The sequence below is a fragment of the Riemerella columbina DSM 16469 genome, from assembly GCF_000374405.1.
Lineage (GTDB): Bacteria > Bacteroidota > Bacteroidia > Flavobacteriales > Weeksellaceae > Riemerella > Riemerella columbina.
The window spans coordinates 1-50,921 of sequence record NZ_KB894223.1; the positions used below are offsets into that span (position 1 = coordinate 1).

Here is a 50,921-nt window from a genome sequence, read left to right on the forward strand (position 1 = left end):
TGTTAAGTATTATGTGTTTTTTAATATAAAAAGTATAATATTCATTTTTTTATCTAATTTCTTATTGTAAACTCCAATATTTTTTTATTAAATAAAAATTTGTATTTGTTAATAAAATTTAACATCTTTGCATGGTATAATATTAAATTTTGTTAATATGAATGTTAAATTACAAGTGCTAACTGCTGGAGCGGTTTTCTTTATGGGAGCTCAAGGCGTTATGGCACAAAAAACTAAAAATGACACTGTCAAAACCAGAGAAATTGAAGAGGTGGTGATGGTGGGATTTGGACAGAAGAAAGCAGTTAAAGAATTAACCGGTTCTGTGGGGAAAATTGGCAAAGACATTGCCGATTCCAATTCTGGATCTATTGATAAAGCAATGGCTGGTAAGGTAGCTGGTGTTCAGATGGGTATGTCAACAGGACAGCCTGGTGGAGCTGCTAATATTAGAATTAGGGGTATGGCTTCGATTAATGGTCGTAATAATCCAATTATAATTATTGATGGTGTTAGAGTGGCTCAAGGAGATCTTACGATAAATTCAACAACAAGTAATATTTTAGCTAATCTTAATGATGCTGATATTGAAAGTGTAACTGTACTTAAAGATGCGGTGTCTACAGCTGTATATGGTGCCGATGCTGGTGCGGGTGTAGTAATAATCACAACAAAATCCGGTAAAAGAGGAGCGGCTAGATTTAATTTAACTTCTGAAACTGGTGTAGCTTATAGAGCTATAAATGGTCATGAAGGGCTTTCTACCTCAGAGATGCAAACTCTTTTATCTCATGGTATAGCTAATCGTTATAGAATGTCTGTTGAAGAAGCTAGAAAAGCGGCTGAAAATGGTAAATTAGGGGGTAGTTTAAAAAATATTTTTAACTCTACTGTTAGTACTAATTGGAGAAATGAAACTGAAAGAACAGGGGGAGCTTTGCTTCAGAAAAATAACCTGTCTGTTTCTGGAGGTAATGATAGACTAACTTATTATACATCCTTAGGATATTTTAATCAAGATGGTGTTACTAAGGGATCATCATTTCAAAGAATTTCAGGTACTACTAGAGTAAATTTTAAAGCGACTGATAAATTAACATTATCGACTGACATTCAAACTTCATATGGTAAAACTAAAACTCTAAGCCAAGGTGGTACATTTGCCAATCCTATTTTAGGACAATATTTCTTAAGACCAACAGATCCTGTTAGAAATGCCGATGGATCGTATTATCTTGGTGGTGCAAACGGAAAAATGTCTAATAATTTATTTAATGTTGCTGCACTTCAAGATTTAAATTATAAAAATGCAGGTACTGCAAGAGTTTTTGCTAATTTACAAGCTGAATATAAAATTGCTAAAAATCTAACATATAGATTTGTTTTTGCTCCAGAGTTAATTAATATTGAAGAAGATTCATATGCATCACCATTACATGGAGACGGTTACAATTTAGGAGGAGCAATGTATAGTTATGCAACAAGATACTTTAATTTTAATGTCCAAAATATTTTGTCTTATGATTTAAAATTTGGAGATAGAAATAATTTCTCTGCAAGTTTAATACAAGAAGCTTATAGAGAGGATCGAAGACTAGTTGGAGGTGAAGCTAACGTGGTGGGGTCACCAAATTTACAAACATTAGATAATTTCATTATTCCTAGAGCTGCTGTAGGTAGTAAAAGAATTATTTCAAGAGGTGGTTATGCTGCAACAGTTCATTATGATTATGATAAATTATTTTTGTTAGATTTATCAGGTAGACAAGATAGAGTTTCGAACTTCTGGGATGATAACAAATCTGGATACTTCTGGTCTGCGGGTGTGGGTGTTGACTTAGCTAGGCTAGAGTCTATTAAAAATGTAGAATCAATATCTCAATTGAAATTCTCAGCGTCTTATGGTACGGTAGGTAATTTACCATCTGTTGATGTGTCACCTTTCTATACCTATTTTTATGGTGCAAATTATGGAGACAAAGCCGGTGCATATCCAATAGGTGTAGACAATAGAGATTTAAAATGGGAAACATTAAAGCCATTGAATATTGGGTTTGATTTGGGCTTATTTAGAAATAGGTTAACTTTAGGTTTTGCTTATTATAATAAGGTTACTTCCGATATGATATTTGACATACCTTTATCTATGTCTCAAGGAGGATACAACGTTATATCTGGAAATGCATATGCTAGCAAGTATGTAAATGTTGGTTCAATGAGAAATTCTGGTTTAGAATTTACATTGGGTGCACAAATTATTAAGAGCAAAGATTTAAAATGGTCACTTAATGCGAACTTCAGTACCTTAGATAATAAAGTTTTAACTTTAGCTGAAGGTAAGGATGTTATTTCGGGATCAAGAATCTTAAGAGAAGGTGAAACGGCTAATGCATTTTATTTAAGAAAATGGGCAGGAGTTGACAGTTCAAATGGTAAACCTCTATGGTATAAGAATGGTATAGACGGAGAGACTACCTCAAACTATAACGAAGCTAAACAAGAGGTACAAGGATCACCATATGCTAAAATATTTGGGGGAGTTGATACACAATTTTCATATAAGAATTTTGATATTGAGGCACAATTTAGTTATGGTTTCGGTAATAAAATATATGATTCTTGGGCTATATACTTATTTAGTGATGGACAATATACTGCAACCTATCCTGGATATAAGGCGCAGTTAGATTTTTGGACACCTGACAATAGAGACGCATTAAATCCAGCACCTATTTATGGTAATGGTAATAATAATGCAAATGCAGCATCTACTAGATTCTTATATAAAGGAGATTATGTAAGATTAAGAACTTTAAAATTAGCTTATAATTTTGATAAAAACTTTTTAGGGATTAATGGTGTTTCGGGTGTACAGTTGTATGTGTTGGGTAATAATTTATGGACTCATACATTTGATAAAAACTTAAACTTTGACCCTGATTTACAACTTGGTGGTAACGCGAACTTAACATTACCTCCGATGAAATCATACAGTTTAGGTGTTAATTTTAACTTTTAAATGAAAAAAAATGAAAAAAATAGTATATAACTTATCAATATTGTTAGCTACAAGTGGTCTTGTACTAACTTCATGTAGTCGAGACTTCACTGAAACACAGTTTTTTCAATCTGAAGTAGCTATACCTATTACTTCGGTAGAGCAATTGAACTCTTTTGTGAATGGTATGTATGTTAAAATGCGTTCTAGACATTATTTAGGTAAATCTCTTAAAGCATATGCACAAATACATACTGATGAAACTTATTGTACTCTGTATAGTGGTAGAAATGTTCAATTCGCAACATATACGATGACCTCACAAAGTGCTGATGCTAAAGATACTTGGTATGGAATTTACCAAGTGGTCGCTAATGCTAATATTATCATTAATGCTTCAGATAATCTTACATATAGAGGTAGCGCTTTAGATGCTAGTGGTAAAAATGAACTTAAATATCTTAAAGGGCAAGCATATGCTGTTAGAGCTCAAGCATTTTTTGACTTATTAAGACTTTATGGTCAAGAGTATTCTTCTGGAAATTTAGGTATTGTGCTTCCGTTAGAATATAACCCTAGCGCTAAAATGCCAAGAGCAAGTGTTGATGAAACAAGGGCTCAAATTGAATCTGATTTTGCCAAAGCTTTGGATTATATTGGTGATTCAGGTGCTTTAAGTGATAAAACTTATATTAATAAATATGCTGTAAAGGCATTGATGTCTAGATATTATCTTTATAAAAAAGATTATAATAAGGCTTTAAAATATGCTGACGATGTAATTAATTCAAAAGCATATTCCGTTGCTAAAGCGAGTGATCTGAAACTTTCCTTTTCTAAGGAAAATCCTGAAAACAGTATTTTTGAACTTGCTGTAGGAATAAATGGTGCTAATGGTACAAACTCTTACGATTACATTATGAATTCCAATGGTTATGCTAACATAGCAGTATTGCCTTCTTTATTAAATAGTTACGATAATGATGATGTAAGACTTAGTTTAATTACTGTTGATGATGGCAAATATTTTCTGAATGGTAAATTTTCTAGTCTTCAGGGATCCAATAATGTTAAAGTCATAAGATATGAAGAGGTGCTATTAAATGCTGCTGAAGCAGCTTTCATGACAGGCAATACAGCAAAAGCTTTGGATTATGTTAATGATATTAGAGTTAATAGAGGGTTAACAGCATCTACTTCAATAACATTAGATGGTATTAAAGTTGAGCGATCTAAAGAATTACTTGGTGAAGGATTTAGATATTGGGATTTACTTAGATGGAACTCTGTAATTCCTTTTTATACGAATACTGGAGCAAGAGATACTAAATTTGATAAGAATATTGGAGATTATCTATTAGCTTTCCCTATACCTAGAGATGAAACTAATGTTACAGGAAGCAAAATTGTTGCTAACCCTGGTTATGATAACTAATATTTAAATAATCAATTTAAAATCCCTAAATTTGTACCTCATATTTTTATTATGAGGTACATTTTTTTTATGCTATTTATTGTAGCTAGTGTTAAGGGACAAATTCTTAAAGCTGGAGGTGATTTGAGTGAAATTAACAAGGACTCTCTAGTGGTAGATAATGGAAGTAAAGATTCGTTGGCAGTTTTTGTGCCTACAATGCAAGACTATCAATTTAAAACCCAATTTGGAGCCTACCAATCTTTCGATACGGTTTTTACTATTGATAAATATTATCAGTTTACCCAATATAATAATGCCGATGGTGTCGGTAAGATTCCATTTTCTAATATAGGAGCGGGGTATCAAGATTTGGTGTTTAAGGTAAATCCTCAACAAAACTTAACTTTGCTGCCTACTAATAAAACTTACAAGATTAAAGGAATAGAAGACATTAACTACTATAATGTAAAAACACCAACTACGGCTTTTGTCTACCATAATGGTGTAAATAATGGAGGTGCTTTACAATCAACCTATACTCAAAATATAGGCAAAGATTTTAATTTCGCGGTGGAATATTCTGGTTTGCGCTCCAAAGGATTTTATAGAAGGAGTCTAGCGGCGAACAATCGTTTTACCGTATCGGCACACTATCAATCTCCGAATCACAAATATGAAGCCTATGCCCATTATTCCCATCAAAACATCAATAATGAGGAGAATGGCGGGATTACCAATTTAGACAATTTCCTTAACGATTCTCGTTTTAAAACAAGAGAAAACTTAGAGGTTAATCTATCTAATGCCGATAGCCGTTTATATTATAGGAGGTATTATTATAGCCATCAGTTTAGACCATTTTCGTCTGAAAAATTTCCGTTTAAAGTTCGACATACAATTTTCCATCAAGGGAATAAATATTATTTTAATACATCGACTTCGGATGCCTATTGGAAAAATAATGGAGGCGGAGATTTAGTAAAGGGGATGCCTACGGGAAGTAAAAAATACGCTAATAATTTAAGCAATACAATCAGTTTGCTTTGGGATGATACTCGGTTTAAACTAGATGCTGGTGTACGCTATCAAAATATAGAATTAGGAACGAATAATCCAATCAAGCCATACAAAGAAAAAGAAAATAGAATAGGAGCCATAGGGCATTTAAAAATGAACTTGTGGGACAAGTTGGATTTAGATGCGGCTTTGGAATTATCTAGAGGGAATGTTTTTGGAACTTATATAAGGTCTGCCAATCAGCTAAGATTTGAACCGATTGAAAATTATTTTATTGATGCGGAGGTTAATTTCCAGTCAGCAGCTCCGAGTTTTAACGCGCTAGTCAATAGTTCGCCTTTTGAGAATTTTAATTATAATTTTCAAGATTTTAAAAATCAAAATGTATTGGAAATTGGTGGAACAATGGGACTAAAATGGTTCGATGCTCAGCTTAAAGCTAAATATTTTAGATTAGACCATTACACTTATTTTACCTCATGGGGACAGCCAAAGCAGAGTAGTAATGCTCTTAACATGGCTCAAATTGGAGGAACATTTAATCTAAACTATCGTAAATTTCATTTTAAACCAGAAGTTTTATTCCAGACAGCGTTATCCAATGGGGATTTATATCCCATGCCAAAACTCATAGGGCGGCTTAACCTCTACTACCAAACCGATGCTTTTAAAAAAGCAGCAGAAATTCAAACGGGGTTGAATCTCTATTATTTCTCTAAATTTAAATCCCGAGTGTATTTGCCTATGCTGAATGAATTTGGTCTGCCGTCTCCTAATGGTTATAGTATTGGAGGACAGCCAATTGCTAATGCTTATTTTAATTTAAAAGTAAAACGGATGTTGATTTATATTGAGGGACAGCATTTTAATACTACTTTTATGAAAAATCAATCCTATACTGCACCGTATTATCCTATCGCCGATTTTAGGCTAAATTTGGGAATTGTATGGTATTTGTTTTACTAGATTTATGTGAGAGATTATTCTTACATTTGTAAAAAATAAGATATGGATACTGCTGCACTAAAGTTGAATCTCATCAATAAAATTACCGAAATTAAAGAAGCTCGGTTGATTGAAGACCTACAATATTGGTTAGAGTTTGAAACTAATTCTCAGGTCTATACACTTACCGATGAGCAATACCAAGCCATTATAAAAGCCCAAAAAGATAATACCTTATCAGAAGATGAAGCCAATAATGCGATAGAACAATGGCTAAAAGAAAAATAATTTGGACAGAAAAAGCCAATATCGAAAGAAAAGAGATTTTAGAGTATTGGATTTCTAGAAATCAGTCTAAAGTTTATAGCATAAAACTAAACCGATTATTTGTAGAAACCGCAAGAAGAGTGGCGACACACCCAACTATTGGAAGACCTACCAGTATCGCATCTGTTCGCGTTACCATTGTAAGGTCTTATCTTATGTTTTATGAATACCATTCTACACATATCAAAATATTAACGGTTTGGGATGGCAGAAGACATCAGAGCCAATTGAGTTTAAAATAATACATTAATGGTCACAACAATTCCATTTCAAAATATAGATTCTATTCCTCAAATCATCAAAGATTTTTTAGATGAAAAATTTGAGGATTTTCAACCCTACACCTTTAGCTTGGAACATATACAGTCCAAAGTTAAACACAAACAACAGGTATTTACTAAAGCCCAGCGAAAGCAACTGCACCAAGTCATGGCTAAGCAGTACCAAGGTTTTGATTTATCTAATGCACAACAAGCTAACCTTGATTTGTTGTTAGAAGACCACACTTTTACGGTAACTACGGGACATCAGTTAAATCTATTTACGGGCCCCGTATTTTTTATTTATAAAATTTTGCAAACCATTAAAACTTGCGAATATCTCAAGAAAAAAATGCCTCAATATCAGTTTGTCCCTATATTTTGGATGGCAACAGAAGACCATGATTTTGAGGAAATTAATCATTTTAGAACCGAAGCAAATTATTACGAATTAAATGCAAAAAAAGGCGGTGCAGTAGGAAGAATAAAAGTGGAAAACCCAGATTTTATCCATGTGTTTGCTCAAGATTTTAAGGAAGAATTATATGGTGAAACGCTAATCTGTTGGATGAAAGAAGCCTATCGCGTAGAAAATACTTTGGCGAAAGCCATCCGAATTTTAGCCCAAAAGTTATTTGCAGACTATGGTTTATTATTACTAGATGGCGATGATAAAACACTGAAATCTCAAATGATTCCCTTATTTAAAGAGGAATTAAAATCTCAAAAACTATACCATACCACAGCAGAAAAAGTCCATATGTTATCTGAGCAATATGGCAAAGTTCAGGTGAATCCAAGAGAAATCAATTTGTTTTACCTTTCAGAGACGAGGGATAGAATTGAAAATATCTCAGAAGGTTATCATGTGGTGGACACCAAAATACAATTTACAGAGAACGAAATTATAGAAGAATTAGAGCAACATCCCGAACGCTTTAGCCCAAATGCTCTTTTGCGTCCCGTTTACCAAGAAACGGTTTTGCCCAATATCGCTTATATAGGAGGCAATGCCGAAGTGGCGTATTGGCTGGAGTTGGTAGATTATTTTAAAAGTATTGGTTTGGAATTTCCTATTTTAATTCCCAGAAATTCTATGGCGTTTATCACTGAAAAGACGGCGCAAAAAATAGAACAATCGGGACTAGAAATAGAAGATTTTTTTAATGATTATCAAAAAAAATTTAATGATAAACTCCTCAAAGAGCATCCTTTATTAGAACTGATTAATGAAAAACAACACCTTTTAGAACAAGGGTTTGATGAATTAAAAGTAAAAGCCTCGCTTACCGAAAAAACATTTTACAATTTAGTAGACGCCGAGCAAACCCGCCAACTCAAGTCGTATGACAAAATGAAAAAACGCTTGCTAAAAGCCGAACGCATCAAGCATACGGAACAGTTAGAATATTTAATGCGGTTGAACGAAAAGCTATCGCCCAATAAAAAATGGCAGGAACGACAGTACAATTTTAGTGTGTTCTATAAAACGCTAGGCGGCCAATGGCTGAAGACATGCTATGATGAAATAAGTGTAGAGAATTCTATGATGATTGTTTGTGGGATTTAATTAGAAAGATGTATTTTTGTAACCGACTTTATCAAGATAAAAAATGAAAAAATTACTTATAGTTCCGTTATTTGTTATGGGATGGTGGATGCAAGCACAAACGCATAAGGTAACACCTAAAGAAACCCCATACTCTATTTCGAGACAATATGGATTAACCCTTAAGGAGTTGTATGAACTCAATCCAGAACTTAAAAATGGGACGCTACAAATTGGGCAAATCGTAAAAGTAGGGAAAAAGAATAGTTCTCAACAGAATACAGCCAGTGCAAAATATGGGAAGATAATTTTGCAACCCAAGCAGACCCTCTATGGCATTACCAAACAATACCATATCACAGAAAAAGAACTAAGAGCTTTAAATCCCAACCTAGAAATGAAAATAGGTGAGGAAGTGCTATTGCCATTGGGTAAACTCAATAAGTATGCAGATAAAAATGCATCTGCTAAAGTAGAAACTACGGTGGCTAAACCAGTAGAAGAAGTAAAAGAAGCGGTAGCAAATACTTCAGCAAAAGTTTTATCGGCGGATGAATATGAAGTACAACCTAAAGATAACTACTATAAAATCAGTAGGAAATTTAAAATCAGTAAGAAGGATTTGTTTGCAATAAACCCAGGGTTGGAGGAAAGAGGCTTGAAGGTAGGAGATGTGATTAAAATAAAATATACCGAAACACCTAAAGACGCCGTAGAAATCACAGAAAAAGTAGTGGAAGAACAGCCACAGCGGACATATACCGCCACTACGGTAAAAGACGATTATTTAACCTATAAGGTGCAGGCAGGGGATACCGTGTTTGGGATTCTCAACCAATTTAATGTTGATTTAGATGACCTTTTGGAGCTTAATCCAGAATTGTCCAATGGACTAAAAGCAGGTATGGTGCTTAGAATAAAAAAATTGGATGAGGCATACATTAAAAATAATGGGGAGGCACTCAATGTCGTATTAATGTTGCCATTTGGTTTTGATGCGGGGGATTCTAAATATCGCAATCTATCCGCAGATTTCCTCACAGGTGCTAAATTGGCTGTGGAAATGAACGCGGCTAAAGGTCAAAAAATTGACTTTAAAGTGATAGATGCTGGCAACGAAAATGCCTTTAAGAAAAGCCTAATGCAAATCAATAGAGATAATACAGATTTGATTATCGGGCCATTGTTTAAATCTAATGTAGTAGAGGTGTTGGATTATGTAAAGGATAAGAAAATCCCAGTGGTGGCTCCTTTTGCCAATAGTCCAGAGATGTATGGCTATGGCAATCTTATTATTGCCGAAACGGATAAATTAATCTATGCTGATAGAATTGCTCAAGAGGTAAAAGAAGTATTTTCTGACCAAAAAATCTATATTGTATCGGGTAAGGATAGAGAAAATGCTAACTATCTAAAACAAAAGTTAGAAAAGAGCCTTAAAAATCCGAACATTGTTTTGGTCAATGGTGCATCAGAAATCGCATTAGAACAAAATATGATGACGGGACAGAATTTACCTGTAATCGCTATATTGGCTAATGACGACGATAATATTGGGGCTGCATTTTCTTCAAAAATTATTGAATTATCTAAAGAAACTAAAGGTATCAAGGCGTTTAGTATGTTCTATACCCCATCGTTTGATAGAAATATAGATGGACTAAGCCAAGCGAGTTTGGTGTATATTATGGATAGAAAAATCAATACTGAAGGGAGCTTTGAAAAAGAAGTTTTAGTTGCTTATAATAAAAAATATTGTAAAACGCCAACAAAATACGCTGTTATAGGTTTCGATATCGTGAGCGATATGCTCTCAAGAGAAAATACCAAAGGGGAAGTGTTCAAGAGAATGAAAGATGCCCAAACGCAGTTGGCTACAAAATTTGAATTTAAAAAAGTGAAATCTGGCGGGGCTTATGTTAATATAGGTTACCGTGTAGTAAGACTTTTACCATAGAAAAATATAAATAGATATCTGAAAAATATAATATGAAAGCATTAGTATTCCCGGGGCAAGGGTCTCAGTTTGTAGGGATGGGAAAAGAACTCTACGATAGCCGTAAGGATGTAAAAGACTTAATGGAATTTGCCAATGAAATTTTAGGATTTAATATCCTTAAAATGATGTTTTCTGGAACGCCAGAAGATTTAAAACAAACGCAAGTAACACAACCCGCAATTTTTATCCATTCGGTAGCCACAGTAAAAGTAATTGATGCCACAACCGTAGAAATGGTGGCAGGACATTCTTTAGGAGAATTTTCTGCTTTGGTTGCCAGTGGTGTGTTTTCTTTTGAAGATGGTTTAAAACTCGTAGCACAAAGGGCCGATGCGATGCAAAAAGCGTGTGATGCACATCCTTCTTCTATGGCGGCTATTTTAGGCTTAGAAGATGCTAAGGTAGAAGCGATTTGTGCGGAAGTAGATGGTATTGTAGTGCCAGCTAATTATAATTGTCCAGGGCAATTAGTAATTTCTGGAGAAACTGAAGCAGTGGAAGAAGCGTGCGCAAAAATGAAAGAAGCAGGGGCTAAAAGAGCTTTGGTATTACCTGTCAATGGTGCGTTTCACTCACCATTGATGAAGCCAGCACAAGACCAATTGGCAGCGGCCATAGAGCAAACTAAATTTAGAAAAGCTAGTTTTCCTATTTATCAAAATATTGTAACAACTGCGGTGTCAGATGAAGAAGAAATAAAGAAAAATCTTATCGCCCAACTGACAGGGCCAGTAAAGTGGACGCAATCAGTTCAGAATATGATAAAAGACGGCGCTACAAAATTTGTAGAAGTAGGACCTGGAAAAACTTTACAAGGGTTAATCAAAAAAATAGATCCCGAAGTCGCAGTTTCTTCTGCGATGTAACATTAAAAAATCTTGCTTTATTATGAGGCAAGATTTTTTTGTTAAACTATTTTGAGTAAATTATTTTATTAATCCTGTCATAACACCGATATAGCCAACAATAATACCAATAATAAATATGGCTAACATAACTAAAATTATCCAGAAGATATAATTAATGATAATTGCTGAGTTGCCAAATTTTCGTTCAAAATAAATATGTGTTTGATTGTACCAAAGATTTTGTTTAGGTTTTAAAAAATTTCTATCGTATTGAAAGTCATCTGGCTCATCGGTCATTTGATTTACAAGGTCTGAAATTTCTACGACATACTTTCCATAGAGTTGTTGCAACCAATATTTGCCTATTACATGAAGTATATAAGAATAGAGTAGTACTAAAAATATTAAGGTTATAAAATTAAAACATTGGATTTTTTGTAAAACTGTATTTGTTGCATAACAAATATAACATAAATTTTAAAAATAATTTATTTTATTGATTTTCAATTGAAATGAATGAAAGCTATTAAGAATAGTATAAAAACGTATTAAAATTGTTCTATTTTAAAAACTAAAGTGGCTGCTAGTTTTCGTGAGACGAAAGTAAAGGTGAAGGTGGAGAGAAATCTGTCTCAAATACCTAAATAATATACTTCACTACTCCTCTAAGGATCCTACGCTAAAGTATCTGTAAAACTGCGAAAATAGATAAGTTTTCTCAATCTAAAAATAAATCACTTAAAATGGCTTAAACGAAGTTGTTTTTATAATTTTTTTTAGTACGTTTTTTAAAATGCAAAATTTTGTAATTTTTCAAATTCATTTTTAGAAAATTGATTTTCAATTTTACCATCATTTAAAACACCAATTTCATCACATGTATTAAATAATGTTTCAATAATATGTGAACTGATAATGACTATTTTGTTCTTCTTTTTCAATAATTTTATTAAATCGTAAAGCATGATTACTCCTTCAAAATCAACACCATTAAAAGGTTCATCTAATATTAAAATAGGTTTGTCTAATATTAAGTTACCAATTAATGCTATCTTTTTTTTCATTCCACTCGAATAATTTTCAATATATTTTTCTAATGGCAAATTAAATTTTGATACCAAATCTATATAATCATGTTTGCTTTCAGAAAAATAAGACAAATATTCTTTTCCTGTAATATAAGGGTAAAAATAATTTTCTGTTTCTAAATAACTAATTTCTTTGCGTGTAATTTTGCGATCATTTAATAATATTTGTCCAGAATATTTATATGTTTGAAATAGGCACTCAAAAAGTGAAGTTTTCCCAGCACCATTTTTACCTAAAATCCCATAGATTGAAGAGTTGTGGATGCTCAAATTTAAGTTATCTAATACGATTTTTTCATTAAATGAAAGGCTTAAGTTATTAATAGTCAACATATTTTTCAATATTTTTATTTGCTTTTGTAAAATTTTTATAAATCCTTAATACACCAGGAATAATAAGTATTGAAATTATTAAATACTCCATATAAATTCCTGTGTTATATTCATTTTCTTTTTGTAGATGAAAATATTGAACATATTTTCTGATTATTATTAGCGAAAAAAATATATTTACAATTAACAAATAAGCCAAATAAAATTGTATTGGATTATCCATCAAAAAATATAAAAGCGATGTAAATATAAGAATTAAGTTAAAAAATTTTAGGTTATCATATAATTTAGTTTTTAACTTTGAATTTTTGAAAGTCATTATTAATTGCTCTTTACTTTCATTATATTTATAAATCTTTGAAAAGTAGTCTAAAAAAAATATTCCATAGAAAAATAATGTAAATGGATGATAACCTGAAATGACTAACAATATTATGATAGTAATAAAACCGATAGGGTTTCTTCTAAAACTAGAATTGATTTCAAAATGTCTATTGGAAAGAAAAGTTAAATTTATCGATGATATTCTTTTTTTAGAAGTAATTGTAGAAATCAAAATAATAATCATTAAAGGTATTGTAAATGAATAGTTAAATTTGTAATTTAAATTTGTTATACATAAAAACATAAAAAAGATTATATTTTCACAAATTAAAATTAGTTTCGATTTACCTTTAAAAACATGTTTTAAAAATTTTATATCTTTTCTATTAAAGTGAAAAATAAATATTGGGATTAAAAATATATATGGGTAATAATTATTGTTTTCAATTTTAATAAAGACAAATAATAATATTTCAAATATATAAGCAATCCCAATATTTGGAGATAAATTTACAATCCTAAATAATTGCGAAAATCTAAAAAATAGATGCCTAAATAATTTATTCAGAAATAAACTCATTAAAAGTAGGTTCTAAATTAAATATTGGATTTTCATCAATAATTCCCACACCTGCCATCATTGAAATCCCTTGCTCAAAAGGGTTAAGTCCTAATTCATCTTCAATGTTTGAGTGATTTATAGCTGCAGTAAATACTCCTAAATTGAGTTTTGTTGCTATTAGATAAATATTTTGACATAGATGTCCTCCCTCTCGCAATAAAACTGAATAGGCACTTGAATTTTTACGATATTTCCAAAAATTTCTAAAATATCTGTGAGCTAAGAAGAATAGTACAGATGCGTTTGTGCAATATTCTTGACCAACAGTAAACAAATTGGCTTTTTCTATTGCTTCTTCAATTGAATAAGGTTTAATTAAATGCAAACTATCTTCCTGTACATTATAGTGATAAAGTCCTTGTTTAATTCCTTCCACTCTCAATATCAATAAATAAACCTCTGTAGCATGCATCCCTCCTCCTGATGGACTGGTTTTCTTTACAGAAACTATATCAGATTCATATAATGAACGAGTTCCTTGAATTCCAAAAGTATATTTCAGAAGCACAGATAAATCCTCAAATGACATTTTTTTATTAATATCAAAATTTCTCGTTGTTTTTCTTTTCAATAAAATATCAAAAAAAGCATCTTTTTTCTTATCTTCATATGATAAAGCAATTTTATCCAAGCAATTATCAATTTTGTGATAATAGGAGGGCGGGTAACCATTTTGAGCAATTACTTTTTTCATATCATCTTCAGAATCTAACTTGACTGCAGAAGATTTAAAATTAACATTTATATCTTTCCACTTGGTCATAAAATTAAATAAAGCTGCATATATATGCCATTTTTGCTCAATTAACAAATTTTCATTTTCTAAATATTGAATACATTTTTTATTGGTATCTTCATTTGTTAATATAACGCCAATGTTGAGAAATTTTTTTAATAAATCGCTTTCACCAACACTAACCCATTTATTATCATCAATACTTATAATCCAATTAAATTCATCACGAGATACGATTATTTCTTTTCCATACAGAATAGGAATCAAAACAATTTGTTCCTCGAAATTTTGTTCATTTTTTAAAATTTTTTTCCAATTGTAATACTGGGAAATTTCTAAAAAAGAAAAATAAATATTTGGATCTTTTAATATTCATATTTAGTATGCAAAAATTGGAATAAAAATGAAAACTACTGGAAGAATTGGTAATGAAGACATTTCCGCGGGGGATACGAAATCTTCGTAACTGTAAATATACATTAGTCTTTCTTTCAATTCTTCTTGAGATGGCATAGAAAAATCGTTTGGAATGTAGATTTTACTCGTGTCAAACCCATTTTCGCCAAATACTTTAAGTGGGTTCAATGAAAACTCATTATAAAATGAAGTATCATGAACTAACTTATTTACAAATGAATAAGTGTCTCTTGGGGCTTCGTTTGTTACATTTGTTTTTGGAACGAATCCTTTTGTTTGGAAATTAGATGTTAGTAGCATAACTATTTGATTTAGATTTAGTTCCTACTTTTTTTGTGAAATTTACAACAATGTAAATTTAACTTTTCTGAATAATTAGCAGAAGGCAGATTTTTGGAAAGTCCTACCATTATAGATCGTATTCAATATTTATCTTTCAGAATCTTTTACTATTATTTCAAAGCGTTTTCTTCAATTTCCCTTTTGTCAATCATCGTTTTCATCATTTTTCAACCTCATATTCGTTGCAAAAGAAATTTGTTAAGAACATGTCATCAAATAAAATGTTTCACAATCTGTACACAAATATATGTAATTTTTTTTAATATCCAAATATTTAATGGATTTATTATATGGATTGCTATATTGGTCGTGTGAGTAAATCAAAAATTTTATATTATCCTAATGTGCTTAGTTAAAGAATATTCAATGCAACTCTATAGAGCCAAGTAGAAAATTTGCTGTCACCTCTCAAATTGGGGTATGATTTCCATGCTTGGTAGGTAATTTCTTGAAAGAGGTCTTCTTGGTCATGGTAATTGTCCATATACATTTTAGCGATTTTGAACACCACACCTTTATGTTGTTCCAAATGATCCAAAAATTCTTTTTCAAGAGCTGACATGCTGCACTTTTTATTAAGTAAGTATCAAAACTACAAATTTGTTACATACACTGTTGAATAAAAAATAAGATATTATGAGTAAGTATTTTTTATTTAGAATAAATTTATTATATTTGTCTTGTTAATAACTTTTAAAAAAATAATAACATGAAAAAAACAGTATTATTACTAGGTGTAATGGCAATGTCTATCGTGGCATGTAACAAAAAAGACGGTGCTGCAACTAAAACAGAAGGTACAGAAGATACCGTAGTGGTAGTGGAAGGAAAAGGAGAAACTGTAGTAGCTACAGAAGGGACTGCAGATGTGCCTGAGTTTAAAGATCCTGAGATTCAAAAATTTGCTAATGAATTTGCAGCATACTATAAAGATTTAACAGAAGCAGTGAAGTCTTCTGATGCTACTAAAATGGGAGAGTTGCAACAAAAAGGAACTGAGTTAGCACAGAAAGCTCAAGAGCAAATGACAAAAATGTCTCCTGAAGATGCTAAAACTTGGTCTGAGTGGTCTGTAAAAATCGCTCAAGATGCTCAAAAAGCACAACAAGGACAGTAATTAATTCACTAAATAAATGTCATAAAAGCACCATTTTTTAATGGTGCATTTTTTATGCAAAAAATTAACTCGGGCTTGCCAAAGGTAAGCCCGAGTTTTCAATCATTTATTCTAATATGGATAACTAATTATTCCGTAGGTCTAAATACCAAACCACTTTCTTTAAAATAATCTAGTGTAATGCGGTCACCATCATTTACTTTTCCAGCAAGAATCTCTTTAGAAAGTTGGTTAAGAACTTCATGCTGAAGTAAGCGTTTCAATGGTCTTGCACCAAATACAGGATCGTAACCTTTTTCCCCAATATACGCTACAGCATCTTCGGTCGCCGTCATGATGATATTGCGTTTTTCTAGCATACGGTTGAATCCTCTCAACATATATTGTACAATTTTGCCAATATCTTTTTTGCTTAAAGGCTGGAATAATACCACCTCGTCTATACGGTTGATAAACTCTGGACGCAACGATTGCTTAAGTACACCGAAGACTTCCTCTTTAGTTTTAATTAAAATTTCTTCCTCATTAGTATCGTTCAATTGCTCAAAATTTTCTTGAATAATATGAGAACCTAAATTAGAAGTCATGATGATAATGGTATTTTTAAAATTCACCAATCGTCCTTTGTTATCCGTTAGTCGTCCATCATCCAGCACTTGAAGTAAAGTATTAAAGACATCAGGATGGGCTTTTTCTACTTCATCGAGTAGTACAACAGAATAAGGTCTTCTACGAACCGCTTCCGTTAGTTGTCCACCTTCATCATACCCTACATAGCCTGGAGGTGCACCTACCAAACGCGATACCGAATGGCGTTCCTGATATTCACTCATATCAATACGCGTCATATTATTTTCATCATCGAATAGAAATTCTGCTAAGGCTTTTGCGAGCTCTGTTTTACCGACCCCTGTAGTTCCTAAAAATAGGAATGAACCAATCGGTCTTTTTTCATCGTTAAGTCCAGCACGGTTTCTACGGATAGCATCGGATACGGCTTGGATGGCTTCTTCTTGACCTACCACACGCTTATGCAGTTCGCCTTCTAGATGAAGTAATTTTTCGCGTTCAGATTGGATTAATTTTGTCACTGGAATCCCCGTCCATTTAGAAATCACTTCCGAAATATTTTCAGCGGTTACTTCTTCTTTAATTAATTCATTTTGATGGTTTTGCATTTCAAGTTCTAAAGTCTTGAGCGCTTCCTCTTTTTCGCGAAGTTTCCCATATTGGATTTCTGCTACTTTAGCGTAGTCCCCACTTCTTGAGGCTCTTTCTGCTTCTAGTTTAAGCGACTCAATGTCCTTCTTAATCTGAGTTAAATCTTCAGATTTTTGTTTTTCGCTTAGCCATTTAGCATTAATTTTATTACGCTCATCGGTGACTTTAGCGATATCTTCTTTTAGATGGTCAATTTTCACTTGATTGCCTTCGCGAGAAATCGCTGCTAACTCAATTTCCATTTGCATCAATTTTCTATCCAAAACATCCAGTTCTTCTGGTTTAGAATTGATTTCCATTCTTAGTTTAGAAGACGCTTCATCGATTAAGTCGATGGCTTTATCGGGTAAAAATCGGTCCGAAATATAGCGTTGCGATTGTTCTACCGCTGCAATAATGGCTTCATCTTTAATTCTTACTTTATGGTGGGCTTCGTATTTTTCTTTAATTCCTCTAAGGATAGAAATCGCTGACTCTGTATCTGGTTCTTCTACCATCACTTTTTGAAAACGACGCTCTAGGGCTTTATCTTTTTCAAAATACTTTTGGTATTCGTTTAGTGTGGTTGCTCCAATGGCTCTTAACTCGCCTCTTGCTAAGGCTGGTTTTAAAATATTGGCAGCATCCATCGCACCTTCGCCACCGCCAGCACCGACTAAAGTATGGATTTCATCAATGAATAAAATGATTTGTCCATCGGATTTCGTCACCTCATTGACTACGGATTTTAGTCTTTCCTCAAACTCCCCTTTGTATTTTGCTCCAGCAATTAAAGCTCCCATATCTAGTGAGTATAAGGTTTTATCCATTAGGTTTTCTGGCACATCGCCAGAAATTATTCTATGGGCAATACCTTCTGCAATGGCGGTTTTACCAACACCTGGTTCACCAATTAAAATAGGGTTGTTTTTGGTTCTTCTGGATAAAATCTGTAACACGCGGCGGATTTCTTCATCCCTACCGATTACGGGGTCTAGCTTACCTTCTGCGGCTAACTCATTAAAGTTTTTAGCGTATTTGCTTAAACTTTGGTAAGTTTCTTCTGAACTCGCTGAAGTGGCTTTGCTTCCTTTTCTTAATTCTTTAATACCTCCTTCTAAGAGATTTTTGGTCACGCCCATATCTTTTAATAAAGTGCTAACAGGTGAAGATACATCTAATAATGCCAGCCAAATATGCTCAATGGTCACATATTCATCGCCCATTTTTTTAGCGATATTAGGGGCTTCTAGCAATACTTTATTCGCCGATTGTGATAGATAAAGGTTACCACCTTCTACTTTAGGCAGATTTTCAATGCTTTCTCTGTTGCGTTCGCGAACTAAGTGGGCATCGGCTTCTGATTTTTTTAATAGAAAAGTAGAAATGCTATCGTCACTTTGGAAAATACCTTCCAATAAGTGTTGAGGTTCTATACTCTGATTGCCAAATTCCATAGCCACTTGTTGGGCTTTTTGAATGGCTTCTTGTGATTTTACGGTAAATTGATTTAAGTTCATATATGGATTGTGATTTTTATTAATTATTATTTTACAATGTTTTCTAGTCAAAAACCATACAATTGAAAAATATTAAATAAAATAAGACAATATTTCTTAATTTGTAAAAACCAAATCTAAATTATGATGACAATATTTCCGAAGTTAATAAAAAATGAGACTGTTAGCTGGTAACAATCTCATTCGTTTATGATAAAAAGTAATGATTTCTATATTGTAGATAATCTTAGGGTATTAGTCATACCACCATTGTGTACGGGCATGGCATTTAAGTTTACTACAAAATCGCCTTTTTCCACAAAGCCGTAATTGGTGGTGAGCATATTCACTTGAATAACGGTTTCATCGGTATTTTTTTCCATATCGTAGTAGAATGCACGAACGCCCCAAAGCAAATTGAGCATCGTTATGACGCGTTTGTTCGCGCTATAAACAATAATATGCGAACCTGGTCTATGCGATGAAATTTGGAAAGCCGTATATCCCGAATGCGTTAAAGTAATAATAGCTTCTGCGCCTGCACTTTGGGCGATTTTAACCGCTGAAAGGCAGATTTTATCCGTGATAAATCTCTTATCTACACAATTGACTTTATCCTCTAAAATACTGTTTCGTTTGTAGTAATAGTGTGTATTTTCTATACCTTTTACAATTTTCGCCATATTTTTTACCACATCTACGGGGTATTTCCCTACTGAGGTTTCCCCAGAAAGCATCACTGCATCGGCACCGTCTAACACAGAGTTAGCCACATCGTTGACTTCGGCTCTGGTCGGTGTAAGGCTATTAATCATAGTTTCCATCATTTGAGTAGCGATAATGGCAGGCTTAGCATAAATTCTTGCTTTTTTCACCAATGTTTTTTGGATTACGGGAACTTCTTCCATCGGTACTTCTACACCTAAATCGCCTCTTGCTACCATAATTCCGTCGCATTCTTTTAGAATCTCATCGATATTTTTTACCCCTTCTGGTTTTTCAATTTTAGCGATGATGGGTGGTTTAAACTCCGTAGGATGAGCGTTGATAAGTTCCTTTAGATCTTTGATATCTTGAGCGTGTCTTACAAAGGATAGTGCAATCCAATCCAGTTCTAAATCCAAGATAAACCTTGCATCCTGAATATCTTTTTCTGTTAAGGCAGGAAGTGAAACATTAGTGTTGGGAAGGTTAACCCCTTTTTTGGAACTTAGCGGCCCACCTTGTATGGTTTTGGCGCGTACGGTATCCTTAAGGTTGGTTTCTATCACTTCCAGCACCAATTTTCCATCGTCAATTAATATTCTCTCGCCAACTTTTACATCTTGAGGGAATTTTTTATAAGTCATATAGACCCTAGTAGAATCGCCTTCTACATTTTCATTGGTAAAGGTAAGGATATCGCCGGGGTTGAGGTAAGAGCCTTCTTTTACTACACCAACTCTTAGTTTAGGACCTTGTAAGTCGCCTAAAATAGAGACTGCGTAGCCGTATTCTTCATTTATGCTTCGTATTAATTCCACATTTTTTCTTACCAAGTCGTAGTCGGCATGGGAAAAATTAATTCTAAAGACATCTACACCCGCTTTTATAAGATTTACCATCGTCTCTCTATTAGAAGAGGCAGGACCTAGCGTGGCAATAATTTTAGTTTTTTTTGTATGTTTATTCATAGTATTGTAAGGTTTGATAGAACTGATGTTCTGGGCTTAATGTAACTTCCTGTATAGGAAAAGTTAATTTTTCTGGAAGCAAAATTACTGAAAAATCGTTAAAAAATTCCTTTGTTAAGAGAATATAATCTACTTCCGAGTATTTTGGTAAGATTTGCATAGGTTCGTAGAGGTGTGAGAACAAATCATTAAACTCTGCTAAAGGCTTTGCACTATGGGATTTATTAGCAATAAAGGTGTAGGTGCTTTTGGTTACCGTATCGTGGGTTTGGTATCTTCCAAATTGATACATAGACCCATTTTGCTGCATTTCAAAATCTTCAATTCTACTAAATTTAAAGGCATTACATTGATTAACTTTAAAAAAGAATTCGTAATCTGGCATCTGACGCACCAGACGAACCAAGCCTATTTGTAGGGTTTCTTCTTCTATATCAAGTGTTAATTTTATGTTTTTCAATGATTTTCTCTTTTTTATTTAATGAATAGAATGCGCGTTGGGCTACTTTCTCTTCTGCTTTTTTCTTTGAAGTTTCCGAGGCGGACGCTATTTTTTTACCTTTAATGAAAATACAAGATTTAAAAACTTTCTGCTGATTCGGCAATTGCTCCTCTTGGGTTTGGTATTCTATATTGAGTTTATGTTTTTGCCCCCATTCTAGCATCAAGCTTTTATAGCTGATGATTTTATGCTCCAATTTAGCAATTTCAGATTTAGGTAATAAACGGTTGAGTACTATTGTTTGACACATTTCATAGCCTAAATCCATATAAATAGCGCCAATTAAGGCTTCCAATAGATTACCAGATAAGTCTTCTCCAAATTTTATGCCTTTTCGAACTTTTACCAGTTCTGTCAACCTTAAACGATTACCTATTTGATTAAGATTTTTTCGATTGACAATTTTCGATTTCATTTGGGTTAAAAAACCTTCGTTGTCGTTTGGGTATTGCTGGTAAAGATAGTACGAAACAATACTGCCTAATACCGCATCTCCTAGAAACTCTAATCGGTCGTAGTTTTTAGCACAAATAGGACTCTTTAGAGAAAAGGCTTCATCATACCAATGGATATGTTTAGGTTGGGTACCTAATATCTGGTTGAGATGTTGGTTAAGAAGAAGTTCTCTAGAGGTAAAAGTTTTTTTAGATGCGTGTCTTCTTTTTACAGAGAGAATCTTTTGGAGATAGCCTTTAAGCCTCATTATTTTACTTTCTTGAATAGTACACAAGCATTGTGTCCACCAAAACCGAAAGTATTACTCATGGCAATATCGACTTGTTTTTTTACAGGTTCGTTGAATGTAAAGTTGAGACGAGGGTCTATTTTCTCATCATCTGTAAAGTGATTAATGGTTGGTGGAACCATATCATTCATAATGGTACCAATCGTGGCAATGGCTTCTATAACCCCTGCTGCCCCTAGTAAATGCCCAGTCATGGACTTAGTAGAGTTAATTTGAATATCAAAGGCGTGTTCGCCAAGTAATTTTGAAATCGCATTAGATTCTGCAATATCGCCTAATGGGGTAGAAGTACCATGCATATTGATATGGTCAACTTGGTCTGCGGTGATACCTGCGTCCTCAAGGCAATTTTTCATTACCAGATAAGCGCCTAATCCTTCTGGGTGCGGTGCCGTCATATGGTAGGCATCTGCACTCATACCGCCTCCTTTAAGCTCTGCATAGATGGTAGCTCCTCTTTTTACAGCGTGTTCATACTCTTCTAAAATGATACAACCTGCACCTTCCCCAAGGACAAAACCATCACGGTCTTTATCAAATGGTCTCGAAGCCGTTTTAGGATCATCATTTCTTGTAGAAAGCGCCATCATTCCATTAAATCCGCCTACACCACTCGCTGTAATAGCCGCTTCTGAGCCACCACAAACAATAACATCTGCTTTACCTAGTTGGATAAGCATTTTGGAATCTATAATAGCATTAGCCGAAGAGGCACAAGCCGAAACCGTAGTATAGTTAGGGCCATGGAAACCATATTCTATTGAGATATGCCCTGGGGTAATATCTGCAATCATTTTAGGAATAAAAAATGGATTAAAACGAGGAATATCTGTCTTTGCCCAACCTAAAACCTCTGTTTCAAAAGTTTCAAGTCCGCCAATACCAGATCCCCAAATAACCCCCACACGGTTTTTGTCCACATTAGATTCCAAAATCTCAGAGTGGGCTACGGCTTCTCGTGCTGCAACTAGTCCGAATTGGGTATTGCGATCCATTTTCTTAGACTCCTTTTTTTCAAAATGGTCTAATGGATTGAAGTTTTTAACTTCGCAAGCAAATTTTGTTTTAAAATTAGTGGCATCGAAAAGAGTAATCGGAGCAGCACCGCTCTCACCTTTTACAAGGTTTTCCCAATACTCTTTAGCATTATTTCCAATAGGGGTAATAGCACCAAAACCGGTTACAACTACTCTTTTCAATTCCATAATTTTAGTTTTTACAAAAAATGTTGAATTATTTGTTTACCACTTCTTCTACATAGGTAATTGCGTGACCTACTGTAGTGATTTTTTCTGCTTGGTCATCTGGGATTTGAATATTGAATTCTTTTTCAAATTCCATGATGAGTTCTACAGTATCAAGGGAATCTGCCCCTAAGTCGTTAGTGAAACTTGCTTCTGGAGTAACTTCTGTTTCCTCCACATCTAACTTATCAGCGATGATCGCTTTTACTCTTGATGCAATGTCTGACATAATATATAAGATTTAAAAATTATTAATCGGTGCAAATATATAAAATTTCATTTCATTTTCATTATTTTTATTGAAAAATCCAATTCCGTGCCAATCTTGATATCAACTTATGAATTGCAAGTCTTTGGTTTTAAAGTGGTTGTTTTATAAAAATACTAATTTTATGAATTCGTAAAGGCTTTAATTTATGTAGGTTTTTATGTAGGTGGTATTTATTGTTTAGAATTTCTTACTTTTGCTACATAATACTTAGAATAACAATGAGCGATTTTTTTGATAATGACGATGATGTGTTTACTGGTAAAGAGCATACGCCTTTGCGTGAAGATGCCTTCCAAAAGACACCTGAAGAAAAAATAAAAATTATAGAGCAACATTTTGCAGAAATTATGCATACTCTGGGGTTAGATATGACGGATGATTCTCTCAAAGACTCACCAAAGCGTGTCGCCAAAATGTATGTCAACGAAATTTTTGGAGGGTTGCTTCCAGAAAATAAACCGGGAATTTCTACCTTTAGCAATAAATATAAATACCGCCAAATGTTGGTAGAAAAGGATATTACGGTGTATTCTTTTTGTGAGCATCATTTTTTACCCATTATTGGGAAAGCTCATGTGGCGTATATTTCTAATGGTGAAGTGATTGGGCTGTCTAAAATCAATCGTATTGTAGATTATTACGCTAAGCGACCACAAGTTCAAGAACGCTTGACGATGCAGATTGTAGATGCAATGAAGGAAGCGCTTGGAACAAAAGATGTGGCGTGTATTATTGATGCCAAACATTTGTGTGTTAATTGTAGAGGAATTAAGGATACGGCGAGTTCTACCATTACGGCAGAGTTGAGTGGTATTTTCCGAACCAATCCTATTACAAGACAGGAGTTTTTGCATTATGTAGGAAGCCACGCCAGAATCGATTAATTTTAACTAAAAACAAACTTTACATTGGATTTAAAAATATATAATTCTCTCACCAGCGAAAAAGAAGTATTTCAACCGATTACGGAAGGCAAAGTCGGTATGTATGTATGTGGACCTACCGTATATAGCAATGTACATTTAGGGAATGTGCGTACCTTTATGTCGTTTGATTTTATTTATAGAACATTAATGCATCTGGGATATCAGGTTCGTTATGTAAGGAATATTACCGATGCGGGACATTTAACAGACGATGGCGATGTCAATAACGATAGATTTGTAAAACAATCGCGATTGGAAAAGTTGGAGCCTATGGAAATTGTACAGAAATATACTGTGGATTTTCATAAGGTATTAGAGTTATTTAATCTACTCCCTCCAACCATAGAACCTACGGCAACTGGGCATATTGTAGAGCAAATAGAATTAACCCAAGCCTTGCTAGATAAAGGTTTCGCCTATGAAAGCAACGGTTCTGTCTATTTTGATGTGATGGAGTACAACAAAAGAGGACTTAACTATGGCGAACTTTCCAGAAGAAATGTAGAGGAATTATTTGCCAATACCAGAGATTTAGATGGCCAAGGGGAAAAGAAAAATCCTCAAGATTTTGCTTTATGGAAAAAGGCATCACCAGCCCATATTATGCGATGGAATTCCCCATGGGGAGCTGGATTCCCAGGTTGGCACTTAGAATGTACCGCTATGAGTACCAAATATCTAGGCGAAAGATTTGATATTCATGGGGGTGGGATGGATTTAAAATTTCCGCACCACGAATGTGAGGTAGCTCAAGGTAAAGCGTGCAACGGCACCTCGCCTGTTAATTATTGGATGCATGCCAATATGCTGACGATGAACGGACAGCGTATGAGTAAATCTACGGGGAATTATATTCTGCCAATGCAACTCATCTCTGGCGAAAATGATTTTTTTGAAAAGCCATTTGCACCGTCAGTAGTGCGTTTTTGTTTTATGCAGGCACATTATAGAAGTGTACTCGATATTTCTAATGATGCGATGTTGGCAAGTGAAAAAGGCTTTAATCGCTTAATGCAAGCCATCAAAATTTTAGAGGCGTTAGAGGGTGGTTCATCAACTTCGGATGATTTTAACTTAGAGACTTGGAAGGATAAATGCTATATGGCATTGATGGACGATTTTAATTCTCCAATTCTAATTGCCCATTTGTTTGAAGCGGTGAAGTTTATTTTTGCCGTTAAAGATGGTAAAGCCAATATTTCTAAACAAGACCTTGATGCACTCAAACGCCTAATGCATGATTTTGTATTTGAGGTACTGGGATTGCAAGCAGTTGAGGAAAACAACCACGCCAAACTAGACCAAGCAATGCAAATTTTAATCGATTTAAGAAACCAAGCCCGCAAGGCGAAAAATTGGGAGCTCAGCGACCAAATCCGCGACCAATTGCTATCGCATGGGATAGAATTAAAGGACGGAAAAGACGGAACCACTTATTCACTTAATTCATAACGACTCGACTTTTAAAGTTGAAAAAATAATATAGATGCATAACCAATTAGGACACTTTCTATCATTAACAACCTTTGGCGAAAGCCATGGGCTGGCGTATGGTGGTATTATTAATAATTTTCCTGCGGGAGTAGCGGTAGATTTAGAGCAAGTTCAGACTGAATTAGACCGTAGAAAACCAGGGCAATCCGCTATCGTCACCCAAAGGAAAGAAAGCGATACGGTAAAGTTTCTTTCTGGAATTTTTGAGGGTAAAACAACGGGAACACCTATTGGCTTTATCATAGAAAATGAAAACCAGCGCAGTAAGGATTATAGCCATTTGGCAAAAGCGTATCGCCCGAGCCATGCTGATTTTACTTACGACCAAAAATTTGGTCATCGTGATTATAGAGGAGGGGGGAAATCATCTGCCCGAGAAACGATTAATTGGGTGGCAGCAGGGGCTTTAGCCAAATTTATTCTACCCAAAGAAGTGGAAATCAAAGCTTATGTATCTTCGGTGGGGGATATTTTTTGCGAAAAACCTTACCAAGATTTAGACTTAACTGCGATAGACTCTAATATCGTGTGTTGTCCAGACGAGGCAACGGCTAACCGAATGATAGATAAAATAAAAGCCATTAAAAAAGACGGCAATACCATAGGGGGAACGATTACTTGCGTTATCAAAAATCTACCCGTAGGTGTTGGGGAGCCTGTTTTTGGTAAACTTCAAGCAGAATTGGCAAAGGCGATGCTGAATATCAACGCCGCTAAAGGCTTTGAATATGGCTCTGGATTTTGTGGAGCAAAGATGACGGGAAAAGAACACAACGATAAATTCAACGCTGATTTTTCTACTCAAACCAATTTATCTGGAGGTATCCAAGGGGGGATTTCTAACGGGATGGATATCTATTTCCGTGTGGCATTTAAACCAGTGGCAACCATTCTAAGACCGCAAGAAAGCGTAGATAGCGAGGGTAACGCCATAGTGGTAGAAGGCAAAGGACGACATGACCCTTGCGTAGTGCCAAGAGCAGTGCCTATTGTAGAAAATACGGCAGCTTTTGTATTAGCAGATTTATTTTTAATTAATAACATAAGAACATTATCATGAATGTAAAACAATATTGGGACGAAAGTATTTCTTTTGAAACCTATTTAAAAGAGGTGGAACAAACCATCCAAACGCCTAAAACAGACGAGGAAAAGGAAAAACAGCCATTCTATGAGCTGGCAATGCAGCGTATGCAACGCGTACTGAAAACATTTAAAGTAGACGAGGCTACGGCAGAAGCTTTAGCTGCGAAAGATTTTAAGGGAAAAATCCTTGTCATTTCTGAAGGTTGGTGTGGCGATGCCAGTCAGATTGTACCCGTAGTGGCTCAATTATTTGAGGGTAAAAATGAGGTGCAAATTTTTTACCGAGATAAAGACACTGCGCTAATAGATGCGTTTCTAACCAATGGTAGTCGCTCTATTCCTAAGGTATTAATTTTAAACGAAGACTATGAAGTTGTACAAGATTGGGGACCGCGTCCGCAGCATGGTTTAGCGTTGTTTCAAAAGTTTAAAGACAATCCAGAAGCTTATCCTAAAGAGCAATTTTATAACGATATCCAAGTTTACTATGCTAAAAATAAAGGCAAAGATATTGTAGCAGAATTGCTGAATTTATTATAATACCGCTATGGAATTTTTAAAGAAAAATGGCTTGTTTATCGTCCTTACAGCGTTGCTGATAGGTATTTTTGTATTTCCAAAATTCGGGGATTTTGTACGCAGTCAGTTGCTGATGAAACCCGCTATGGAAAAAATGGAAAACGAAATCAAGGTATCTGATGAAGATTTTGATATCGACCTAAAAGGCGTTAATGTACCCAATGCCAACCTTAAAGATTTTAAAGGGAAAGTGTTGTTTCTCAATTTTTGGGGTAGTTGGTGTCCACCATGTAGAGCGGAGTGGGGGTCTATCCAAAAACTATACGATGGTGAGAAGAATAAAGTAGGCTTTGTCCTCATTGCCATGCAAGATGAAGAGGCTAAGGTAAAGCAGTTCCTAAAAGATAATGGCTATACTGCTCCCGTGTATATTGCCCAAAGTCCAATTTCCGAGAAACTACTGCCCAAAGTATTTCCTACCACTTTTATCATCAACCCACAGGGCTATATTGTAAGGAAAGAAGATGTCGCTAACGATTGGAACGCACAAGCGGTACACGATTATCTAAACCGATTAACGAAATAGACTTTGGAATAGAATTTGTAAGTTTGCGCATTAAAAAAATAAATACATTATGGCATCAAAATTAAAATTATTAAGACAGGCGTTTCGTCATAAAGGATTTGTAAGTAAAATTCCTACTTTGTTCGTTATGGTAAAAGCCATCATCAAAAAAGAGTACAAACCAGGCTATAAAAATGTGATTGTACCCGCGTTGGTATTAGCGTATATCATTTCACCGATTGACATCATCCCCGATTGGATTCCATTGATTGGTGCGTTGGACGATTTAGCGCTTATCGCCTTGGCAATGCCGATGCTCATGAAGGAATTAGAAGCCTTTGAAGCATGGCAAGAACAAAAGAAGAATATAAAAACCATTGATGCGGAACCAGTTTAATACACCAGCTAAAGCCCTTTCTAAAAAAGGGCTTTTTTATTTGATGAAAATTATCATCATAACCGTTTAGGAATGAGTCTTGACCACTCATAAATGATATTTTACCACTGAAAAATGGATAATGACCGCTTAGAAATGATATGTTACCTGTAACAAATGGATGATGACCAGTCACAAATCATATTTTACCAGTTACAAATGGATAATGACCGCTTAGAAATGATATGTTACCTGTAACAAATGGATGATGACCAGTCACAAATCATATTTTACCAGTTACAAATGGATAATGACCACTCAGAAATGATATATTACCGCTTAGAAATCAATCCTTACCACTGAGAAATGGATAATGACCATTAATAATATATAATGCTAAAGCATAGAGCGGATATTTTTATTTCTTTAATTAATATTTTTCTATTTTTGTACATTTAAATTGATGAAGGCATGAAATACCTTATTGTAGGACTAGGCAACAAAGGCGATGAGTATGAAAATACCCGCCATAATATCGGTTTTAAAGTGGTGGATAAAATTGCGGAGGTGTTGGAAGTACCTTTTAAATCGAGTAATTTTGGTTGGCTAGCAGAAGGGAAATACAAAGGTAGAAAAGTATTACTCCTAAAGCCAGATACTTATATGAACCTTAGTGGTAATGCCGTGAAGTTTTGGCTTAAAAAAGAAAATATCCCCTTAGACCATTTGATGGTTATTACCGATGATTTGGCACTGCCTTTCGGGACTTTAAGAATGAAGATGAAAGGCTCGGATGCGGGACATAACGGATTAAAAAATATCCAAGATATGCTACAAACTAAAAACTATCCAAGGTTAAGGTTTGGTATCTCTGCCGATTTCTCGGAGGGGCGTCAGGTAGATTATGTGCTAGGTACATGGAACGATGAGGAAACCCAACAACTCCCTGAGCGTATCGAGCAGTTTTCTAAAGCGACTTTAAGTTTTGTGTTTGCAGGCATACAAAATGCCATGACGGGATTCAACGGAAAATAAACTAAACAATGCTAAAAGATTTTAAACCAGTACTCAAAATATTCCTTCGCTTTATCGTGATTTATTTAGTGCTTTTAGGAATTTATCAGCTCTATCTCAATCAGCAGGTGGGTTTAGACTCGTATTCTGTACATGTGTCTAACCAGTGTACTCGGTTGCAAAATGCCATCGGTTATGAGTCCCAAATGGTACCCCAGCCAGAGTATAAAACCTCGTGGTATTATGTAAATGGCGACTATGTGACGAGAATGGTAGAAGGCTGCAATGCCGTTTCCATTATGATTATGTTTGTGGCGTTTATATTTGCCTTTTATAAGGGCGCAAAGACTTTTCTATTTGCAGGGTTGGGGTTGGTTTTGCTTTATGTTTTGAATATCATAAGAATTGCAGGAATCAATATCGCTGCGGTGGAGCACCCAGAGTATCTTAAAACTTTACACGATTATGCTTTTCCTGCCGTTATCTATGGTGGCGTAGTGGTGCTATGGTTGGTTTGGATTAAATTTTTTGTAATTAATGATGAGCAAAGGGCTTAGGATAGTATTCGTTTTACTAAGCATAGCAGGATTGATAAGTATCCGAGTTTTTGAGGGGGTATTATTCTACGACCCTTTTTTGGCATATTTTAAACAAAGCGAATTTCTAGAAACTTTTCCAAGTTTTAATTGGGGACTACTGGTGCTGAACTATGGATTTAGATTTTTATTAAATGTTTTCTGCTCGGCGGTGGTGGTCTATGCTTTATTCTTGAGGAGAGATTGGGTGCTACAGACTGCTATTCTTATGACGATTGTATTCCTTGTAGCGTTAGCCTTATACTTATATTGTATCGCTACAGAGTTTAGTTGGGGGGATTTGTTTGCGTTCTATATGCGCCGTTTTGTTATCCAGCCCGTTATTCTTTTGCTGATTATCCCGATGTTCTACTACCGATACCAAATCCACCGATGAGGGCATATTTACTACCAAGACTGATAAAAAATACTGTATATTTGTTTTATGAATTACAATGATGCGCTAAGCCAACGCTATTCGGTTAAAAAATTTGATAAAGAAAAGACGATTTCTAAAGCCATTTTAGAAAATATTCTAAAGGCAGGACAACTCTCTGCCAGCTCGCTAGGATTGCAACCGTATAAAATTTTTGTCATTGAAAAAGAGGAGGATAAAACCCAACTGACTCCTGCGTTCTATAATCCTTCTCAAATTTCCACCTGCTCCCATCTGATAGCCATTGTGACTAAAAAAACTTTAGAAAAAGACTATCTCGACGGATATATGAAGCACATTACAGAAGTGAGAAAAGTAACTTTGGAAAGCTTACAAATGTTTAGAAAAAGTATAGAAGGCTATGTAGAGCGACACTCGGATGAAGGCTTAGCCACTTGGAACGAAAAGCAAAGCTATATTCTTTTGGGACATCTGATGTTTGCGGCAGCTTTAGAGCAAGTAGATTCTTGCCCTATGGAAGGGTTTAATGCCGAGATGCTATCCGATTACTTAGGATTAGACCAAGATAAAGAGCAGGTTTCTGTCACCTTGGCTTTGGGCTACCGTGCGGAAGACGACCCTTTTCAACATATGAAAAAAGTAAGAAAACCCAACGATAAACTATTCAAATTTCTATAAAGATGGATGCAATTATTTCTGCCAAAGCCTTTTCCAAATTAAACCCCGAACATTATATTTTAATTGATGCTGGGAGTGGTAAAGAAACTTACCAACGCTATTTAAAGCAACACCTTAAAGGCGCGATTTACTTAGACTTAAATCAAGACTTGGCGGAAATACCAGAAGATGCAAAGCAGGGTGGGCGTCATCCATTACCTGTGATTAAAGATTTTCTAAAGACTTTGCAACATAGCGGTGTTGAAAAAGACAGCCATGTCATTATATATGATGATAAGCAAGCATCCAACGCTGCTGCAAGATTGTGGTGGATGCTAAAGGCCGTAGGGGTTGAAACAGTTCAAGTCCTAGATGGTGGATTACAAATGGCGATAGCGGCTGGTATACCAACCGATTCTGGCGTAGAAAAGCCCAATCCTTCTCCCAATATGATTGAAGTACAGGCTTGGCAATTACCAATGGTAATGCTAGAGGATATGAAAAACCATTATCAAAACTCCGACTATCGCATTATAGATGTACGCAGTGCAGAACGCTATGCGGGACTATCGGAACCTATTGATACCGTAGCAGGACATATCCCCAATGCGGTTAATATGCCATTTTCCAATAATCTGAATGAAGATGGAACTTTTAAAACGCCAGAGGAACTAAAAAAGATATATGCTGACCACACCAATGCCTCATCAAAACATACGATTGTGCATTGTGGCTCGGGGGTTACGGCGTGCCATACTTTATTGGCAATGGACTACGCAGGGTTACCACTACCTAGTTTATATGTAGGCTCTTGGAGTGAGTGGAGTAGAAATGATTTACCGATTGAAAAGTAACTTTTAATAATGAAAAATAAATTATTTACCATGATAATAATATTATTATCAGTAGTTGCTAAAGCCTAAGTTGGGAGTATTAGTTTTAATGTTTACGATGAGTTCTCTAAAAAACCAATAAGCGCTTCGGTTATTGGTTTGGCTACTAATGATACCATTAAAGGTAGCGGAAATATAGAGGCTTCTAATGTAATGGCTGGCGACCAAAGTTTTAAGATTATTTCTTCGGGGTATGATGTGGTAGACTTAAATGATATTAGCATTATTCCAAATCAGAATATCACTTATTCGGTAGGACTTACAAAATCTGCTAGAACAATTGATGAGGTGGTCATCCAATCAAGCCGTTACAAATCTAAGGCAGAGAGTCCACTATCGCTTAGAACCATTACTAGTGAGGAAGTGCAGAAAAATGCGGGCGCTAATAGAGATGTATCAAAAACGATTCTATCTCTTCCAGGGGTGGGAAGTACCGCCACTTTTAGAAATGATTTGTTTATAAGAGGTGGGAGTTCTTCGGAAAACAAATTTTATATTGATGGTATAGAAGTTCCTATCATTAATCACTTTCAGACGCAAGGGGCTAGTGGAGGGCCTAGAGGGCTTATCACGATAGATTTTGTAAAAGACGTGGATTTTTATAGTGGGGCTTTTCCTGCTAAAAGGAATGGGGTATTATCTTCTTTATTTGAATTTAATCTTAAAAATGCCCGAAAGGATAAGTTGGGTTATAAAGCGATTGTTGGTTTAGGCGATAGCTTCTTATACCTTGGGGTATTCAAAATTTGGAGATGCTGAAGGTTCATTAATTCCATCTTCTTGGGATAGCAGACATATTTTATCTCTTACAGCAGGGAAATATTTTAGAAAAAATTGGAATATTGGGGCTCGATTTCGTTTACAGAGTGGGCTACCTCATTGAATACACTTAGAGGAAATACCGTGCATCAACTCGATTTAAGAATTGAGAAAAAGTGGATTTTTTCTAAATGGCAACTCACTTTTTATACAGACATTGTAAATGTCTATGGTTCCAAAAATCCCAATAGTCTTCCCATCATAGCTTTGGAAAGAGATGGTAATGATAATGGCGTTATTATAAATCCTACGGTCCCTAAAGACCAACAAAAGTATTTGCTTAATCAAGGCGAGGCAGACCGCTCAAAACCTTTGCCGTATTTTGGATTTATCTTTGAGTTTTAATGTAAGTAGAGTTAAGATGATATAAATCAGTTGATAAAAATTCAAAAATTAACATAAAGTTAAAGTATGTTAATATATAAATAGCGATATTTGCCACCGAAAAACTTATTTTTAGATATAAAAATTATGAAAAGTAATGCTTTAAAAAGGACAGCGCTAACCGCTGTAATTACGCTTTCTACAGCAAGTGTTTATTTCGCTCAAACGACACAAGACTCTATTAAATCTAAAGAGATCGATGGAGTAGTATTGACTGGAGTAGCCGATATTGCTAAGGATAGAAAAACGCCAGTAGCGGTATCTACCATTAAAGAAGCCCAAATTGTTGAGAAATTAGGAAACCAAGAATTTCCTGAAATTTTAAATACAACTCCTTCCGTATATGCTACAAAGAGTGGTGGTGGTTTTGGGGATTCTAGAATCAACATTAGAGGATTTGGACAAGAGAATATCGCGGTACTTATCAATGGGGTGCCAGTAAACGATATGGAAAACGGAAGAGTATACTGGTCTAACTGGGCAGGGCTTTCTGATGTTACTTCTGCAATGCAAGTACAGAGAGGTTTAGGCTCTTCTAAGTTAGCAATTGCTTCAGTTGGAGGAACAATTAATGTTTTAACTAGGTCAGCTGATAAAAAAAGACAAGGTAAAGTAGCGCTTTCGGTAGGTAATGATGGTTATCACAAAGCGCTATTTTCATATAATACAGGTAAATCAGAAGCAGGATGGTCTTCTTCTTTCTTAATGAGTAGAACAGCAGGTTCCACTTATGCTGACGGAACTGAATCTGAAGGATACAACTACTATTTTGCCTTAGGATTCCAACCTAACCGCCAGCATGATTTACAATTTACTATTACGGGAGCACCACAATGGCACAACCAAAGAAGGACTTCTGTAACAATTTACGATGCGATTAAATACGGTGGTTCTGAAGAAACTCCGAATAGAAGATACAACGCTGACTGGGGTTACCTTACTGGGGCTGATGGCGTAGCAAGAGAATATTCTTTAAGAAGAAACTATTATCATAAACCAGTAATGTCCTTAAACTGGGATTGGAAAATAAGTAGAGAGTCTAAATTGTCTACCGTATTGTATGCTTCGTTTGGTAGAGGTGGTGGAACAAGAGATTTAGGTTCTGTTTGGAATGGTAAGTTCAAAGATAATAAGGGGTCTTATAAGCCAGATACAAGATATGTTTCGCAAATTAGAAACGCAGACGGACTTATCAATTTTGATGATGTTATAGCGTATAATATTGGAGCTAAAGGTTTTAACCCAAATCCATATGCAGCAGGAGAGCTTGTAACTATTACAGATCCGAATGGAAAACAGCATACAATAAATAGTGGTGTAGTTAGAGCAGCAGATATCAACTCTCATAACTGGTTTGGAGCATTATCCAGCTTTAATCATAAATTAAATGACAACCTTAATTTTACTTTAGGGGTAGATGCAAGATATTACAAGGGCTATCACCACAGAGTAGTGAACGATTTATTAGGAAATACTAGCTACACAGACAATTCTAATGCTAATGTAGGTCCAAATGTAATAACTAATACTTATTCAGCAAATCCAAATTGGAATCCATTTGGTGGTAAGGAAGATCCAATTCAAGACAAAATTGTTTATTCTAATGATGGTGTAGTAAAATGGATTGGTGGATTTGGTCAGTTAGAATATACCAACGATGTACTCTCTGCGTTTGTTCAAGGATCATTATCCAACCAAGGCTTCCAAAGAATTGATAACTTCTACAAAGAAGGAACTAAAGAATGGAAAGCAACTACTGATACTAAAAACTTATTAGGATATAATGTAAAAGGGGGTGCAAACTTTAATATTGATAACCATAACAATATTTTTGCTAATGTGGGTTACTATGAAAGACAGCCATTCTTTGGTGCAGTATATTTGAATAATACCAATGAACTTAACAAAAACTTGACTAATGAAAAAGTATTTTCTGTTGAGTTAGGTTATGGTTACAGATCTAGAATGTTTAATGCTAACTTAAATGCGTATAGAACCGTTTGGAACGATCAGTTTTCAAGATATAGCTGGACTGATGCTACCACAGGACAGAGATATACGGCTAATTTATTAGGATTAAACGAGCTTCACCAAGGATTGGAATTAGATTTCAATGTGAAACCAATAGATATTCTTCAAGTTAACGGGATGGTGTCAGTTGGAGATTACTACTACAACAATAATCCTAAAGCGACTTTCTTTGATGAACAAACTAACCAAGCGACTAGCGAAACTACGCTTGACATTAAAAATGTAAAAGTAGGTAACACAGCACAGATGACGGCGAGTATTGGGGCAACCCTTAAGCCAACAGAATGGTTCTCATTTAATGTAGACTATAGATATGCGGATAAACTATACTCGGGTTATGACCCAACTAAAGGTGGAGAGCCTATCAAATTACCAAGTTTTGGCTTAGTAGATATGGGGGCAACTTATACATTGAAACTTAATAATTCCCAGACATTTACATTTAGAGGAAATGTAAACAATGTGTTTGATAAAGTTTATATTTCTGATATGTACACCAATTACGAAGCAGACGCTAAAAACCCAGCGAATAACTGGAAAGGTATCAACAAGGCGAATGCGGTTTATTTCGGATTTGGTAGAACTTGGAATGCTTCAGTAAGTTTCACATTCTAATTTAGAATTAACTTAATAATCAAATCCCGGCTTATAGTCGGGATTTTTTATATCTTTGCTAAAAATATAAAATATTATGGATAATATGATGCTTCACGCACACAAAGGATTTGCGTACCTTATTTTAATCGCAGTTGCGGTATTCGTTATCGCTTTATTAGCCACCATGTTTGGCTACTCTGGAAAGATTTCAAAATTATTGAGAAAGTCTATACTCATCACGATGATATTATTTCATATCCAAGCGTTAATAGGTTTAGTGATGTTATTTTTCTTTTCACCAGGATTTAAAGCAACTAAAGACTCAGGTATGTTAATGAAAGATTCGGTGTTAAGAAATACTTATGTAGAACATCCAGTTGCGATGGTTTTAGCAGCAGTATTGCTTACCATCGTTAATAAAAAAGTAAAAGTAAATCAAGAGTTGAACTTCAAAATTGTCATTATGGGACTTGTAGCAGTGGCATTGATGCTCTGGGCATTCCAATGGCAAAGGCTATTTGGAGCTTAATAAAAAGCACACACATTTCATAAAATAATTAAAATATAAAAGACCATGAGAGTTGCAGTAGTTGGTGCTACCGGTATGGTAGGGCAAGTGATGTTAAAAGTATTAGAGGAAAGAAATTTCCCCATTACAGAATTAATACCAGTCGCTTCGGAGCGTTCCGTAGGGAAAATGGTAAAGTATCAAGGTAAAGATTATCCTATTGTTTCTATGCAGGATGCTGTGGATAGTAAACCAGATATCGCCTTGTTTTCTGCGGGTGGTGGGACTTCCCTAGAATGGGCACCCAAGTTTGCTGCAGTAGGGACTTATGTGGTGGATAATTCTTCGGCATGGCGTATGGATAAGGATAAAAAATTGGTTGTGCCAGAAATCAATGCTTCTGTATTAACCAAAGAGGATAAAATTATTGCCAATCCTAATTGCTCTACCATTCAATTGGTAATGGTGTTAAGCCCATTACATCAAAAATATAAAATCAAAAGGGTAGTGGTTTCTACCTATCAATCCGTTACGGGAACGGGAAAAGCGGCGGTAGACCAATTAAATGGAGAGATAGAAGCGTCGGTACATGGCACCGATTCTAAAGCCTCAAAAGTTTACCCTCATGAAATTTTTAAAAATGCATTGCCACATTGTGATGTTTTTGACGAAGGCGACTATACCAAAGAGGAATTAAAACTCATGCGTGAGCCTAAAAAAATCATGGCTGACGATAGTTTTCAATTAACTGCAACGGCGGTAAGAGTTCCCGTACAAGGTGGACATTCCGAAAGTGTCAATATCGAATTTGAAAATGATTTTGATATTGATGAGGTAAAGCGTTTGCTTTCCGAAACTCCAGGGGTAACGCTTCAGGATAATGTTTCACAAAACGAATACCCTATGGCACGCTATTCGGAAGGTAGAGATGATGTGTTTGTAGGAAGAATCAGACGAGACCATTCGCAACCCAATACTTTAAATTGCTGGGTGGTAGCCGATAACTTAAGAAAAGGTGCCGCAACGAATGCCGTACAAATAGCGGAGTATCTGGTAGACCATATTTTAAAGTAAAGTTGTGGCGGCTACAACTAATAAATACAGTTTTCAGAGAACCATTGCCATTATTGGAGTGGTTCTCTTTGTTTGCAAATTAGTAGCGTGGCATCTTACCAATTCCGATGCAGTATTTTCCGATGCTATGGAAAGCATTGTGAATATCATTGCGGCATTTATGGGATTGTACTCATTGTTCCTAGCAGCAAAACCAAGAGATAAAGATCATCCTTACGGGCATGGTAAGGTAGAGTTTATTACCGCAGGTATTGAGGGCGCATTAATTATTATCGCTGGGTTGCTCATCATCATTCAGTCCATCAACTCGTTGTTAGAGGGCAATACTTTGATGCAGCTGGATTGGGGAATGGGGATTATTACTTTAACGGCATTAGCCAACTATGCCATGGGCTATATCTCTTACCAAAAAGGCAAGCGAGAAAATTCCTTAGTGCTGATGAGTTCTGGCAAACACCTGCAAAGCGATACCATAACTACTTTGGGGGTGGTCGTCAGTTTATTATTGGTCTATCTTACGGGGATTAATTGGCTAGATGGGGTAGTGGCACTCTTGTTTGGGGCATATATTATGTGGGTGGGCTACAAAATTATTCGTAAGGCTTTGGTCGGCATTATGGATGAAAAAGATGAGGAATTATATGCCGAAATTGTAAAAGTGCTACAAGACCATAGACGAGAAGTTTGGGTAGATATACATAATATGAAGGTACAGCAGTTTGGTGCGCATTTGCATATAGATGCCCATATCACTTTACCGTATTATTACACCCTAAGGCAAGCCCATGAGGAAATGGAACAAGCCATCAGATTGCTATTAGCACATACAGAAAGAACCGTAGAGTTTAATTTTCATATGGATGATTGTAAGCCTTATTCCTGCGAAATTTGTCAGCTGGATTGTCCATTGCGTTCTAAATCTTTTGTAAAGACCATCGCATGGAACGCCGATACAGCTTCTCAAGTGGATAAGCATAGGTTGAAAGAATTCTAAATTTAATCCCATTGTTTATATATAAAATAGCCGTGCTTTTGTATAAAGTATCGGTGTATTTTAGATTATTTATCAGCAGATATAAATAAAAACCCTTATGGGTTTATAATAAAACCTATGAGGGTTTTTATACTAACCCATAAGGTATTTTATAGAAACCCTTAAGGGTTTTATTCATTATGTACTTAGCATTTATCTAAAATCTACTTATAAATAGCCTAAACAGTGCCTATGAATTACTACAGAATTTGGGAGAATATCAATAAACCTTTACTAATAATTGTTTACCTTTGTTCTATGTTAAATTGGATTAAAAAATCGGTCGCTTTATTTTGGGCGAAGCAACACCGTCAGAAAGTGGTTAAGACTTACCGTCAAGCTATTGAACACCAAGATGCATTGCTTTTGGATTTAGTGCGTACAGCAGAGAAAACTTTGTTTGGGAGAACACATCAGTTTGAGAATATTCATTCTATTGAAGATTTTCAAACGCAAGTTCCCATCGTGGATTATGAAGGTTTAAGACCTTATATTGATAAAGTTAAGAGAGGACAAGCCAATATTCTATGGATAAACACGCCAGAATATTTAGCTAAAACTTCGGGTACAACTTCTGGCGCTAAGTATATTCCTATTTCTAAAGAAGGGATGCCTTACCAAATCAAAGCGGCACAGTCGGCATTATTGCATTATATTGCTAAAAAGAATAATTCAGATTTTGTGAATGGTAAAATGATTTTCCTGCAAGGTTCTCCAGAATTAGAAGAAATCTATGGCATTAAAACGGGGCGGCTCTCTGGGATTGTAGCCCACCATATTCCCAATTATCTTCAAAAGAATAGATTGCCAAGCTTTGCAACCAATTGTATTGAGGATTGGGAAACAAAAATTAATACAATTGCCGATGAAACGGAGCGTGAAAATATGACGCTCATTTCTGGGATACCACCTTGGCTCATGATGTATTTTGAAATTCTGGTAGAACGCCATCATAAAACCATAAAGCAATTATTTCCTAACCTGCAATTGATTGTAACAGGAGGCGTAAATTACGAACCTTATCGTAAAAAAATGGAGGAGTTACTCGGTGGCTCGGTGGATATTGTGCAGACATTCCCTGCCAGTGAAGGATTTTTTGCCTTTCAAGACGATTATACTCAAGAAGGCTTATTATTACTGACCAATCATGGTATTTTCTATGAGTTTGTGCCGTTAGACCAATATGGCAAACCTGATGCCCCAAGGCTAACTTTAAAAGATATAGAACTAGACAAAGACTACGCGATGATTCTAACGACTAATTCTGGACTTTGGGCATATTCTATTGGTGATGTGGTGAGGTTTATATCTAAAGCGCCATACCGCGTGTTAGTAAGTGGTAGAACCAAACATTATACCTCTGCATTTGGAGAGCATGTGATTGCTTATGAAGTAGAAGAAGCCATGAAGGCGACCATAGAAAAACATCCCGCCCAGATTACCGAATTTCACTTAGCACCACAAGTTACGCCTATAGATGGCTCACTGCCTTACCACGAATGGCTGATAGAATTTCAGCAAGAGCCAGAAGATTTAGAGGTATTTGCCCAAACATTAGACCAAGAATTACGACAGCGTAATACTTATTATGATGATTTAATTCAGGGTAAAGTTTTACAGTCTTTAAAGATTTCTAAACTTAAAAAGAATGCATTCAACGACTATGCAAAATCACAAGGAAAGTTAGGCGGACAAAATAAAATTCCTCGTTTAGCGAATGATAGAAAGATAGCAGATTTTTTAGAGGATTATATTGTTTAGCCTCATTACAATTAATAACATATAAAATTAAAAAAGCACTCTTAAAAAAGAGTGCTTTTAATATTGTGTAAAAGGTGGGAATTATTTCAATTCTACTTCTGCACCAGCTTCTTCTAATTGCTTTTTCAAAGCTTCTGCTTCGTCTTTAGAAACACCTTCTTTAATTGGAGCAGGAGCACCATCTACGATATCTTTAGCTTCTTTAAGACCAGCACCAGTTAAGTCTTTAACTAGTTTTACGATCGCTAATTTAGAAGCACCCGCTGATTTAAGAATTACATCGAATTCAGTTTTTTCATCAGCTGCTTCACCAGCACCTCCAGCAGCAGCTACTACAGTTGCAGCAGCAGGTTCGATACCGTATTCCTCTTTAAGGATTTCAGCTAATTCATTTACATCTTTTACAGTTAAGTTTACAAGCGTTTCCGCTAAGTTTTTTAAATCTGACATTGTTTTAATGTTTTTGTTGTTAAACGATTTATATATTTTATTTGAGTGTCTTTTTCAATAGAGAAGGCTTACTCAGCACCTTCTTCTTTCATTTTGTCTTGATTTTGAAGAGCAGAAAGTACATTTCTGATTGGTGACTGAAGTAATCCGATGATATCTCCAATAACCTCTTCTTTAGATTTAAGACTCGCAAGCATTCCTAATTTATCATCGCCGATATAAAATGTTTCATCTAAATAAGCTGATTTAAGTGCTGGGAATTCCGCTGCTTTTCTAAAATCTTTAATCAATTTTGCAGGAGCGTTTGCTGTTTCAGAAATCATCAACACAGAGTTGCCTTTGAATGTATCAAACATTTCTGAATAGTCTACACCTTCCATTTGTTCCATTGCTTTTCTAAGCAAGGTATTTTTTACAACTTTAAGCTTTATTTTGTTTTTGAAAGCTCTTCTTCTAAAATCTGAAGTTGCAGCAGCATTCAGTCCCTCAAGGTTTGCTACATATACATTTTTTGCATCTTGTAGCAAGTCTTTTATTTCTTGTATTACTAATACTTTTTCTTCTTTAGTCATGTTTCTTACAGATTTTAGTTTACAGATTTAGTATCAATTGCAATTCCTGGGCTCATAGTAGAAGATAGATAAACACTCTTCATATATACCCCTTTAGCTGCCGTTGGCTTCAACTTCACTAAAGTTTGGATTAGCTCTTGTGCATTTTCTTTGATTTTTTCAGCATCAAAAGATACTTTTCCAATCGCTGCATGCACGATACCATATTTATCCACTTTAAAGTCGATTTTACCAGCTTTCACTTCAGAAACTGCTTTACCCACTTCCATAGTTACAGTACCAGATTTAGGGTTCGGCATTAAGCCTCTAGGACCTAGGATTCTACCTAATGGACCTAATTTACCCATTACTGCAGGCATTGTAACGATTACATCAACATCGGTCCAGCCGCTCTTGATTTTATCTAAGTATTCATCTAGTCCTACATAGTCTGCACCTGCTTCTTTAGCTTCGGCTTCTTTATCTGGAGTTACTAGTGCTAATACTTTTACATCCTTACCTGTACCATGAGGAAGAGATACCACACCTCTTACCATTTGATTAGCTTTTCTTGGGTCTACGCCTAATCTTACGGCGATATCCACAGAAGCATCAAACTTTGCAGTGTTTACTTCCTTTACCAAAGCCGAAGCTTCGTCTAGGCTGTATAATTTATTTTTTTCTATCTTAGTAGAAACTTCTTTTTGCTTTTTTGTTAATCTAGCCATTTCTTTAGTTTTAAGCGTTAGTAGGTTTGGTTCCTGTTACTTTTAATCCCATAGATCTGGCGGTACCAGCGATCATGCTCATTGCAGAATCCATTGTAAAACAGTTAAGGTCTGCCATTTTATCTTCTGCAATTTTCTTCACTTGTTCCCAAGATACGCTACCTACTTTTTCTCTATTAGGCTGTCCAGAACCTTTTTTTACTTTAGAAGCTTCTAAAAGTTGAACAGCTGCAGGAGGGGTTTTGATAACGAAATCAAATGATTTATCTTCATAAACCGTAATGATTACAGGTAATACCTGTCCTGGCTTATCTTGAGTTCTTCCGTTGAATTGCTTACAAAACTCCATAATGTTTACCCCTGCGGAACCTAATGCTGGTCCTACTGGTGGTGAAGGGTTAGCAGCGCCACCTTTCACTTGGAGTTTCACCATTTTAAAGACTTTCTTTGCCATGTTTGTTTTTTAAATAATTAAAATAATAAAAATGTGGAAGCATTTTATTGATAACCCGAAACTTAGAATAAACACTTCTCACCTGAGTTCATTCTACTTCAGATTACGAGGTGCAAAATTATAACTTTTTTTTGAATTAGCAAACAAATAACGCACTAAAAATCAAAAGTTTTTAAAACTTAGTCGGTTGTTGTATCTTCTAATAAAGTGAAGAAAGGCTACTTCCGAAGAAATAACCTTTCTGTAAAAAATGAAAAAATTAATAATTATTGAAACTTGAAACCCATCCCAAATAGGAAATTGATGCCCGCTTGTGGATAGTAATAAGGGGCTGGAGCGTAGACATAACCATTGTTCACATAGGCTTTGTCAAACAAATTATTCACGAGTAAACTAAAGTCCACTGTGGTTCTATTTAGCCTTAAATGATATTTAGCATTCAAATCTGTAAGGGAGTAATCATTAAGCAAATACTTTTCGTTTTGAGTATTGTCTAAATATTGTTTCCCTACAAATTGCTGAGCGATACCAAAAGTGAAATCTTTAAATGGCTTAAATTGTATGCCTAAATTCCCAATCATATTTGGGGATAGTGCAATGTCTGTATCTTTAAGGACGATAGGTTTGCCATTGTCGTCTAAAGCGTCTAGATTTTTAATTTTATTTTTACTGATGGTGGTGTTTGCTGTCAGTTGAACGCTTTCGAATAATGCTGTGGCAAGTCCTAACTCAATTCCCATTCGGTAACTTTTAGGAACATTTTTTTGGATGAAAGAGCCTACATTATCAATTAATCCAGAATATACCAACTGGTTTTTGTAGTCCATATAATAGGCATTGGCAGTAAAGACGATGGTGTTCCACTGTTTCTCTAAGCCCAGCTCCCAGTCGTAGAGGCGTTCTGCTTGTGCTTGTGCATTGTTTTGAAGCGCTCCTCGGTTGGGTTCTCTATTGGCTACAGCGAACGAGAAAAAGGTTTTTCCACGCGGAATTTTGTAGCTGATACCTGCTTTGGGATTAAAAAACAGCCAGTTTTTGTCTACTTCTATGGCCTCATCATCACCATCTAAAATGATTTTGGTATCGTAGGTAATATTTCTAAGTTGAAAATCGCCAAAGAGTTCCCATTGGTTGAGTTTAACAATGGCTTTTGCAAACCCCGAAATCTCGTTTTTTAGCGAGCGGTTGCGGTAGTATTCGTGTTTGTAGATGTTTTTAAACTGTACCGCAGAAACATTGCCATAATGTCTGCCGTAGTACTGATTGGCTACGAGTCCAAAGTTCAAATCCACTTGCTTAAGGTTACCATAAAGCGTAGAAACCACACCGTAGAAATCGTTATCTAACCATTTTTTTCTGATGAAATCTGCGCGTGTGATGGTAGCGCCATTAACGATGAGATCAGGTAAAAGATAACTTTTGAACTTTTTATTGGCTTTATAGTTTTCAAAATAACCCTTGCCCTTGGTATAGTGTAGGGTGGTTTCTAACTGCCACTTCGGCGAAAGCCCCTGTTGCCATAGAAGTTGATAATGATTTTGGCGGTAGTTGTCCGTTTCGTTGTCATAGAAATGCATTTTTCCATCAGCGGTTTCATAAATACCGCAAGGGTTGAAAGTGCGGTCTGTTGTAAGGGTAGCGACATCTATACCATACCATGCTTGGTAGGTTTTCTCTTTTCCTCCGAATGCCAATATTCTGATTTTGGTGTTTTTCTCCTCAAACAGGGCAGAGATGTTGTAAGAATCTAAATTTGATGTTGCACGGTCTCGATAGCCATCAGAGTGGATTTTGGTGTATCGTCCCATCACGGCAACACGGTTGTTGAGGATTTTCCCAGAGTTGAGCTCGGCAGAATATTTATAGGTGTTAAAAGAACCATAGCTGTTATCGGTTTTAAAATAAAATTGATCGGCAGGCGTTTTGGAAATCACATTCACGCTGGCACCGAAGGCGGAAACACCATTAGAGGAAGTCCCCACACCGCGCTGAATAACAATCTGAGAGGCTGTACTCGCTAAATCTGGCACATCTACAAAGTAAGTCCCCTGCGATTCGGAGTCGTTGTAAGGGACGCCATTCATCATCACATTGATAGAGGTTCCTGCAGACCCCCTAATTCTAAATCCCGTGTAGCCTACGCCATTTCCTGCATCCGAATTTGAGATGACAGACATCTGATTTTTAAGTAAAATAGGCAAGTCCTGTGCAAGGTTTTTAGACCCTAAATCGCGTTCTACATTGATGATTTCCTTAGAAATAGGCAATCTTTTTAAAAGTTGAATTTCGGCAATGTCTGTAGCTTTTACAGAGTCTTGTGGCGTTTGTTGAGCCAAATAAAACGAACTAATGAATAGTCCAGAAAAAATAAATCCTTTCATTCGTGTAAATTTTTTTTAATTTTAAAATTTAGTTGGAATAAAAGGGGTGTAATTATACGATATACCAAACTTGGCGTTTTTCCCTAAACAGCATTACCTGTTCTAGGTTCATTGGGTATAATCTCAGCCTGTTACAGCACCCCTTTAGTTTCGCTGGCAAAGATAAAATTTTTATCTAAATTGGCAAAATGAAAATTAAATTCAAGATTTGATGATTATGAACTCAATAGTAAGTGCTTTTTATTATTTATAATCAATCTAAATGAATGTGAAATTCTGCTTTAAAAAATAAATTTTCTTATTTTTGTGCTAATTTTAATACATTAGAAATAAAATACTTATACAATATGACTTTTGATTTAGATATGATCAAGAAAGTTTACGCTGATTTTGAAAACAGAGTAAACGAAGCCAGAGCCTTTATGGGACGCCCTCTGACTTATTCCGAAAAAATTCTTTGCTCGCATTTGTTTGCAGAGCAAAAACCAGACGCATTTAAAAGAGGTGAAACATATGTAGATTTTGCACCCGATAGAGTAGCGATGCAAGATGCCACCGCACAGATGGCATTATTACAGTTTATGCAAGCGGGTAAACCTCAAGTTGCAGTACCATCTACTGTGCATGCGGATCACTTGATTCAGGCGAAAGTAGGAGCTGATAAAGATTTGCAAGAAGCAGAAAATAAAAATAATGAAGTGTATCAATTCCTACAATCGGTGTCTAATAAATACGGAATCGGCTTCTGGAAGCCAGGAGCAGGGATTATCCACCAAGTGGTATTAGAAAACTACGCTTTCCCAGGGGGGATGATGATTGGTACCGACTCGCACACGCCGAATGCTGGTGGACTAGGTATGGTAGCGATTGGTGTTGGTGGTGCTGATGCCGTAGATGTAATGGCAGGAATGCCTTGGGAACTTAAATTCCCTAAAATGATAGGAATTAAATTAACAGGAAAATTAAGTGGCTGGACAGCACCTAAAGATGTGATTCTAAAAGTAGCGGGTATCCTTACTGTGAAAGGAGGAACTGGTGCAATTGTAGAATACTTTGGGGAAGGTGCAGAAGAACTATCTTGTACTGGTAAAGGTACCATCTGTAATATGGGTGCTGAGATTGGTGCTACAACTTCTATCTTCGCTTATGATGATAATATGAGCCAATACCTTCGTTCTACTGATAGAGCGGATTTAGCAGAAGAGGCAGATAAAATTAAACATGTGCTTCGTGCTGATAAAGAGGTATACGAAAATCCAGAACAATACTACGATCAAGTTATCGAAATTAATTTATCTGAATTAGAACCTCACTTAAATGGGCCGTTCTCACCAGATATCGCAACACCGATTTCTAAAATGAGAGAAGTGGCTGAGAAAAATGGATGGCCAACTAAAGTGGAAGTGGGTTTAATAGGTTCTTGTACTAACTCTTCTTACGAAGATATCTCTCGTGCAGCTTCCGTAGCAAAACAAGCGAAAGAGAAAAATTTAAAAGTAGCAGCAGAATATACCATCACCCCAGGATCTGAGCAAGTAAGATATACTGTGGAAAGAGATGGTTATCTAGATACTTTCGACCAAATTGGAGGTAAAGTATTTGCTAACGCTTGTGGGCCATGTATTGGTCAATGGGCTAGAGAAGGTGCAGAAAAACAAGAGAAAAACACCATTGTTCACTCATTCAACAGAAACTTCTCAAAAAGAGCTGATGGTAACCCTAATACTTACGCTTTCGTAGCGTCACCAGAATTGGTAACTGCATTAGCAATTGCGGGGGATTTAACTTTTGACCCAAGAAAAGACAAACTTAAAAACGAAAACGGTGAGGAGGTTCTTTTAGATGAACCTCAAGGTTTTGAATTACCTCCAAGGGGGTTTGATGTAGACGATCCAGGCTATATTGCACCAGCCGAAGATGGTTCTAAGGTTCAAGTAAAAGTATCGCCAGAATCAGATAGACTACAATTGTTAGAAGCGTTCCCAGCATGGGACGGGGATAATGTTTATGGTGTTAAATTATTGATTAAAGCCTACGGTAAGTGTACTACCGACCATATTTCTATGGCAGGACCATGGTTGAAGTACAGAGGACACTTGGATAATATTGCCAATAATACATTGATTGGAGCCGTAAACGCTTACAATATGGAAACCAATAAGGTTAAAAACCAATTGAATGGGGAGTATATGGAAGTGCCTGCGTCTGCAAGAGCTTATAAAAAAGCGGGAGTTAAAACCATTATCGTAGGGGACAATAACTATGGTGAGGGATCTTCTCGTGAGCACGCAGCGATGCAACCAAGACACCTTGGGGTAATGGCAGTATTGGTAAAATCTTTTGCGCGTATCCACGAAACCAACCTTAAGAAGCAAGGGATGTTGGCATTAACTTTTGCTAACGAAGCGGATTACGACAAAATTCAAGAAGATGATACCTTTAACTTTGTAGATTTACAAGATTTTGAACCAGCAAAACCATTAACTATCGAAGTGGTACACGCAGATGGTTATAAAGATATTGTAATGGCAAACCATACTTATAATGAAGGTCAGATTGCTTGGTTTAAGGCAGGTTCTGCATTGAACTTAATTAAGCAACAAAGCAAAAATGAAAATAACGCATAAAGTTTTCATAATTATATAGAGGAAAAGCGTACTGAAGTTTCGGTACGCTTTTTTTTGTGTTATAAAATAAAATTTAAATTAATTACTTTAGCCTAAATTTAATATAAGTAATGGTTTTGCCTTTGGCAGAGAATAAGCCTTCGTAGTAAGTTTGGATGTCTCTAAGAAGTGGTGTTTCTGGGTCATACTCTGGTGCACCATAAATATCATGGTGGGCTGTGATGATGTCATGCCCCAAACCTTGCAATATGCCCAAAGTATAACCATGTAAAAATTCTGAGTCAGTTTTTAGGTGGATGATGCCCTCAGGTTTTAAGATTTGTTGATATTTATTAAGGAATTCAGGGTTGGTAAGGCGGTGCTTGGTTCTACGGTATTTTATTTGAGGGTCTGGAAAAGTAATCCAAATCTCATCAATTTCATTGGCTTTAAAACATTGATTGATAAGTTCTATTTGCGTTCTTAAAAAAACAACATTATCCAATCCTTTTTCAATGCCTTTTTTTGCACCAAACCAAAATCTTGCCCCTTTGATATCCACACCAATAAAGTTTTTATTTGGAAATGCTTCGGCCAGTCCTACGCTATATTCTCCTTTGCCACAGCCTAGTTCTAAGACAATAGGATTATTGTTTTTAAAGACTTTTTCTCGCCATTGTCCAGCCATGGGGTAGCCAGAAAGTGCCTCCTCTCGGGTTGGTTGAAATACATTTTTTAATACTTTATTTTCGGCAAAGCGTGCCAATTTATTTTTTCCCACAGTATAATAGATTAAATTCTGAATGTGCAAAAATACATATTCTTTATAAGATTTCGTTACTCCTTTTAGTTTAATGGATTGATATCTCTAGTATTCTAAAGTATTTTAAAATAATTTTCCTATTTTTGGCTTAATTAAAATTTTAATTCGATGAAAATAAATAAAGGATACTTTATTGCTCTAGCGATTTCGGTGCTAGTGCCTGCACAAAAACAAAAATATACCATGCAACAAGCGGTCAATGGGCTGCATTCGGATTTGGCGGTGGAAGCCCTCTATGGTTTAGATTGGGTAAAGGGCGAACACGGCTATATTCAGCAAGTGAAAAATGGGTATACTATTACACAATATCCGTCTATGAAGCAAGATACGCTGGTTTCGGTATATCAAATCAATCAAAACCTTACCAATGGTAAGAAAATGACAGGTATACCAAGGCTGAATTTTTTAGATGCTAAACACGCCTATTTTTCTCAGAACAATCAATATTTTGTCTTAGATAAAAACCAAAATGGGTGGCAATTGAAGCCTTGGGAAGCTTTACCAGAAAAAGCGGAACACATTACGCTTTTGTCCGATAACAAAACTTTTGTGTATACAGTAGATAATAATTTATATGCTCAGAAAGAGGGCGTAAAGACTACGATTACCAATGAAACCAATGAGAATATCATCAGTGGGCAGTCGGTGCATAGAAATGAATTTGGGATTGATGGGGGTGTTTTCCCAGCACCTAATGCTGAAAAAGTAGCGTTTTATAAAATGGATCAAACCATGGTGAAAGATTATCCCATTATTGATTGGAGTACTACACCAGCAGTAAATAAAAATATTAAATATCCTATGGCGGGGGATACTTCGCATCAAGTGCGTATTGGGGTGTATGATTTTAAAACCCATCACACTCAATTTTTAAATATTGATGGCGATAAAGAGCAGTACCTTACAGCCGTATCGTGGAGTCCAGATTCTAAATATGTATTTGTAGGCGTACTGAACAGAGATCAAAATCATCTTAAAATGAACCAGTACGATGCTAAAACGGGGCAGTTGGTTAAGACTTTGTTTGAAGAAAAGAACAGCAAATATGTAGAGCCTGAACACCCAATGCAGTTTTTACCCAATTCGGATAAGGACTATATTTGGCAAAGCCAGCGCGATGGATTTAATCACCTCTACCTCTATAACTTAAATAAAGGCTTAGTAGGGCAATTGACTAAAGGCGATTGGCTGGTAACCGATGTGCTGGGCTTTAATCCAAAACAGAAAGAAATTTATATCACGACGACTAAAGGCAGTCCGTTGGAAAGGCAAGTGTATAAAGTGAATTGGAACACTAAAAAATTAACGCCTATTACAAAAGTGGAGGCTTATCATAGAGGGACTTTAAATGAGGATGGCACCCTGTTACTAGACACTTATACGAATGCAACCACACCAAGAAACATCGAGTTGATTGACACGCAAAATCTTAAACATCAATCGGTTTTTTCGGCAAAAAATCCATTAGAAAACTTTGAACAACCTCAAGTTAAAAATGTTACATTAAAAGCAGATGATGGTACACCATTGTACGGTAAGTTAATTTTACCCATAAATTTTGATGCGTCTAAAAAATACCCTGTGATTGTTTACCTCTATGGTGGACCACACGCACAGCTGATTACCAATACCTTCCCAGAAACTGGAAATTTATGGTACGATTATCTGGCTCAAAGAGGCTATGTGGTATTTTCTATGGATAACAGAGGCTCTTCTAACCGAGGGTTTAAATTTGAGTCGGCAACACATCGTCAATTAGGAACTTTAGAAATGGAAGACCAATTGAAAGGTGTGGAATATTTAAAATCTTTGCCGTATGTAGATGCAGACAGAATGGGGGTGCATGGCTGGAGTTTTGGTGGGTTTATGACGACAAGTTTAATGCTTCGTCACCCTGGAGTGTTCAAAGTTGGGGTAGCAGGTGGACCAGTGATAGATTGGAAAAAATACGAAATTATGTATACCGAACGCTATATGGATACGCCACAGCAAAATCCAGACGGCTATGCTAAGGCTAATTTATTAGATAAAATCCAAAATTTAGAGGGTAAATTATTATTGATTCATGGCACTCAAGATGATGTGGTGGTGTGGCAACATACCATTGATATGCTAAAATCAGCGGTAGACCAACAGAAGCAGCTGGATTACTTTGTATATCCGGGACATGCCCATAATGTGCGAGGGAAAGACAGAGTACATCTGATGCAAAAAATCACCGATTATTTTGATTTGTATCTTAAAGATAAGAAATAAAGAAAAGACACTATCCCACAAAGTGTGTAAGTTAAAAAGAGAGTCTTAGGTTTTATAGTCTAAGTCTTTGGTCATTATAAGGGTAGTATCTCATAAACTGTGTAAGTTAAAAAGAGGTTTTGAAAACTNGTTTTCAAAACCTCTTTTTAACTTAATTTGCAATTTTAAACATGATTTAGATATGATAGACAAAAATGAACTTTTAAACAGTAAGGAATTTTACAAGTCCTTCAAGAATGGAGAAGACCTAAACTCTTTCTTCAAAGAACTACACAAGAAAGCCATAGAGCATATGCTTTCGGCAGAACTTGACGCTCATTTAGACAATGAAAAACACGAGAAAACCAAAGATGGGAACTACCGCAACGGGCATGGTAAAAAGACTATAAAAACTTCCTTTGGAGAAGATGAAATTCAAGTCCCTAGAGATAGAGAGGGAAGTTTTCAACCTATGCTAGTTCCTAAAAGGCGTAATATAGCTGAAGGCTTG

At 35.6% G+C, this 50,921-nt stretch carries 48 protein-coding genes; 30 read left to right on the plus strand and 18 right to left on the minus strand.

Translation table 11 applies throughout. The annotated features are described in order from the left end of the window. The first annotated feature begins 157 nt into the window (after positions 1–157). Genes C237_RS0103425 through fabD form a run of 8 tightly spaced genes read left to right on the plus strand, consistent with a single transcriptional unit; the run spans position 158 to position 11,378 of the window. Positions 158–3,019, plus strand: a complete 2,862-nt coding sequence (locus C237_RS0103425; protein ID WP_018675096.1) for a SusC/RagA family TonB-linked outer membrane protein — start codon at positions 158–160, stop codon at positions 3,017–3,019. A gap of 10 nt (positions 3,020–3,029) precedes the next feature. Continuing rightward, entirely contained in the window at positions 3,030–4,433 is a 1,404-nt protein-coding gene (locus tag C237_RS0103430) for a RagB/SusD family nutrient uptake outer membrane protein (RefSeq protein ID WP_026315468.1), read from the plus strand. A gap of 51 nt (positions 4,434–4,484) precedes the next feature. Beyond that, positions 4,485–6,398 (plus strand): putative porin, encoded by a 1,914-nt coding sequence (locus C237_RS0103435; protein WP_026315469.1) that lies wholly within the window; start codon positions 4,485–4,487, stop codon positions 6,396–6,398. 42 nt (positions 6,399–6,440) lie between these two features. Beyond that, the gene (locus C237_RS0103440; protein WP_018675099.1) at positions 6,441–6,665 is read left to right on the plus strand and encodes a hypothetical protein; all 225 of its coding nucleotides are present in this window, start codon (positions 6,441–6,443) and stop codon (positions 6,663–6,665) included. Next, the gene (locus tag C237_RS0103445; protein WP_018675100.1) at positions 6,647–6,946 is read left to right on the plus strand and encodes a type II toxin-antitoxin system RelE/ParE family toxin; all 300 of its coding nucleotides are present in this window, start codon (positions 6,647–6,649) and stop codon (positions 6,944–6,946) included. The genes C237_RS0103440 and C237_RS0103445 overlap by 19 nt, the downstream gene beginning before the upstream one ends. Before the next feature lie 7 nt (positions 6,947–6,953). Then, the gene (bshC, locus tag C237_RS0103450) at positions 6,954–8,534 is read left to right on the plus strand and encodes a bacillithiol biosynthesis cysteine-adding enzyme BshC (RefSeq protein WP_018675101.1); all 1,581 of its coding nucleotides are present in this window, start codon (positions 6,954–6,956) and stop codon (positions 8,532–8,534) included. Between the two features lie 43 nt (positions 8,535–8,577). Continuing rightward, positions 8,578–10,470 carry an amino acid ABC transporter substrate-binding protein gene (locus tag C237_RS0103455; RefSeq protein ID WP_018675102.1) on the plus strand — a complete coding sequence of 631 codons (1,893 nt, stop codon included), beginning with the start codon at positions 8,578–8,580 and terminating at the stop codon, positions 10,468–10,470. Positions 10,471–10,502: 32 nt separating this feature from the next. Next, positions 10,503–11,378 carry an ACP S-malonyltransferase gene (fabD, locus tag C237_RS0103460; RefSeq protein WP_018675103.1) on the plus strand — a complete coding sequence of 292 codons (876 nt, stop codon included), beginning with the start codon at positions 10,503–10,505 and terminating at the stop codon, positions 11,376–11,378. A gap of 60 nt (positions 11,379–11,438) precedes the next feature. Here the strand turns inward: fabD and C237_RS0103465 are convergent, their stop codons facing one another. The 6 genes from C237_RS0103465 to C237_RS12840 form a co-directional block, all read right to left on the minus strand. Next, positions 11,439–11,711: a hypothetical protein gene (locus C237_RS0103465; protein ID WP_018675104.1), complete on the minus strand. Its 273-nt coding sequence runs from the start codon at positions 11,709–11,711 to the stop codon at positions 11,439–11,441. A 437-nt stretch (positions 11,712–12,148) separates the two neighbouring features. Then, on the minus strand, positions 12,149–12,781 hold the full coding sequence (locus tag C237_RS0103470) for an ATP-binding cassette domain-containing protein (RefSeq protein ID WP_018675105.1): 633 nt from the start codon (positions 12,779–12,781) through the stop codon (positions 12,149–12,151). Further along, positions 12,768–13,685 carry a hypothetical protein gene (locus C237_RS0103475; protein ID WP_018675106.1) on the minus strand — a complete coding sequence of 306 codons (918 nt, stop codon included), beginning with the start codon at positions 13,683–13,685 and terminating at the stop codon, positions 12,768–12,770. Before C237_RS0103475 ends, C237_RS0103470 begins: the two co-directional genes overlap by 14 nt. After that, positions 13,666–14,730, minus strand: coding sequence for a SagB family peptide dehydrogenase (locus C237_RS13875; RefSeq protein WP_018675107.1), 1,065 nt, complete (start codon positions 14,728–14,730; stop codon positions 13,666–13,668). The genes C237_RS0103475 and C237_RS13875 overlap by 20 nt, the downstream gene beginning before the upstream one ends. Positions 14,731–14,841: 111 nt before the next feature. After that, complete coding sequence (locus C237_RS0103490) at positions 14,842–15,180, minus strand: hypothetical protein (protein ID WP_018675108.1); 339 nt, start codon at positions 15,178–15,180, stop codon at positions 14,842–14,844. A 394-nt stretch (positions 15,181–15,574) separates the two neighbouring features. Beyond that, a complete protein-coding gene (locus tag C237_RS12840) occupies positions 15,575–15,784 on the minus strand; it encodes an RNA polymerase sigma factor (RefSeq protein ID WP_018675109.1) in 210 nt (69 codons plus the stop codon). 147 nt (positions 15,785–15,931) lie between these two features. On the opposite strand from C237_RS12840, the gene C237_RS0103500 reads away from it, so the two are divergent. Continuing rightward, positions 15,932–16,339 carry a hypothetical protein gene (locus C237_RS0103500; RefSeq protein WP_018675110.1) on the plus strand — a complete coding sequence of 136 codons (408 nt, stop codon included), beginning with the start codon at positions 15,932–15,934 and terminating at the stop codon, positions 16,337–16,339. Between the two features lie 128 nt (positions 16,340–16,467). On the opposite strand, the gene clpB is transcribed toward C237_RS0103500, so the two are convergent. The 6 genes from clpB to C237_RS0103530 all read right to left on the minus strand — a co-directional run bounded on the left by clpB (position 16,468) and on the right by C237_RS0103530 (position 23,431). After that, a complete protein-coding gene (gene clpB / locus C237_RS0103505; protein ID WP_018675111.1) occupies positions 16,468–19,059 on the minus strand; it encodes an ATP-dependent chaperone ClpB in 2,592 nt (863 codons plus the stop codon). A gap of 209 nt (positions 19,060–19,268) precedes the next feature. Further along, on the minus strand, positions 19,269–20,711 hold the full coding sequence (gene pyk / locus C237_RS0103510; protein ID WP_018675112.1) for a pyruvate kinase: 1,443 nt from the start codon (positions 20,709–20,711) through the stop codon (positions 19,269–19,271). Beyond that, complete coding sequence (locus C237_RS0103515) at positions 20,704–21,171, minus strand: IPExxxVDY family protein (protein ID WP_018675113.1); 468 nt, start codon at positions 21,169–21,171, stop codon at positions 20,704–20,706. The genes pyk and C237_RS0103515 overlap by 8 nt, the downstream gene beginning before the upstream one ends. Further along, positions 21,146–21,916: a ribonuclease III family protein gene (locus C237_RS0103520; protein WP_026315470.1), complete on the minus strand. Its 771-nt coding sequence runs from the start codon at positions 21,914–21,916 to the stop codon at positions 21,146–21,148. The genes C237_RS0103515 and C237_RS0103520 overlap by 26 nt, the downstream gene beginning before the upstream one ends. Then, on the minus strand, positions 21,916–23,163 hold the full coding sequence (gene fabF / locus C237_RS0103525) for a beta-ketoacyl-ACP synthase II (RefSeq protein WP_018675115.1): 1,248 nt from the start codon (positions 23,161–23,163) through the stop codon (positions 21,916–21,918). Before fabF ends, C237_RS0103520 begins: the two co-directional genes overlap by 1 nt. A gap of 28 nt (positions 23,164–23,191) precedes the next feature. Next, a complete protein-coding gene (locus C237_RS0103530) occupies positions 23,192–23,431 on the minus strand; it encodes an acyl carrier protein (protein ID WP_018675116.1) in 240 nt (79 codons plus the stop codon). A gap of 260 nt (positions 23,432–23,691) precedes the next feature. Here C237_RS0103530 and folE point away from each other — a divergent pair, with 260 nt between their 5' ends. The 18 genes from folE to C237_RS0103620 all read left to right on the plus strand — a co-directional run bounded on the left by folE (position 23,692) and on the right by C237_RS0103620 (position 40,182). Beyond that, a complete protein-coding gene (folE, locus tag C237_RS0103535; RefSeq protein WP_018675117.1) occupies positions 23,692–24,357 on the plus strand; it encodes a GTP cyclohydrolase I FolE in 666 nt (221 codons plus the stop codon). Between the two features lie 24 nt (positions 24,358–24,381). Beyond that, the gene (gene cysS, locus C237_RS0103540; RefSeq protein WP_018675118.1) at positions 24,382–25,851 is read left to right on the plus strand and encodes a cysteine--tRNA ligase; all 1,470 of its coding nucleotides are present in this window, start codon (positions 24,382–24,384) and stop codon (positions 25,849–25,851) included. 34 nt (positions 25,852–25,885) lie between these two features. Continuing rightward, positions 25,886–26,953 (plus strand): chorismate synthase, encoded by a 1,068-nt coding sequence (gene aroC / locus C237_RS0103545; protein WP_018675119.1) that lies wholly within the window; start codon positions 25,886–25,888, stop codon positions 26,951–26,953. Beyond that, positions 26,950–27,519, plus strand: a complete 570-nt coding sequence (locus tag C237_RS0103550; protein ID WP_018675120.1) for a thioredoxin family protein — start codon at positions 26,950–26,952, stop codon at positions 27,517–27,519. The genes aroC and C237_RS0103550 overlap by 4 nt, the downstream gene beginning before the upstream one ends. Before the next feature lie 7 nt (positions 27,520–27,526). Continuing rightward, positions 27,527–28,084, plus strand: a complete 558-nt coding sequence (locus tag C237_RS0103555; RefSeq protein ID WP_018675121.1) for a TlpA family protein disulfide reductase — start codon at positions 27,527–27,529, stop codon at positions 28,082–28,084. A 49-nt stretch (positions 28,085–28,133) separates the two neighbouring features. Beyond that, complete coding sequence (locus tag C237_RS0103560) at positions 28,134–28,460, plus strand: DUF1232 domain-containing protein (protein ID WP_018675122.1); 327 nt, start codon at positions 28,134–28,136, stop codon at positions 28,458–28,460. A gap of 450 nt (positions 28,461–28,910) precedes the next feature. Beyond that, positions 28,911–29,474 (plus strand): aminoacyl-tRNA hydrolase, encoded by a 564-nt coding sequence (gene pth, locus C237_RS0103565; RefSeq protein ID WP_018675123.1) that lies wholly within the window; start codon positions 28,911–28,913, stop codon positions 29,472–29,474. Positions 29,475–29,482: 8 nt separating this feature from the next. Continuing rightward, positions 29,483–30,010: an exosortase family protein XrtF gene (xrtF, locus tag C237_RS0103570; protein WP_018675124.1), complete on the plus strand. Its 528-nt coding sequence runs from the start codon at positions 29,483–29,485 to the stop codon at positions 30,008–30,010. Next, a complete protein-coding gene (locus C237_RS0103575; protein ID WP_425413724.1) occupies positions 29,994–30,425 on the plus strand; it encodes an exosortase F system-associated membrane protein in 432 nt (143 codons plus the stop codon). The genes xrtF and C237_RS0103575 overlap by 17 nt, the downstream gene beginning before the upstream one ends. Before the next feature lie 48 nt (positions 30,426–30,473). Beyond that, the gene (locus C237_RS0103580) at positions 30,474–31,103 is read left to right on the plus strand and encodes an NAD(P)H-dependent oxidoreductase (protein ID WP_018675126.1); all 630 of its coding nucleotides are present in this window, start codon (positions 30,474–30,476) and stop codon (positions 31,101–31,103) included. A gap of 2 nt (positions 31,104–31,105) precedes the next feature. Next, positions 31,106–31,936, plus strand: a complete 831-nt coding sequence (locus tag C237_RS0103585) for a sulfurtransferase (RefSeq protein ID WP_018675127.1) — start codon at positions 31,106–31,108, stop codon at positions 31,934–31,936. A gap of 138 nt (positions 31,937–32,074) precedes the next feature. Further along, complete coding sequence (locus C237_RS14920; protein ID WP_018675128.1) at positions 32,075–32,734, plus strand: TonB-dependent receptor plug domain-containing protein; 660 nt, start codon at positions 32,075–32,077, stop codon at positions 32,732–32,734. A gap of 75 nt (positions 32,735–32,809) precedes the next feature. Beyond that, positions 32,810–33,139 carry a hypothetical protein gene (locus C237_RS14925; protein WP_018675129.1) on the plus strand — a complete coding sequence of 110 codons (330 nt, stop codon included), beginning with the start codon at positions 32,810–32,812 and terminating at the stop codon, positions 33,137–33,139. A 126-nt stretch (positions 33,140–33,265) separates the two neighbouring features. Beyond that, a complete protein-coding gene (locus C237_RS0103600; RefSeq protein WP_018675130.1) occupies positions 33,266–35,824 on the plus strand; it encodes a TonB-dependent receptor in 2,559 nt (852 codons plus the stop codon). A gap of 76 nt (positions 35,825–35,900) precedes the next feature. Continuing rightward, positions 35,901–36,335 carry a hypothetical protein gene (locus C237_RS0103605; RefSeq protein WP_018675131.1) on the plus strand — a complete coding sequence of 145 codons (435 nt, stop codon included), beginning with the start codon at positions 35,901–35,903 and terminating at the stop codon, positions 36,333–36,335. A 45-nt stretch (positions 36,336–36,380) separates the two neighbouring features. Further along, entirely contained in the window at positions 36,381–37,388 is a 1,008-nt protein-coding gene (locus C237_RS0103610; RefSeq protein ID WP_018675132.1) for an aspartate-semialdehyde dehydrogenase, read from the plus strand. Between the two features lie 4 nt (positions 37,389–37,392). After that, positions 37,393–38,382, plus strand: coding sequence for a cation diffusion facilitator family transporter (locus C237_RS0103615; protein WP_018675133.1), 990 nt, complete (start codon positions 37,393–37,395; stop codon positions 38,380–38,382). Between the two features lie 297 nt (positions 38,383–38,679). Then, entirely contained in the window at positions 38,680–40,182 is a 1,503-nt protein-coding gene (locus tag C237_RS0103620) for a GH3 auxin-responsive promoter family protein (RefSeq protein WP_018675134.1), read from the plus strand. 81 nt (positions 40,183–40,263) lie between these two features. On the opposite strand, the gene rplL is transcribed toward C237_RS0103620, so the two are convergent. The 5 genes from rplL to C237_RS0103645 all read right to left on the minus strand — a co-directional run bounded on the left by rplL (position 40,264) and on the right by C237_RS0103645 (position 44,746). Beyond that, entirely contained in the window at positions 40,264–40,632 is a 369-nt protein-coding gene (gene rplL / locus C237_RS0103625) for a 50S ribosomal protein L7/L12 (RefSeq protein WP_018675135.1), read from the minus strand. Between the two features lie 68 nt (positions 40,633–40,700). Continuing rightward, on the minus strand, positions 40,701–41,204 hold the full coding sequence (gene rplJ / locus C237_RS0103630; protein ID WP_018675136.1) for a 50S ribosomal protein L10: 504 nt from the start codon (positions 41,202–41,204) through the stop codon (positions 40,701–40,703). Positions 41,205–41,218: 14 nt separating this feature from the next. After that, positions 41,219–41,911: a 50S ribosomal protein L1 gene (rplA, locus tag C237_RS0103635; RefSeq protein WP_018675137.1), complete on the minus strand. Its 693-nt coding sequence runs from the start codon at positions 41,909–41,911 to the stop codon at positions 41,219–41,221. Between the two features lie 10 nt (positions 41,912–41,921). Then, positions 41,922–42,365: a 50S ribosomal protein L11 gene (rplK, locus tag C237_RS0103640; RefSeq protein WP_018675138.1), complete on the minus strand. Its 444-nt coding sequence runs from the start codon at positions 42,363–42,365 to the stop codon at positions 41,922–41,924. A gap of 266 nt (positions 42,366–42,631) precedes the next feature. Next, positions 42,632–44,746 carry a TonB-dependent receptor gene (locus C237_RS0103645; protein WP_018675139.1) on the minus strand — a complete coding sequence of 705 codons (2,115 nt, stop codon included), beginning with the start codon at positions 44,744–44,746 and terminating at the stop codon, positions 42,632–42,634. Positions 44,747–45,093: 347 nt separating this feature from the next. Between C237_RS0103645 and C237_RS0103650 the strand changes: the two genes are divergently transcribed. Beyond that, on the plus strand, positions 45,094–47,373 hold the full coding sequence (locus C237_RS0103650) for an aconitate hydratase (RefSeq protein ID WP_018675140.1): 2,280 nt from the start codon (positions 45,094–45,096) through the stop codon (positions 47,371–47,373). A gap of 82 nt (positions 47,374–47,455) precedes the next feature. On the opposite strand, the gene trmB is transcribed toward C237_RS0103650, so the two are convergent. Beyond that, positions 47,456–48,133 (minus strand): tRNA (guanosine(46)-N7)-methyltransferase TrmB, encoded by a 678-nt coding sequence (trmB, locus tag C237_RS0103655; RefSeq protein ID WP_018675141.1) that lies wholly within the window; start codon positions 48,131–48,133, stop codon positions 47,456–47,458. A gap of 150 nt (positions 48,134–48,283) precedes the next feature. On the opposite strand from trmB, the gene C237_RS0103660 reads away from it, so the two are divergent. Next, the gene (locus C237_RS0103660) at positions 48,284–50,431 is read left to right on the plus strand and encodes a S9 family peptidase (RefSeq protein WP_018675142.1); all 2,148 of its coding nucleotides are present in this window, start codon (positions 48,284–48,286) and stop codon (positions 50,429–50,431) included. A 181-nt stretch (positions 50,432–50,612) separates the two neighbouring features. Further along, positions 50,613–50,921: transposase (locus C237_RS0103665; RefSeq protein ID WP_018675143.1), on the plus strand; the 309-nt coding region annotated here is incomplete at its 3' end.

Excerpts from the sequence above, each read along its gene's own strand:
- C237_RS0103425 (WP_018675096.1), top strand. The coding sequence starts at position 158 with ATGAATGTTAAATTACAAGTGCTAACTGCTGGAGCGGTTTTCTTTATG.
- C237_RS0103430 (WP_026315468.1), top strand. The coding sequence starts at position 3,030 with ATGAAAAAAATAGTATATAACTTATCAATATTGTTAGCTACAAGTGGT.
- C237_RS0103435 (WP_026315469.1), top strand. The coding sequence starts at position 4,485 with ATGAGGTACATTTTTTTTATGCTATTTATTGTAGCTAGTGTTAAGGGA.
- C237_RS0103440 (WP_018675099.1), top strand. The coding sequence starts at position 6,441 with ATGGATACTGCTGCACTAAAGTTGAATCTCATCAATAAAATTACCGAA.
- C237_RS0103445 (WP_018675100.1), top strand. The coding sequence starts at position 6,647 with ATGGCTAAAAGAAAAATAATTTGGACAGAAAAAGCCAATATCGAAAGA.
- bshC (WP_018675101.1), top strand. The coding sequence starts at position 6,954 with ATGGTCACAACAATTCCATTTCAAAATATAGATTCTATTCCTCAAATC.
- C237_RS0103455 (WP_018675102.1), top strand. The coding sequence starts at position 8,578 with ATGAAAAAATTACTTATAGTTCCGTTATTTGTTATGGGATGGTGGATG.
- fabD (WP_018675103.1), top strand. The coding sequence starts at position 10,503 with ATGAAAGCATTAGTATTCCCGGGGCAAGGGTCTCAGTTTGTAGGGATG.
- C237_RS0103470 (WP_018675105.1), bottom strand. The coding sequence starts at position 12,781 with ATGTTGACTATTAATAACTTAAGCCTTTCATTTAATGAAAAAATCGTA.
- C237_RS0103475 (WP_018675106.1), bottom strand. The coding sequence starts at position 13,685 with ATGAGTTTATTTCTGAATAAATTATTTAGGCATCTATTTTTTAGATTT.
- C237_RS0103490 (WP_018675108.1), bottom strand. The coding sequence starts at position 15,180 with ATGCTACTAACATCTAATTTCCAAACAAAAGGATTCGTTCCAAAAACA.
- C237_RS12840 (WP_018675109.1), bottom strand. The coding sequence starts at position 15,784 with ATGTCAGCTCTTGAAAAAGAATTTTTGGATCATTTGGAACAACATAAA.
- C237_RS0103500 (WP_018675110.1), top strand. The coding sequence starts at position 15,932 with ATGAAAAAAACAGTATTATTACTAGGTGTAATGGCAATGTCTATCGTG.
- clpB (WP_018675111.1), bottom strand. The coding sequence starts at position 19,059 with ATGAACTTAAATCAATTTACCGTAAAATCACAAGAAGCCATTCAAAAA.
- pyk (WP_018675112.1), bottom strand. The coding sequence starts at position 20,711 with ATGAATAAACATACAAAAAAAACTAAAATTATTGCCACGCTAGGTCCT.
- C237_RS0103520 (WP_026315470.1), bottom strand. The coding sequence starts at position 21,916 with ATGAGGCTTAAAGGCTATCTCCAAAAGATTCTCTCTGTAAAAAGAAGA.
- fabF (WP_018675115.1), bottom strand. The coding sequence starts at position 23,163 with ATGGAATTGAAAAGAGTAGTTGTAACCGGTTTTGGTGCTATTACCCCT.
- C237_RS0103530 (WP_018675116.1), bottom strand. The coding sequence starts at position 23,431 with ATGTCAGACATTGCATCAAGAGTAAAAGCGATCATCGCTGATAAGTTA.
- folE (WP_018675117.1), top strand. The coding sequence starts at position 23,692 with ATGAGCGATTTTTTTGATAATGACGATGATGTGTTTACTGGTAAAGAG.
- aroC (WP_018675119.1), top strand. The coding sequence starts at position 25,886 with ATGCATAACCAATTAGGACACTTTCTATCATTAACAACCTTTGGCGAA.
- C237_RS0103550 (WP_018675120.1), top strand. The coding sequence starts at position 26,950 with ATGAATGTAAAACAATATTGGGACGAAAGTATTTCTTTTGAAACCTAT.
- C237_RS0103555 (WP_018675121.1), top strand. The coding sequence starts at position 27,527 with ATGGAATTTTTAAAGAAAAATGGCTTGTTTATCGTCCTTACAGCGTTG.
- C237_RS0103560 (WP_018675122.1), top strand. The coding sequence starts at position 28,134 with ATGGCATCAAAATTAAAATTATTAAGACAGGCGTTTCGTCATAAAGGA.
- pth (WP_018675123.1), top strand. The coding sequence starts at position 28,911 with ATGAAATACCTTATTGTAGGACTAGGCAACAAAGGCGATGAGTATGAA.
- xrtF (WP_018675124.1), top strand. The coding sequence starts at position 29,483 with ATGCTAAAAGATTTTAAACCAGTACTCAAAATATTCCTTCGCTTTATC.
- C237_RS0103575 (WP_425413724.1), top strand. The coding sequence starts at position 29,994 with ATGAGCAAAGGGCTTAGGATAGTATTCGTTTTACTAAGCATAGCAGGA.
- C237_RS0103580 (WP_018675126.1), top strand. The coding sequence starts at position 30,474 with ATGAATTACAATGATGCGCTAAGCCAACGCTATTCGGTTAAAAAATTT.
- C237_RS0103585 (WP_018675127.1), top strand. The coding sequence starts at position 31,106 with ATGGATGCAATTATTTCTGCCAAAGCCTTTTCCAAATTAAACCCCGAA.
- C237_RS0103600 (WP_018675130.1), top strand. The coding sequence starts at position 33,266 with ATGAAAAGTAATGCTTTAAAAAGGACAGCGCTAACCGCTGTAATTACG.
- C237_RS0103605 (WP_018675131.1), top strand. The coding sequence starts at position 35,901 with ATGGATAATATGATGCTTCACGCACACAAAGGATTTGCGTACCTTATT.
- C237_RS0103610 (WP_018675132.1), top strand. The coding sequence starts at position 36,381 with ATGAGAGTTGCAGTAGTTGGTGCTACCGGTATGGTAGGGCAAGTGATG.
- C237_RS0103620 (WP_018675134.1), top strand. The coding sequence starts at position 38,680 with ATGTTAAATTGGATTAAAAAATCGGTCGCTTTATTTTGGGCGAAGCAA.
- rplL (WP_018675135.1), bottom strand. The coding sequence starts at position 40,632 with ATGTCAGATTTAAAAAACTTAGCGGAAACGCTTGTAAACTTAACTGTA.
- rplJ (WP_018675136.1), bottom strand. The coding sequence starts at position 41,204 with ATGACTAAAGAAGAAAAAGTATTAGTAATACAAGAAATAAAAGACTTG.
- rplA (WP_018675137.1), bottom strand. The coding sequence starts at position 41,911 with ATGGCTAGATTAACAAAAAAGCAAAAAGAAGTTTCTACTAAGATAGAA.
- rplK (WP_018675138.1), bottom strand. The coding sequence starts at position 42,365 with ATGGCAAAGAAAGTCTTTAAAATGGTGAAACTCCAAGTGAAAGGTGGC.
- C237_RS0103645 (WP_018675139.1), bottom strand. The coding sequence starts at position 44,746 with ATGAAAGGATTTATTTTTTCTGGACTATTCATTAGTTCGTTTTATTTG.
- C237_RS0103650 (WP_018675140.1), top strand. The coding sequence starts at position 45,094 with ATGACTTTTGATTTAGATATGATCAAGAAAGTTTACGCTGATTTTGAA.
- C237_RS0103660 (WP_018675142.1), top strand. The coding sequence starts at position 48,284 with ATGAAAATAAATAAAGGATACTTTATTGCTCTAGCGATTTCGGTGCTA.